Origin of the sequence: Bradyrhizobium sp. CB1717 (assembly GCF_029714325.1) — a bacterium.
GTDB lineage: Bacteria > Pseudomonadota > Alphaproteobacteria > Rhizobiales > Xanthobacteraceae > Bradyrhizobium.
Genome location: NZ_CP121666.1, coordinates 7,355,578 through 7,413,248, shown reverse-complemented (window position 1 = coordinate 7,413,248; position 57,671 = coordinate 7,355,578). Strand labels below are relative to the sequence as shown.

Genomic DNA, 57,671 nt, shown 5'->3' with positions numbered 1-57,671 from the left:
TGTCCTTTTCTGAAATCAAAAGTGGAGGCTGGGCTCAGTCGAGCACGACGACATGCTTGCCTGGCGTGGTCCTCGCTTCGAGATCGGCCTGTGCTTGGCGGACCTGTTCGAGGCCGTGATAGACTTTCGCGACGGCGACTTTCAGACGGCCTTCTGCGATTGCTTTCAGCTGCTTGTCGAAGACGGCGGGCGGTAGGTCGGTAGCCTGGCCGCCGTAGGCGGTGAGCCTCACCCCGAATGGGATGTAGCTGAGCGGATTGAAATGAGGGATTACCCACTTGTCCGAAAGTGCCCCCGTGAAGCAGACCGTGCCGTGAGTCCGCGTCGCCTGAAGTGTGTCTTGCAAGGTCAGTCCGCCGACTAATTCCAGAGCCGCATCGACTCCGTTCGGAAACAGCGCGCGCACACCCTGCACGATGTTTCCACCGTCGAGTATCGGGTAATCGGCTCCGAATTCACGCAGCACTTCTATGTGCTCGGGACGGCGAGTGGTGGAGACTACAATCACGCCCATCTCCTTTGCCATTGCCGCGGCTGATAGGCCCACAGTCGACGTGCCACCACGGATCAGCAGCGACTGTCCACGGCCCAAGTAGAGCCCCTTTGACAGAGAGCCATAGGCGGTCTGGAACATCTCTGGTAGTGCGCCGACGACCTTCCAAGGCAGGCCAGTCTCGAACGGAATGATTTGACCAAGCGGAACAATGGTATACTCAGCGTAGCCGCCATCGAACGAGCGCCCCATGCCGCCCATCATAGTGGCCACCTGCTGGCCGGGTTTTAGATGAGTGCCCGGCGCTTGGTCGACGAGGCCGACGCATTCGATACCGAGCACTCGCGGCATCGTGAAATCGGGGCCGGAGAGGCCCTTGCGGCTGGTAACCTCCGACTCGTTGACACCGAACGCCTTCACGCGGATGCGTACCCACCCCGGCTGAGGCTGTGGCAACGGCACGTCCTTCACGACGAGCGTATCCACGCCGCCAGGTTCTGAGAGCACGATCGCTCGCATAGTCCTCGTCATGGTTGACTCCAATGGTTACTCAGCCTTTCGCCTGGGGCATCGTCAGCCACTTTGCGAAAGGCGACATTCCTGCTCGAACTGGGATTTAAAGCACGCCGCCACGACGGGCGGTAGAGTTCGCGAGCGGCACCAATTGTGGGATGATATCTGGCCCGCGTAACAGCCCTGCGTCCTAAACGGCGTCCGGAAGGAACGACAGAACGCGACTAGCTAGCGAGCCTGTATCGCGATCAGGGCACTCGCAAGTAAAACGTGCAATTCCGTATCGCCGCTGTAGCGAGCTGAGCGCGGATATTTGATAGAACCGACTGTCGGTCGTCACGATAACACAGGGCTGCATTTCTGAAGCCTCTTTTCCGACGGATCCGACAGCAAGGCAAGATCGAGCGGAGTGAGGGTGCGCTGACGCGCTCAACCATTGGCACGATATCGCAATCCCGTACTCGAACTGGTTCTGACCAACGAATATTATCAAACCGAGGTAGTCAAGTAAACTAGCATTACAGTTGGTGCGCCGGGAGACCGGCAAGGAGTAGGTGGTGGAAGTCCACTGCGATGAAGGAGTAGCGATCCGCATCGGCCCCGAGCCGTGCGCAGGCGTCCGCGAGGATGTCGGCGAAGCGTCGGCAGGGGAACGCATAGGCCAGCCATTGAGCGTGTGCTGCAGCAGCATAGGAAAGGAGAGTTCGAGATGAACGCCTAGCATGTGCGTAAGCTGCGCGAAAAGATGGGGGTGGGCCCCCCGGGACTATGGCGGAATCTGGGTGATGACGGGTTGAGCGAGGCGGCGTATCGAGGCGGGTGATCAAGCCTGCCAGAACCTCTCAAGGAGAGCGATACGCCATGAACGAGACTATCAAGGTTTTCCAACTGCGCCAGCTCGGTCAGGTGGACGATCCCCTGACCGATATCTTGCGAGCCGGTGCACGCGATTTGCTCGCCAGGGCGATCGAGATCGAGGTCGTGGGCGGCGGCGATCAAGGTGAGAACGCGCTCTCATCCTGTTTGTCGCTCCATAAGGTCGAAGGCTTTCTGGCGAGCACGGCCGGTCTGACGTTGCCGGACGGGAGCGTGCGTGTGGTGCGGCATGGGCACGGTCCGGTGCGGAAGATTCAAACCGGAATTGGTTCTGTCGAGGTCGCCCGGCCGAAGATTCGGGACCGCGGCGCCACGCCGTCCGACCGGATCCGCTTCAGCTCGGCGATCCTGCCGTTGTGGGCGCGGCGGACGAAGAGCCTGGATGCGCTGTTGCCGGTGCTGTATCTGCGCGGCATCTCGACCGGCGACTTCCAGGACGCGCTGTCGGCGCTGCTTGGCAAGGAGGCACCGAACCTGTCACCATCGGTGATTTCGCGCCTGACAGCCGAATGGCAGGCTGAATACGAGCGCTGGCTGAGCCGCGATCTGTCGGCGCGGCGCTACGTCTACGTCTGGGCCGACGGCGTCTACCTGCAGGCCCGCATGGAGGATCACAGCGAGTGCATGCTGGTGCTGATCGGGGCCACGCCCGAAGGCAAGAAGGAGCTGATCGGCTTCCAGGTCGGCGTGCGCGAGAGCGCCCAGAGCTGGCGCGAACTGCTCATCGATCTCCGAAAGCGCGGCTTGCAGATCGCCCCGGAGATAGCCGTCGGCGACGGCGCGCTCGGCTTCCGGAAGGCGCTCGACGAAATCTTTCCTTCCACGCGGCACCAGCGCTGTTGGTGCCACAAGGTGAGTAACGTCATCGACAAGGTTGCCAAGTCCGTGCAGGTCGGCATGAAGAGAGATCTGCAGGAAATTTGCCTGGCGCCAAACCGGGCGGCCGCCGAAGCGGCGATCAACGTCTTCGCCGAGAAATATCGCGCCAAATACAGCCCCGCCGTTGATTGCCTGATCAAGGACCGCACGGCTCTGCTGGCGTTCTATGACTTCCCTGCCGAGCATTGGGTTCACCTGCGCACCCCGTCCGCATCGTAGGAAGGAATAGCTATCATGCGTCGGTGGGAGATAGCGAAGTGTCGTTTGCTCCAGCTGGCAATCGCCACTGCTGTTGGCTCCGTTGATGACGGCCAACGACGAGGCACTAATGGTCCCAGTGGTGCTGATGCCGGGGAGGATCAAGTTGCCCGGAAGCCATGCGGTGCTGAACGGATGAGGCCTGGACTGCGGCCATAGGCGAGGCCGAAGGGCGGCACCGCGCGTGCGCTATGCTACCATTTCCACGTATCGGGGCTCGTGGCGGTAACAAGCACCCCGATTCCGTAGCCGCTGATGGTGACAACGGCATAGGTGTCCCCGTCGTAACAGTTCAACTGGTACTCCCTGAATCGTTCTGACCAGCGCCAATAATCCCGGTTACCGCTGGACGGGAAAAACTGCTTTCGCGGCGAACCCCTGCCAGCCTCAAGCCCGTTGACGTCGAGCTTGATCTCGTTGCCGCCGCTCCTCCACAAAACGTGGCCCTTCAGCTTTTCATTGGTCAGATTTACCACGAAGAATTCGTGCCGTCCGCCGCCCTTCATTGCTCCCTTTTCGCCTTCTCTTTCCTTACTCATCACCGGCCCTCATGGCTCCCCTCCGCGCGAACGGCAGATTCGCCGGAGTCTGCTGACGTGATCCCGCCGTCTCAACTATCTGATCTGGCGGGCTGGCAGCCACATCCGGCCCGCAGTTCGCGGATACGGGTTACCGTAGAGGTGGGTCGGGCACCAGTTCCTGGCTTGCTCGCGGGTATAACCACGGGCCAACTGGTAGGGGATACAGCGCTCGACGGTACAGGCGGCGTCAACCCTGGACGGGGTGGCGTTGAGATCCTTCTGGGCGGCGTTGGCGGCGCCGCAGAGGAGACCGACGGAAGCCGCAACAGCGGCAGCGGGAAGAATTTCAAGGGATGCTCCAATGGGAAGGTGGTGGGCATGAGCTAAAAGGGAAGGCCCCCGGGGAGCGGAAGCTCCCGGTTTGAATCGGACAAGCGGGAACGACCGCCGTCCGATTGCCCTATGAACGCAGTGCGAAGCGCCTTCTGCCGCGCCAGCCTGTCGACGCAGGCCCTCATGTCGGAGCCCCGCGCACGCCGGGCGGACCCGGTCAGGGTGCCGAACGGTCCATGCTTGGCGTACGACTCCTTGCAGCAGGCCACGGGAAAGGTTGACGTGCGCACCGAGAGATCCTGTGCGGAAACCCCGGTGGCAAACATCGGCTCACGTGTCCCCGACCGCGGCCCCTCTTGAGGCCGTGGCATGCGCGTCCCGCTTTCGCGGGCGGCATCCGCTCGGGAATGATTACGTCGCCGAATGTTTAGCGGCAGACGATTGATTGCTGCTGAGATGGGCTAGGTTGCTCTTTTGAAGCTTTTGCTGGCCTAGAATGAATGGTGATAACACCGGGTGGCCGAAAATGATTTTATCGCGCTTCTGTGCAGCGCCCTTTAGCGTTGAAAGTGTAGCGTGAGTGACCGTTATTTTCAAGATCGTTTGTCAAACTTCAGCTCAGCACTGGGTGCTGGCTGGGGTCTCGCGCGGTGGACAACCGGCCCCTTCTTCTAGGGCCGGTTTGGCCAACGCGCAGCGCTTGGCGCGGAAAGAAGGATTTCTAAGGAAAGAAGGATAGGGGTCGAGGTGAAGTTTTCGCTCAATCACTTAGGTTGAAAACGGGTGATGTATGCGTCAGCGAACAGTGATGTATGTGTCAGCGGTGGGTGATCTATACGTCAGCGAGCGGTGATGTATGTGTCAGTGGTGGGTGGTCTATACGGCAGCGCCTTGATGCTCGTTGGGTGATGTATATGTCAGCGCACTGAATCGCTGACTAACAGCGGGCGCCAGGCTCGCAAAGACCGGTCGTCGGCCTTCCCAATCAGCTCGATACGATATTCGAGCAATTGACCGCCGCAGGCCTCGACCGCTTTCTTGAAGTTGCGGTTGAAATACTTTTGATCGGCGCGCGTCTGAAATCGCTGGGCCAGTTCGACTAACGAGACCGTAGACACTTTGCCATTGCTGTCCTTAGGCAACTTGAGCGAGAGGAGCCGATACAGTGCGCGATGCACCGGCTGGGCCAGGATCAAGTAATCGCGGCTGAACGTGCGAAGCATCGGCACCGCGCGCTCTACGATGCCCTGGTAAATCCAGTCCGGGATTTCAATGGCTAGGCGGCTAGCCTTGCCGTCCTCGGTTTGCGCCAACACATCGACGCGGCCCGTCAGATGAAACACGCCGCCGCGATATCGGGTCTTCTTGATGGAGTCGATGGTCACGGTCGTGCTCGCCAGTCGCCGCAAGCCATCCACCACGTCTGCGCTCGCATGGCCTCCCCACTTGGCCCGCTTGAACTTTACGACTTCGCTGATGCTGACCTCGAAGGTTCGAGGCGGCATGACCGGCGGTTTTACTTCATGCCCGGCTCTGCGGTCTGCCTCATAGCGTTCGACCGCGGCCTTGTACTGGTTGGCCATGTCGGCAAGCCAGCTCTGCATCATGAGCACCAGGTCGTAATCTTCCGAGGTCGGAAGCTACTCGCCTTCGGCCGCTTTGACGCGCAACGTCAGGCCTTGTGGAGACGTATAAACCAGCTCTCGGCGCTTTTCGTTGCGAGCATTGAGGGTGAAGGGCGTCATCTCCATGAGATGAACATCGTCCTTGAGGGCTACCTCCGACAGTTCCGGAATGAAAAAGTCGCGTTGAGCGTCGTCGGGCGCGACGGCGCGGAGGATTGTTTCAATCGGCGCGACGGCATCCACGGGCGCTGACTGTCCGTGCTCCAGCACCGACACTGTGACCGGCTTGCCGGTGACCTCAGAGGCTATCGACTTGAGGATGTCCTGGTAGTGTGCTGCGATGAACTGGGCTGTGAACTTTGTGCCGACCAGGACCAGTAGCCGGTCCGAGTTCAACTGGAACGTCGCGTTGCGGAACCATTCGGAGAAGGTCTGATCGCCAAGCTCCGCCTTGAGGCGTTTGGCAATCAATCGGCTTGGCTCGGTCATCTCCACGATCACACGATTAATCGTGTCCACGATTTCACGATTCGGCTGGAAACTCAGCTTCCAGCAAGCGAATGATTTCGTCGAGCATGACTGAAGGCACCCCAGTTTGACCCGCGCATGCAATTCGAGCGGCACGTCCAATGTGAAGCGTTTCCACTCGCGCTTGACCTTGGGCGGCGCTGTCGGCAGCGATTCGAGCGGCTTCAGATGCGGCTCGACGCCTTCGCTTACCCAGTTATCGGCCGACTTCGATTTCACCGGCATGTTGAAGCTAACAGTCTTGCTCATGCAGCCGCTTTCGCTTGGTTCATCGTGGTCAAGCTCCGAACGAGCCTGGCAATCTCCTTAGCGGCTTCGCTTGTGGGGTCTGCCTCTACGACGGACAGCCCTCGCGTCGCGCTTTCGGCATAAGCGACCCGTTGGCTTAGCGCCTGGTCGCAAACGGGAATGTCGAAGCTGGCTAAGGCTTTCACCACGTCCCGTCCGATTGCGGTGTTGGAAATCTTGCGGTTGATGACGAAGGCCACCTGCAAAGTCGGCTTGAACTGCCTGGCTTCGACGACAAGCTGTACCGTACCTGCGCGGGCCAAGGGTACCGACAGGCAGCTTGAGGGCAATAGAAAAACAAGAAGAGGAGGAAGTCGCGGGAGTGGGGTCGCATCGGGCGTGCGGGCACTGTTAGCATCCAGAATCACGAAACGCAAAAATGATCTGAGGCCGGAAAACTGGACCATTTTTGGCTAGAGTTGCGCTGCGTAAATCCCCTCGGCTGGGAGGAGCGGACAACGATGAAGGCCTCGAAGTTTTCGGACGCCCAGAAGGCGTTTATCCTGAAGCAGGGCAGCGAGGGGGGCGCGGTTGCGGAGATCTGCCGCAAGGCCGGGATCAGCCAGGCGACCTATTTCAACTGGAAGAGAAAGTACGACGGACTGCTGCCGACAGAGATGCGCCGGTTGAAGCAGCTCGAGGACGAGAACGCCAAGCTGAAGAAACTGGTGGCGGACTTGTCGCTCGACAAGGAGATGCTGCAGGACGTGATCCGCCGAAAACTGTGAAGCCTGGTCGGAAGCGCAAGCTCGTCGATGAGCTTTGCGGTGAGTGGCAGGTCTCGATCCGCAAGGCTTGTAAGGCCCTCGAGTTCGATCGATCGACCTATCACTACAAATCTCGTCGCTCCGGCCAGGCGGCCCTCGAAGCTCGGATCAAGGAGATCTGCCATGTTCGCGTCCGCTACGGCTATCGCCGTGTCCATGTGCTGTTGCGCCGCGAAGGATGGCGTCACGGCCAGAACAAGACCCGCCGCGTCTATCGCGAACTGGGCCTGCAATTGCGTAACAAATCGCCCAAGCGCCGGGTCAAGGCCAAGCTGCGCGATGACCGCCGGCCAGCGACGCGGGTCAACGAGATCTGGGCGATGGACTTTGTCCATGACCAGCTGGCAACCGGCGGCAAGCTCCGGGTGCTCACGATCATCGATATCTTCTCTCGCTTCTCGCCGGCGCTGGAACCGCGGCTCACTTTCCGCGGCACCGATGTCGTGGATGTTCTGGAAAGGCTTTGCAATGAAGTGGGAATCCCGGCGACGATCCGCGTCGACCAAGGCAGCGAGTTCGTGTCGCGTGACGTCGACCTCTGGGCCTACCAGCGCGGCGTCACGCTGGACTTCTCACGCCCGGGCAAACCGACCGACAATGCTTTTATCGAAGCGTTCAATGGCCGCTTCCGGGCCGAATGCCTCAATGCCCATTGGTTCCTGTCGCTTGCGGACGCCCGGGAAAAGGTGGAGACTTGGCGCAGATACTACAACGAAGAGCGGCCCCATGGAGCCATCGGCAATCGGCCGCCGATTTTGCTGCAAAATCACGCCGGCGCCACCAGCCCGCCAACGTGATTCAGAGCGCAAAACTCTAGTTCTGGCTGGTCCAAAGTTCGGTCTCGCTACAACAAACCCCGAGACTCTAACTGCCGCTGGATGAAAATTCAGTGGCAGGTCATAGGCATTCGAAGTCGTGAAATCCAATCCACACGGATGACGAAGAGGCCTTAGAATATCGGCCTCCTCTTGAACGCGCCGCAGAGAACCCAGGAGATCGGTCTGTCACTGCCGCGCCGACCGAGTTTGGGGGTGTGCTGTGCTCTGCAGCACATTGGAGCTCATCGAGCATCTCACGCAAAAAGTTGTTTTGAGTGGATCTCGAAACCATTCACCCCTCTGGGGCGATGAATTCAGAGTGGATCGCAGCTGCCGTGTTAACGGCTGCGTCGACAGGCAGGTTTCCAAATGCGGGCTGGCAAAGAAGATAGTTAGCACCGGCCTCTTCCAGATGATGAAGAACGGTCTGCCGCACAGAAGCTTGCGTTCCTACGACGCACAGTTCACTTTCGATTGCGGCCTCGAAAGTCGGAGGAAGATTGGCGGGCAGGGATAGCTCGTTCAACTCGTATAAGAACTTAAAGCTGGTGAGCCAGCGTTCGTAAGCTGGTGCGGCGAGCGAATAGGCCTCTGCTTCAGAACGACCAATCACGATCATGCGGAGCAAAGCAATAAACCGGTCCCTACCTTCAGCCAGGCGCTTGGTTTTCTCATGAGCGCGAAACACGTCGCTGACTTTGCGAACAACAGAAGACGGCCCCACGCACGCAAGGTTTGCGCCATTTGCTGCTGCCCAACTGGCGGACTCTAGCCGATTTGTAGCGACCCATGTCGGAGGGTGCGGACGCTGGTGGGGCGAAAGGGTCAGAGGAACACCGTCGAGGACAAAATGCTGCCCCCGGTAGTTTAGAACTCCGCCATTCATCGCATTAAGAAGGATTTGGGAAGCTTCTTCGTAACGACTGGGAGCCACATCCGCGTCCACCCCGAAATAAGTTAGTTCCATCGGGAGGGAGCCACGCCCAATACCCACTTCAAGTCTGCCATTACTCAAGTGATCCAACATGCAGATCTCCTCGAACGCACGCAGCGGGTGATAGAGGTTGAGCAGCATGACCAATTGGCCGACGCGAAGCCGCCGGGTGCGCTGTATCACGCTGGATAAAAACAGGTTGGGCGAGGGGCTTCGTCCATGGGGGGTACAGTGATGCTCCGCGAGATGATACGCATAGAATCCGAGGCGATCGTAGGTCTCGGCCAAGACCAGACGGTCTGCATATTGATCGGCAATACTGCGCCCATCTTCATCAAAATGATCGAAGATGCCGCAAGTCAGATTTGAACCAAGGATGTTAGTCACTAGACTATCTCCAGTGTGTGAGGTTGAGGACCGCTGGCTGTCGAAAGCTGAAGCGGCCGGGCGAATGCGTTGCTTTTGATGCAGGGCCGAGTTCATGCCGCCTGCGGCGATAGCTCTGCGGATCCAGAGCGTACGTCCGACAGCAGATCGAAGAGGCGGCCTGGCGAGGAGCCGGGCGGGCGCGCCAAACCTTCTTGCTCACGTGCCCGACGGTTGGATGAACATGACGGACTTAAGAGCTGTCTGCTCCCCGACGAATCTTGTCGACGGCCTCAAGAAATGGGTCCATCTGGTTCCTTGTACCGATGCTAACGCGAATACAATCTTCTAGACCGTCATCCGGAAAGAAGGCGACAAGGATCCCCTGACGCTCCAAAGCGCTCTGCCACCATTTGCCGTCCCGACCCGCAGGCACACGGGCGAGGAGAAAATTCGCGTGCGAGGGTATTACAGAGAACCCGAACTCGGAGAGCGCGCCCGAGACTCGCTGCCGTTCATGCTTGATGTGGTTGTGGTTCTCGTCATAAGCGCGACGATTGGAAAGGACGCTCATGCCAACGGCGTGCCCAATCACATTCATGTTGAACATATTCTGGATGTTACGAAGCCTCCCAATCAGCTCGGGATGTCCGAACGCGAAGCCAATGCGAATGCCCGCGGTTGCATAGCTCTTGGAGAACGTACGCAGAATCAGAAGATTTGAATATCGGTTCACCAGGTGCAGCCCGTTCTCAGGCGCGAAGTCGATATACGCCTCGTCCAGCACGACCAATCGGTCATACTTCGCTACGAGGCGCTCGATCTCAGCGACTGGCACGAAGGCGCCCGTCGGATTGTTCGGATTTGCCAACAGAATGAATTTGGCATGTCTTGCAGGTCCGAAGAGAAAGCTGTCGATCGGCAGGCTGTCAAGTTCGTTGCCGCGGACTTCAATAAACTGCGCCCCTTGTAACGAGGCTAGCTTACGGTTGAACGAGAACCCCGGCGACAACATTGCGATGCTGTCACCCGGAGCAAGAAAAGCTCTATAAATCAGGCTAAGAAGTTCAGATGATCCATTACCAGCCATGACGCGATCCGCGGACATGCCATAGGCGGCGGCCGCTGCTTCCCTCAAGGTGATATTGTCATGCTCTGGATACAGGTATTGCCGCTCTAGCGCTGCAATTGCACTTCGCATCACAATGCTTGGCAACGGAAATGGATTCTCATTTGCATTTAGCCTCATCAAACAAGCAGCCGGCGCTGGCCGGCCCGCCGGGAGAGCGTCCAATTCGCGAGCGATCGGAGTAAGCGATGACAGCAGGCTCGGTATTTTTGCGTCTGTCATGATTGTCTTTCGTTCTCCGGTGAAGAGTTTTGCGCGAGTGGCGCGCCAACGGCGCCGAAAGCTGGCGGGCTGGGATGTTCGAACTAAGCAGTCTTAGTGGGGTCGAGCGCATCGGGTCAGGCGCCAGCAAAGGTGAGCTGAAGTCACCCGTGCGGGTGGGCTATCTCGATGCTGTGAGCAGGACGAAACTCAACTGATCTGAACGACCAAGACGCGTTTGCTGTCCGTCGTCTTGAGCTCAGAAGCTATTATTTTCCGCATCACACAGCTCCGTTGCAAAAGGATCCAGAGATCCAGTTCTTCAACGAGCGACGTTCCAAGCTGGCGGACCCCTTTGATGGCGCTATCGATGTATGTTAGCCACGAACGAATGGGTCCGCAGGTCTTGTCGGGCGAAGTCTCTCGTTCAAAGACTGGGGCCGTATCGATCATCCTCGCGCTGTCCAGTACAATCCTCTATCCTTCGCTCAAGCAGTTTCCGACCAATCATCCTCGTGGTGCCGAATCTCATCCGTTCTCCCGGCACTCCGTCGAGAAGTGAGCCTCTGAACCCTAAGCCGCGGCCTAGCTGGAGTTGGTGTGGTGATGCACCACCGCCTCGTTGTCTTAGATCGTACAATTTGACGCCACGTACGATTCAAGCCCCTAGTGCGCCTTGCAGTCAATTTCCTGGACTCAACCGGATCGAAGGCGTTGGAGTGTATACTGGCGCGTGCGCGACGCCTGCTTCAGCAGAACCAGCACCAACTTGGACCGAAAGTCTACTTTGCACGGGCTGGAGGTGGGATCTGTTGAAAGAGCAGGACACACCGACCTTACGTAAGCGGCATGACGCCCCCACCTAGCCATCCTTCGGTTTGCGCGCAATACAGCCTGGCATGAGCGGTTCGCTGGAGGTGGAACGATGGCAAATGCCATGCTTGATGTCAGACAGGAAGGCGATTCTTATCGTCGCGTCGAGGTAATCACCGGGGAGCGCCGGCGGCGATGATGGACGGGCGAGGAGAAGGCCCGGATCGCGGCGGAGAGCTTTGAGGAAGGTGCGAACATCTCCGAGGTGGCGCGACGCAATGGCGTTTTCCGCGGGCTGCTCACGGTGTGGCGACGCCAGGTTGCGACGGTGGTAGCCGGCAAGGCGTCGAGCTTCGTGCCGATCCAAATTGGGGCCGAGAGCGACGGCGAGACGGCCGGCGAGGCCGAGCGCAGTTCGCCAGCACAGACGAGGCCTTTGGAGATCGCCGCGCCGCCGGCGAAGGCCTGCGGAGTGATCGAAATCGAACTGAGTGGGGCGCGCATCCGGGTTGAGCCGGGCGTGGAGCTGGCGACGCTTTTGACGGTGCTGTCGGCGCTTCGGGGCATCCGTTGATTGCGCTGCGGTCTGGCCTCAAGGTGGTGCTGGCGACACAGCCGGTCGATTTCCGCACGTCGGTGCACACGCTGTCGGCGCTGGTGAGCGAAGCGCTGCGTGCGAACCCGTATTGTGGCGACGTCTTCGTGTTCCGCAGCAAACGCATGGACAGAGTGAAGCTTTTAGCGTGGGACGGCAGCGGCATGGTGCTGGTGACGAAGTGGTTGCACCAGGGGCGTTTCACCTGGCCGCCGATCCGCGACGGTGTGGTGCATCTAAGTGCGACGCAGCTCGCGATGCTCTCGACGGACTCGAGTGGACGCGTGTCTCTCCCAAGCCTGCGAAGCAGCCGGCCGTTGTTGGCTGAGAGGTGAGGATTTCGCTGGAGCATGGAGTGGGCGCATGTATCGTTCGATCATGGCGATTCGCCCCGATGCTCTCCCGACCGATCCGGCGGCTCTGACCGAGATGGTGCTCGCGCTTGACGTCGAGAACGACGAGCGGCTTGCCACGCTCGTGGCCGAGCAACTCGCGCTTGAGCTTGACGACCTTGAGACCGGCGCCACCCCGCCTGCGGGAAGCCGTCTGACACGCAAGAAGGCGCGCCGCAACATCGGCGCGCTGCCCAAGCACCTGCTGTGCTGTGAGCAGGTGCTGGAGCCGGAGGCGACCGCCTGCCCGTGCTGCCAGGGCCAGCTCCACAAGATCGACGAGGACGTCAGCGAGGTGCTGGACGTGATCCCGGCGATCCTGCGCGTGTTGCGGACGATCCGTCCCAAATACGCCTGCCGCGGCTGCACCGATGGCGTGGTCCAGGTGAAGGCGTTGCCACGCCTGATCGAGAGCGGCATGGCCTCAACCGCGCTCGTGACTCACGTGGTGGTCTCCAAGTTCGCCTGGTATTTGCTGCTGTACCGGCAGGTGCAGATTCTGGCCGGCCAGGGCATCCATCTTAACCGATCGACGCTTGCCGGCTGGGCGAAGCGTTGCGGCCTGGTGGCTCAAGAGCCTCTATGAGCTCCAGCTGCGCACAATCCAGGCCTCGCCGCGCGTGTTCTGCGACGAGACTCCGATGCCGGTGCTCGATCCCGGACGACATCGCACTCGCATCTGCAGTTCTGGGCGCATGCCATGGATGACCGGCCATGGGGTGGCCCTTCGCCGCCGGCGGTCGCCTACGTGTTCGCCGACGGCCGCGGCACCGAGGAGATCGCCGGACAATTGACGGATTTTTCCGGCATTCTGCAGGTGGACGGTTATGCCGCCTACAAGGCGCTGGCCCGCGACCATGGCGGCGCGATCCAGCTCGCCTTTTGTCTCGCCCATGCCAGACACAAATTCGTCGAGGTGTTCAAAACGACGCAATCGCCGTTTGCGCGCGAGGTGATCGAACGCCTGCTGGCGGTCTATGCGATCGAAGCCGCGATCCGCGGCAACAGTGCGGAGCAGCGGCTGGCCACCCGCCGCACCAGGAGCGCAGCGTTGATGGTGGCGCTCAAGGCGCGACTGACCGAGATCGTGGGCCAGCCCTTCTCCCAGTCGAAGCTGGCAGAGGCGATCAACTATGCGCTCAATCACTGGGATGGCCTGACGCTGTTTCTCCGCGACGGCCGCGTCGAGGTCGATTCCAACACGGTCGAGCGTTCCATGCGCCCGATTGCCATGGGAAGACGCAACTCGTTGTTCAGCGGCAGCGAGGGCGGCGCCGAGAGCTGGGCGATCCTGGCGTCGCTCGGGAACACGGCAAAGCTCCATGAACTCGACCCGCAGGCCTACCTGGCCGACCGCATCTTGTCCGGGCAAACCAAGAGCCATCAGCTGCACGAGCTGCTCGCCTGGAACTGGAAGGCGGCGCGCCAGCGCACCGCACAGGCCGCGGCATGAGCCCGTGTCGTCATAAAGCAGCGTCGGCGATGGCGGTAGCCGCGATGCCATTAAGAAGCTCGAGCGATGGCTCCAGGCTCGCGTTGATCGGCATCCTGTCGCCACCAGCATTCCCACGCTCGATGGCTACGTCGCCGCGATCGTGACCGGACCGGTGTCGATGAGCCCGCTCGACTGGATCTGCCCGCTGCTCGCCATCGATGCCGATGCTTTCAACCACGTCGGCACCCCGGACTTCGCGGCGATTTCCGCCGTCGCGCTGCATCATAACGAGATCCGCCAGACCCTTTCGACCACGCCTCGCCAGTTCGCGCCGATGCACCGGCGCGAAGCCAACGGCGATATCGATGCGTCGCGATGCGGCTCAGGCTGTCGGCGTGGGCGCCGTTGCTGGACACCAGCAACGTCAATCACGGCCTGCTGCTGCCCGTCCTGCTGCACTGTCGCGACGATCAGGGCCGTCCGCTGCTCGGACCGCCGCGAAGCGGCCGCGAAACCGAGGACTTTCTCCGCAACGCCCACCTCGATATTCGAGCGGCCGTCGAGGCGCTGCGCCAATACTGGATGCCGATCCGCTACGCACGCGCCCGCGGATCACTGCGGATGTGGGAGCGCATACCGGTTACGACCTTACGTTTGGCGCCGAAGTTTAGGTCGGCAACACGCTGGTTCACGCCAAGACGGGCAATTCGTGGCCCATGTGAAGACGATGCTCTGCAACGGCTTAACGATCACACACTTGTAACCGTCATCCTCCAGATGGAGGTGGCAATTAAACAGCATCGAGCGCACGGGGCTCGACCGGCTGTCGCCGCGACTTCCCCGCATTACACGCTAAGGGCGTTCATCTCGGGACAGAAATGGCGGCTTACACCACCAAACCAAGCGCACTCCGCGGGGGGCCACTGTCGAGCCGGTCATCGCCAGATCAGATCGAGTGCGGCACGGGCAATTAACGATGGTATCGCGAAGGAGACGCCATCGACGCGGTGCTCGAGTGCTGGCTATCACTTCCGGGCCTCGCCGTGGGGGAAACTTGTGTTGCGCCCAAGTTTCTCTCCTGGCTCGGCTCGTCCGAGGTTCTTGATTCATACGGACGACTACCTGTTTTAGTCGACAACTCCGAACCGATTACTGCGATCTTGTGTGACACAAGAAGGCCCGAAGCAGATTGGAGGCGATGATGGCTTGAGTAGCCAAGTCGGGCTTGAAAGGTAGATACTACCGTTGGTGTCCAATCCCATACATTCAATCTGCCTAGATTTGACTGCTTGTGCGGGCATCGAGCTCCTTCAACTTGAAATGCTGGATTTTGCCCAACTCCGTCTTCGGCAACCCATCTGTAAAGATGATTTCGCGTGGCGCCTTAAAGCCTGCGAGCTGCGCCTTCACAAAGGCGATCAGCAGGTCCGCCTCAATCCGGGCCCCGGGCTGCTTGACTACATAGGCGACGGGCACTTCGTCCCAACGAGGGTCGGGCCGGCCGATAACGGCGCACTCCGCGACATCGGGGTGCCCCGTAAGCACCCGCTCTACCTCCGCCGGATAAATGTTTTCTCCGCCGGAAATGATCATATTCTTCTTGCGATCCAGTACCCAAAAATATCCATCCGCATCGTGGCGACCGACATCGCCAGTATAATACCAGCCGTTGCGCAAAACCTCGCGGGTTGCATGTTGGTTGTTCCAATATTCGCAGAAGAGATTGGGCCCGCGTACTGCAATCTCGCCTGCAGTGCCTGGCGGCAGCCTATCGCCGGCATCATTCATGATTGCCACTTCGCAGCACAGGCCCGGCAGTCCGGTCGAACCATCACGTGTGAGATCGCCGCCTCGCCGTGTATAGAGAGCAATTGGACTGGTTTCCGTCGAGCCATAAACCTGCAGCACCGTTACGCCGCGTTCGGCCAATTGTTTGATGACGTGCCTTGGCACCATGGTTGAGCCGGTGGAGATGGCCTTCAGTGAGGATACGTTGACCATCGGCCACCCGGGATGACCGGCCAGAGCTTGGATCGTCGCTGGCACCAATACAGTTAACGTGGGTTGATCGCGCTCAAACGCTGCAAGCGTTGCCTCTGGCGTAAACCGCCCGTGGAGCGTCACGGTTGCGCCGTAATGCAGCGCTGGCGTGGTCAGAATGTTGAGGCCGCCGACGTGAAACAAAGGCAACACGGACAGGATATGATCGCTGGGGTCGAGCCCATGCATGTGCCGACTCATGACGCCATTCCAAAGCAAGGCTTCCTGGCGCAGCACAGCGCCCTTGGGTCGTCCCGTAGTTCCCGACGTATAGACGATCAGGAGTGGGCAGGACAGATCGACATACGCGTTGCGGTCATCACCGCGCGCTTCCTCGAGCAGCTCACACCATTTGATTCCGCCGACTGGGTCAAAGTCGAATCCTATAATGGTTGCCGAGGGCAACTGCTCCGCTAGCGTCGGGAGGAGTCTCTCAAAGGCCGGTTCAAGCACAAGGACTTTGATACCAGCATCGGACAGGATGAAGAGCTGCTCGGCGATCGCAAGCCGCCAATTTAACGGTACGAGAATTGCGCCGAGCCGGGCGCAGGCATACAGCAGAACGAGATAGTCAGGCCGATTGAGGCTAAGGATCGCAATGCGGTCACCTCTCTCGACGCCGAGCCGGGCTTTCAAGGCTCGCGCGGCCTGTTCGATACGGCCGACGAGAGCGCCATAGGTCAACGTGGTCCCCTCAAAATGGATTGCGGCTTTGTCGGCCTCGAACGCCGCGTTGCGCTCAACCAGAGTGCTAAGATTTATCATCAGTCGCTCGCCGTTTTCGTCGTTGACATCGTCGTCGTTCCGACGTGCCCAAATGGAAAGTCAGATCGTGGTTCGTGGAGTTCGATTGCGTTGTCATCGGTTGATTGAGGAGCGGCTCCCAGGCGGTCGCGGGCCCGCTACGCCAAGCCATCCAAGATCCGATTTGGACCGCCACCAGACCAATCCCCTTGCTCCCCGATGACGGCCGGCGGCAGATACCTGCGGCAACCCGGGGGGTAACGTCTACTGAATAGGCCGCCTCGCTACGGGAGTGGGGCGTCCATAATCAGAAGTTTTTCTCGATGTGCACGCGAATTGCGTTTGCGTCGACATCGATCCAGTTTAGCTCGCGGGCCAATTCAACCATCTTTCGGTAAGCTGTTGCCCAGGAGTTATCGTCATGCGGGGTGCCTGGCAGAACGGGAATAAGATCAACAGGTACCAGTGCATTGTCCCTGTCCGCGATGACAATCCCTCTTAAAGCAGGCGATCCTACAGGCGCTTCAGCCTTGAATACGAGCTTAAGCTTACGGAAATCGAAGGGATCGTGCAGGTGTAGGCCACGTTTACGTGAGTATTCGATGATCATTGCGATACGTTTCGAAAGAGTTGGCCGGACCGTCAATGTAGGTCGAGGCGATTGCTGCCACGCGCATAGGCCGATGCCTTTCTTGCCGAACGGGAGCTAATCGAGTCGAAGCGGAGGATTCTGCGTGCATCAATGCGTTCCGGGCCTAACGGCAGGCCGGTGCGATAGCAGCGCAAGGGTTCCTGCCGTGACATCGGACTGTCGCATCAAGCTCTCGCCGACGAGGAAAGTTGAGACGCCCACCCGTGAGAGCCGCTGCAGATCGGAATTCGCAAAGATGCCGCTTTCGCAGACGGTTAAACGGTCTCGTGGAACCAGCGGCGCCAGCGCTTCTGTGATCGCTAGGGTTGTCACAAAGGTACGCAGGTTACGGTTGTTAATGCCAATCATGGGCGAATGAAGCCTTAGCGCGCGCTCGAGCTCCTCCCGATCATGGATCTCGATTAGGACGTCCATACCATATGAATGTGCGGCGGCTTCGATATCGCGGGCAGCGCCGTCGTCGAGAGCCGCCATGATGATCAGGATGCAATCAGATCCATAGGCGCGCGCTTCGATTACCTGATAGGTATCGAAGATGAAGTCCTTTCGCAGTATCGGCAGACTTGTTGCAGCTCGCGCCGCCATCATAAAATCGAGATGTCCCTGAAAGGACTTCCCATCCGTCAGGACCGAGAGGCAGGCTGCTCCGCCGGCTTCATAGGCTTTCGCCAGCAAGGACGGATCGAAGTCGGCGCGAATGAGCCCTCTAGAGGGGGATGCCCTCTTTATCTCGGCAATTAGTGCGTACTCGCGCGCAACATGCTTGTTGCGGATCGCGCTGACAAATCCACGTGGCGCCGGAGCACGCCGTGCGAGCGCCTCGACCTCTGATAGCGGAACTGCTCCCTTGGCGTAGATGATCTCCTCGCGCTTATAGGCCTCGATCCTGCTCAGAAAGTCCGACATTGGCTATCCCGTCGTCAAGCGTTTGACACTTCGATCAGACGCTTCAGTCGGGCCGCTGCGGCGCCCGTATCGAGTGATTGCTCTCCAAGGGCGACGCCCTCCTTTAGGGTCTTGACGTGGCCGGCGACCACCAGCCCTGCTGCGGCGTTGAAAATCGCGATGTCCCGATACGGGCCTCGTATGCCTTCCAGCACGCGTTGTAGCGCCACTGCGCCAGCGTCGGCATCGCCGCCCTTTAGACTTTCTCCGCCACAACGAGTGAGGCCTGCTTCCTCCGGCGTCACCTCGAATGTGCGGATACTGCCCTCGCTAAGTGCGGCGACTAGAGTAGGACCGGTAAGTGTGAGCTCGTCGAGCCCATCCAAACCATGCACGACCCAGGCCGACTCAGCGCCAAGAGTCTTCAGCACTTCCGCGAAAGGCTGCACCCACCGTCGCGAAAAAACCCCCACAAGCTGCCGCGTGATCCCTGCCGGATTGGCTAGCGGGCCCAGCATATTGAAGATGGTACGAGTCGCAAGCTCGGTCCGTGTCGAGCGGACGTGCTTCATCACGGGATGATGGATGGGCGAATACATAAATCCAATTCCAGCTTCGCGCACACAGCGGCCAACGCGATCAGGATCCAGATCAAGCCTCACGCCGAGCGAGGCGAGGACGTCGGCGGAGCCTGAGCGCGATGAGGCCGCTCCGTTGCAATGTTTTGCAACTGGAACGCCAGCGCCTGCGACAATGAAAGCGGCACATGTGGACACGTTCACGGTGCCAGAACCATCCCCTCCGGTGCCGACAATGTCGATTGCCTCGGCGGGCGCGCTCACCCGGAGCATCTTGCTGCGCATGGCCGAAACCGCTCCCGTGATCTCTTCGACGGTTTCGCCCCGCACCCGCAGCGCCATCAGGAGCCCGCCAAGCTGTGAAGGCGTGGCCTCGCCAGACATGATTATTTGGAATGCTGATGCTGCTTCTTCGTGGGTCAATCCGGCGCCGGTGGCGACTTTCCCAATGCTAGACTTGAGGGAGTCCATGGTGAGTGCGAGCCCAATCTTGGTTGCTGCTGGTCGCGGAAGTAGCTGGGTGATCTGGTAGTCGGGTGGACGAAGCGTGTCGTCGGCCCTTCATCTCGCGACAAAAAGTCGAACCTCCCTCAGGAACTCACGACAAATACATCTATTCGCCGTGTTCCAGGCCATCGCAGCCGCAGGGAAAGACGGTGCCTTCGGCTGCGGCCGTTTCGTTCTTGCGCGGCGTACCGTCTGCCCGTGGCCCATGACAGTGTCCTGCCGCTCGCGTCATAAGTTAGAAGTCGATGCACACGGGGCCTTCCTCTATGCTGCTCTTTATAGGCCCAATCGCGCTAGTACCGTCGGGGCCAAATAGATCGAGGTTGGCGCCACGATCAGCGTACAGGCTACAACCTGACGCAACGTGCGTTTCAAGCCCTGCGACGGCGTTCTAGCGGCTTATTCTGGCGGACGGTCGTCCACGCTCGCAAAGCGACAATCATCTGCCGACGCCAACCATGGACATGTAGAAGGATCACGCGAATTGGCAGTCAAATTCGACGTAGTAGGCATTGGCGTCGCGTTTGAGGTGACGCGAATAAGCTGTATCGGGCCGCGGAAATTCCACCGTCGCACTCACTTATCACTAGAGCGCAGTGCAGCTCTCCTAATGACGATCCAGGTCTGAAGGCAAGAGCAATCAGCGCTACGGCTGCAGGCCAACGTCAATCGGGGCAGCAAGCTCCCTGACGGGCGGGAGGGAACTTAACTCCGCCAAAGACGTGTCCATATCGTCTCAGTGCGAGCGATTGTCAGGCCAGCTTTCTCGAGAGCATCCAAGATGTTCTCCGCAGCCACCCGCGGACTGCCCTGATGTTCTTTGTTGAGGTCATCCGATAACGCGCCGGCGATGAGCGCAACCGCTTTGTTGCGCCGCGGGCAGTCGTAATCGGCATACTCGCCGCAAGCACTACACGCCCTCACCGGTCGGCCAGTCCAGGGATCGTGCAAGGCGCTCTGGTACCATTTATTCGAGTGACATTTTGGGCACAGCATAGACGCAGATTCCTTGACTATTGAGCTTCGCGCGATGTCATAGTCGGCTGCACGACTTCTTTGGGCTCTACGTCGGCATCAGGGTCGGGCACAAGCCAGCCTGCACGCGCCAGAGACGAGCAACATGATCGAGGCGTACGCCGTAGAAACCCGACATATGGGAGGAACCGTTTCAAACTGGGCCGCGCGAAGCCGACTCAAGTCGAGGTTTGTGGCTGATTAAGCCTGGGGAGTGTTCGCTCTGCCGTCGAGCCGGGCGCAACGCCATACCTAATCCCTTAAAGTGCGCCCAGACCCAAGTCTTGCGGATTATACGCCGACGGTGTGTGTGGAGCTCTCCGTCGCAGGGCCTCCTTCGTGAGTGGGAGCGAGCACGGCGCTTTGGCCGCGCGTCTGGGAATGCGAATGGCACGCCGGCTCTGGTGTAGCGGAGGAACATCGTGTCTTGCCTTCATCTGATCTCGATCTCCGGTGCCGCCACTACATTCTGAAGACGCCGTAATGGGGCGCCGCGATGGGCGCATTGAGCGAGGCGCTAAGAACGATAGCAAGGGCGGTCCTGGTGTCCACCGGATCAAGAATTCCGTCGTCCCATATTTCGGATGTCGCATAGTAGGCGTTCGACCGCTCCCGATACTCTTCCACAATGGGCTGACGAATGGCCGTCAGCTCCTCTTCCGAAAGTCGCCTACCCCGGCACGCCAATTGCTTTGCCTTGACATGTGTGAGCACGCCCACCGCTTGTTCGGCGCCCATTGCTGAGATCTGAGAGTTCGGCCAGGAAAACAAAAAGCGTGGGTCAAATGCCCGTCCTGCCATAGCGTAGGTGCCGGCTCCATGGGAGCTGCTGCAAATGAGCGTGAATTTGGGCACAGACGCTCCAGCCACCGCCATGATCAACTTAGCGCCATCCTTGGTTATGCCTCGCCTTTCGTAGTCTCGGCCAACCATGAAACCGGTGGTATTCTGCAGGAAGAGAAGGGGTGTTCGGTTCTTGTCGCACAACTGAATGAAATGAGCACCTTTCAGTGCGCTTTCGCTTAGGAGCACACCATTGTTCGCCAGGACACCGATTTGATAGCCGTGGAGCTGTCCAAAGCCGCACACCAGAGTCTCGCCGTAGCAAGGCTGATATTCGTGGAAGCGACTGCCATCGACCAGACGGGCAATGACCTCTCGCATCTCGAGCTGCGCGCGTGGATCCCTTGGAAGGATACCATACAGTTCTGACACGTCGTAGGCCGGCGGCTCCGGGGCGGCCCGGTTGATCAGGGTCTTCGCGGGCTGATGGAAGCGAGCGATGAGGTCACGAGCGATCGCAATCGCATGTGCCTCGGACCTGGCGAGATAGTCGCACGTCCCCGATACGCTGGTGTGCACGCGGCCGCCACCAAGCTCTTCGGCAGTAACTACCGCGCCGGTGGCAGCCTTGACAACCGGGGGGCCGCCGAGAAAAATCGCTCCCGTGCCCTCGACGATAATGTTGTAGTCACTGAGTGCCGGAACGTAGGCGCCCCCCGCGGTGCAATGACCCATTGCGATAGCGACCTGCGGCACTCCCATCTTCGAGAGTATGGACTGGTTCCGAAAGATTCGTCCAGCATGGTATTTATCCGCAAAAAACTCGGCTTGCATCGGTAGGAAACCGCCAGCGCAATCACACAAATGAATCACAGGCAGGTGATTCTCGATCGCTATGTCCAAAGCTCGCACGATCTTCTTGACCGAATGCGGATACCAGGCCCCCCCTTTCACGCTGGGATCATCCGCGTGAACGATAACCTCGCGACCAGCAACGATTCCTAGGCCAACGACTTGGGCCGCACTCGGCACCTCACCGTCGTACGCCCTGTTGCCAGCCAGCGTCGAGAGCTCCAGGAACGGCGTATCAGGATCGAGTAATGCCTCGATCCGATCACGAACGAACATCTTGTTCTGTTGCTGCAGCCGCTCGATTTCTCGCGCTGGCCGGTCGAAGCGGATGGCATGCTGGAGCGCCTTCAACTCGGTGGCAAGCCGCTTATTGTGAAGTTCGTTGGCGCGAAACCCTTCCGATCTCGGGTCTACCAGAGAGGCGATCCGCTGCATTCTAAATTCCTTCCTCTACAAGGCTAACAAGTACAGCGTCACGCTCGAAGCTTTCGCCTTCTTTGAAATGAATGCGGCTGACGACGCCATGCTTTGGAGCGCGTATGATGGTTTCCAACTTCATGCTCTCGATAGTCATCAAGGCTGCGCCGCCGGCCACGGACTGTCCCGGCACAATGTTGATGGTTAACACCATCCCAGGAATTGGCGCACGGGCCATCAGCTGATTTGTTTCCTGGCTAGCCGAAGCAGGGGCCCGCATGGGATCGCGATAACGCAAACTGCGCGCCAGGCCCCGCATATGCAAATGGACAGTCTCACCATCAACAACGAATCTAACTGGCTCGGACTCACCTGCTATAGTGAGGGTACCGCGACGCTCAGTTTGGCGGGAGAACCTCAGTGAGGCAATCACCTCATTCTCCAAGCGAAGGCGATATCCGTCTTCGTGGCGTACAAGCCATACCGGATATTCTACGCCATTGACTTCAAAGCAGTGTTTCACCTCAATTTCTCCAGCTTCCTAGCGCCGCGTGAAGCTTGGGTACAGCATCCGCGGAGTCTCGGACCTGTCTTGTCAGCAGAGCGGCTGCTGCCAAGAAGGGCGGCAGTGCGCCCCCCGAGCCACTCTCTGCAAGCAACGGATTCGCGTCGAGATATCCCGTATGAACTTGGCCGCGTAGAAATCCCTCATCCGCGAGGATGCGCGCCAGGGAGCTCGCGTTTGTTTCACAGCCGAGAAGTACCAATTCCCGGATAGCGCGACCTGCCTTCTGCACAGCTTCCAAGCGTGTGGGCGAATGCACGATAATCTTCGCGAGCAAGGGATCGAATGCGGTCGTAATTCTCTGACCTTCCGAGATGCCACTGTCGATCCGTATGTCGTCGCCCTCCGGATACTCGAGCATAAGTATCTTGCCGGTTGTGGGTGCGTACCCTCGTTCCGGCGCTTCTGCACACAACCGGACTTCGACCGCATGACCACTTTGCAAGATGTCGGATTGCGAAAATCCGAGTTTACAGCCGGCGGCGGCATAGATTTGTTCGGCAACAAGATCGATGCCGGTGATCATCTCGGTCACTGGATGCTCGACCTGTAAGCGCGTGTTCATCTCAAGAAAATAGAACTCTGTTCCGTCAAAAATGAACTCAACAGTTCCGGCATTATGATAGTTGGCTGCACGCGTGATTCCGACGGCGGCGTCGCATAATCGTTGACGCATATCGGAGGTTAACGCTGGCGAGGGCGTTTCCTCGATGATCTTTTGGAATCGTCGTTGGACCGAGCACTCCCGCTCGAAAAGATGCAAAACGTGTCCGAACGTGTCGCCGAGCACCTGAACTTCGAGATGCCGCGGATGTTCGATGTATCGTTCGACATAAAGCCGACTGCATCCGAAGTATCGCTGAGCCTCACTGCGAGCTTGCGCAATCGCGTCCTCCAGCGATCCGAGATCGCGCACAATCCGCATTCCCTTACCACCGCCGCCCGCCGAAGGTTTGACGAGCAAAGGGGCCCCGACTGCTCGCGCGCGAGATAAGAATGTCCCTGGATCGTCTTCTTCAACTGCGCAAGGTGCGACCGGAAATCCGTTCCGCTGGACGAAGTCGCGAGCGCGAATTTTATCGCCCATGAGTTCTATGCTTTCGGGAGCCGGACCGATGAAGGTGATGCCAGCCTTTATAACCGCGCGGGCGCACTCGACATTCTCTGATAGAAAGCCATAGCCAGGGTGAAGGGCGCCGGCCCGCGCTTTGTGAGTAGCAGCGATGATCTGGGCGATATCGAGATATGCCGCAATGGGTGTACGCCCGCTGATTGGTATAGCGGCGTCGGCCATCGAGACCGCGGGAGTGTCCGCATCGATCTCGTGGTACACGATTGCAGAGCGAAGCCCGAGCTTGCGTAGGGTCTTGATGATACGTACAGCAATCTCACCTCTATTAGCGATCAAAACTGTATCAAAGGGCAATTGCTTCATTTTCCACATCTTCGTCAAAAGCCAAGCCGACTTAGCCCTCGTTTAACGGCGCTGTCGTCAGGTGCGACGGCGGCCTGCCCATGGGGTGCCGGCTTGGAAGAGTTGAATTGCTTCGGAGCCTGCGGGCCGAGGGACTCGGGGAGTTCCGATGGTCGAATTCGAGCTGCAAAAGGTCGTAACGCGCAGCTCTCTCAAGCCGCAGGTCGCCATTGATGCTTGATTACAGACGGCCCGGCCTGCTTACTTATGGAACTGTTGATCAACTGCGCGCGCTCCTGTTCGTTGGCATGGTCATCGGCCTCCTTGGCGATCAGCACGATGATCGCGGAAGGATGGTCTCCTCTCGCTTCTTCGCTGAAACCGAGCGCCACATGCGCAAGCTCCTTCTCGTTGGAGCCAAAGATCCGACAAGCGCGGCGTGAAATCTCACCGGTAGGCGCTGCAGGCGAAGAGCCGCGTCCGTCCGCTGGCTGATGTATTTGACGAAAGTCTCTAATCCCCAGCGCATCAAGCCAGGAAACCGGTGGGCATTGAAGGTGCGACGGACCTTTCGTGGAAGTTCTCCGGGACAGGCTGGGGCGGAAAGTGCGCAAAAGATAGTGAGACATTCGCGATTCTCATTAGCCGAAAGCCGTTGGGTGGCCAGACACGGTCGCGCCTGCGTTAAGATCCTACAATCTGACGCCACGTGCGGTTCAAGCGTTATGTCGAGATCGGTACATTCCACCAACGACAGGGTGGATAGAACGACAGAAAGCGTCATCGGTGGCCGCTGAGTGGCCCAAGTCGAGCGGTGCGGAGATCTGAAGAAGCGTGTTCGCTGCGCTTGAATGCTTTGCGCGGCTCACCGAATACCAAGCTATCATCGAAAGTGATCGACAGACGGCGACAAATGGGCAATGTGGAGCGCGGCCTACGGGCTCTTACACAGGACACGTGTCGCATTGTCTTCTTCCATTAGATGCTGTTCGTCTGCATGAACGTGAAGGCAATGTTCTGCGACGGCCAACACTGGCGGCGTCGTGCTGAAGCGGTCCTGCGGTCACGAGGTTTCGGGGCTCTGCAGGTGTGCGGTCGACAATCAAGCTCCTTGGTGCCAGTGTGTCATCCACGTCTCCTCTTTGGAAGGCAAGACACGGGACTTTGCAACACTGTTAGCCAGCCGTGACGAAATCAAGCCAAGCTGTCGTCGAGCAATGCTCCGCGGTTTACACGACAGACCGATCGCTCACGTGTAAGAGCTTGTTGTGCTGGCCGCGGCGATCTTCCGAAAAGGATGATGCCGCCCGTCATGAATTCTTGAACAGCCGATTGATCCACCTTTCGTCTTCCTGCCTATGGCACGGGTGCCGCAAGCCGATCTTGACTGTACGACCGATGGACTCGTTACATCCATTGCCGGTTGTCAACGCCGGCGACGTGCATCGGATACGATGCGTACAAATGGGCGAGAAGGGTCGTTGTGATCCCTTGATTCCGATCCTGTTGCGATTTCCGTTGCGGTGGAGCGAATGCAGCTATACCCAGTGCGCGAGCGTTTTTTATCAAGGAGCGATACAAAATTGGCGATGGGGACTGTGAAGTGGTTCAATGCAATCAAAGGCTATGGATTCATCAAGCCAGATGAAGGCGGTTCTAACGTGTTCGTGCACATATCTGCGGTCAAGAAAGCGGGGCTGAGCGAACTGCCAGAGGGAGGCAAGATCAGCTACGAACTAGGGACCGGGCGCCCTGGCAAAACATCGGCAGAAAACCTGCGCATTGGTTAAGCTCTGCTGTCGTGAGCCTCGATGCCCCGAACGTTGCGCCTGCACTACCATGGCAAGTCGTCGCGAAGGTATGAAAAGCTAAAGCCAGCCTGCAGGGCCGCGTGCTTAGCGCCTGACACCTTGCGCGGGACGAGGCATAAACAAGCCAGGCGCATGAGACATCCGCTCATTTGGTTCATCCGGACGGCTGGCCAGGATCTTGAAGACCCCTACCTGGAACTTCACGCCGCGCTGAGGAGCAATCAGCGTCAGATGTGGCCGCAGGGGACAGCGACATCGTGCCAGACCTGCCTGATCGCTCAAGTGTCGCGCGCAGCCTGTGCTGCCCCGCTGAAACATCTTTCATTCAAGCGCACCGATAAGAAGACGGTAGCGATGGAAAAGCGCGATTAGGAGGCGTGCAGCCAAGGCCGAAGTCGCTCATCTAAAAGCCTAGAAGGAACGAGAGCGAGGGTCGCTCGCGCGAATGCCGAACCAGACTCCAAGAGGGCCCCTCGGAGCGGGATCGGCCAGTTTTCCCCACCAGCGGCGTTGCGCCGACCAGGGACGACGACAGCGTTCGTGTTAACGAAGCAGTCGCAATGAGGTTGGCATGCAGGATGGCCTTCAAAGTCGTCGTGCCGACGGCTGTTCGTCCGCACACTCCCGCCACACGTCGGGTTTGCTTCCGGATGCGCGATCACCATGATCGCCAAGGCCGCTCTCGATCGCGTTGGAATCGAAGGTTGCGCCCACCGCGGCGCCCATATCTTCCGCCAGCCTCGCTACAGAGCTTCTCCGATCTGGGGCGACCTTGTCGGAAATCGGACAGTTGCTGCGGCACGAGAACCACGACACCACCCGGATTTACGCGAGGTCGACATCGATGCGCTGAGAACATTGAGCCTGCCCGGGCCGGGAGGCGTGCAATGACCGATCTGCGCTCCGCACTCTATAAGTACCTGAGCATGCGCAAGGGGTTGGGATACAAGTACGAGCACCAGACCCGTCGGCTCGCCGACTTCGTCGCCTTCATAGAGAAGCGCAAAGCCAGCATCATCACGACGAAGCTGGCAATGGAATGGGCAACGCTGCCGCCCGATCGTCATGCATCCTGGTCGTTGCGATTGAGCGACGTGCGCGGGTTCGCGCGCCATGTCGCCAACTTCGATCCGAGAACGGAGGTGCCGCCCGTCGGCATGCTGCCTGGATGGAAGCACGCCAAGCCCTATGTCTACAGCGACGCGGAGATCGATGCGTTGCTGATGGCGGCGCTGGCTCTGCCGCCAGCGGACGGGCTGCGCCGATGGACCTACCATACCCTGTTCGGACTGATCGCGGTGACAGCATGCGCATATGAGCGTGATGACGTCGACCTCGACGCCGGCGTGCTGACGGTCCGGCTGACCAAGTTCGGCAAGTCGCGGCTCGTGCCATTGCATCCGACGACGAGAACCGCGCTGCGCGACTACGCCGATCGGCGCGATGCGCTGCTCGGATCACGCTGCGGCTCGACCTTCTTCGTTGCCGAACAGGGAGGCCGCTTGCTGCACCAGTACGTTCATCGCGTCTTCTGGCGATTGTCTAGGGAGATCGGGCTGCGGCACCCAGGTGATCGTAGCGGGCCACGCGTGCACGACTTCCGTCATAGTTCCGGCACCCCGATTATTCCGGCAACTGGCGGCGAGCTGCTGCAGCTTCCGGGGGATTACGCGAGCGTGGGCGCATCGTTGGCGGAATAATCAGAGTGCTTGCAGGAATGCCAGGACGCGATCGCTCGGTCGATAGCGGGATGCGGGAACTCGTGTTGCTGTAGTCATTGCCAATGCCTGTTCCTTCAGCTGCATGTCGGCGTGCAGGTAAATGGATGTCGTCTCGACATTCTCATGCCCCAGCCAGAGCGCGATCACGGAGCGATCGACGCCGTGGTGAAGAAGGTTCATCGCAAGCGAATGCCTCAAGGAATGGAACGTTACGCGTTTTTTGGTTAACGTCGGGCACTGACGACGCGCAACGGCGAGATGTTTGTTGAGCAAGTACTCCAGGCCGTCGGAGCCTAACGCTCGTCCTCGCGTAGTGGGAAAGACCGGATCAGACGGCCGCCCCTGGCGTTCTCGCAACCACGCGCGCAAAACCGTAACGGTCTCTCTGCGAAGCGGAGTACATCTTGTCTTCCGTCCTTTACCCAAGCACTGCACGTGCGCGCCCGTACCCAGCACGATGTTCTCGCAGCGCAAGCCGATCACTTCCGATGCGCGTAAGCCGGTCTGCACAGCGAGCAGCAACAGGGCTCGATCGCGTCGTCCGCTCCAAGTGTTGAGGTTCGGCGCGGCGAGCAGAACGTCAATTTCGACCGCGGTGAGAAAGCATATAGGTCGTCGCGCGTAGCGTTTGCTGGGTATGGCAAGCACACGCTGCGCCAAGGCGCTGTACTCGGGCGCATGCAATGCGACGTAGCGAAAGAACGAATGAATTGCGGCCAAACGTACATTGCGACTACGGGCGCTGTTGTCGCGTTTTCTCTCAAGATGATCGAGGAACGTGCCGAGGAATGCCGTGTCCAGGTCCGGCAAAACCAACTGCGAAGGGGTTTTGCGGAGCCGTGGCTGTGCATACTGCATCAGCAAGCGAAAGGTGTCGCGGTAGCTTGCGATCGTATGGGGACTTGCCTGCCGCTGTCGCATCAGGCGGTCCATGAAGAATGACTCCAACAGAGCGGGGAACTGGCTGGCACCCTTCATGGACGGGCCCTCCGCTCGGATCGCTCCACTCGTCTTAGCGCGTGGCGCAACAACTGCGGGGTTGCCGTCAAGTACCACTGGGTGTCCGTGATATGTGCGTGCCCCAAGTAGGTGGCGAGCGTGGGCAGACGGCGCTCGACATCGATCCCGCCGCGATACCATTTGAGAAGCGTATTGATGGCCAGCCGGTGACGGAATCCATGCAGACGAGGTCCGTGCGAGTCGCCGGGAGCGCGCAGGCCGATCTCATGGGAGACTTTAACGAACGTCCATCGCAGCATGTCATACGTCACGCGGGTTCCGCGGTCGGAGAGGAAGAAGTGGGGACTGGCGGGCGTGCGGCACAAATGATCCCGAAGCTTCGCGTAGCGCTCCAACGCCCGCCGCGTGGACAAATGCACCGGCACGATTCTCGTCTTGCCAAACTTACTATCCCGGATCGTCAGCACGCCGTTAGCGAGGTCCACGTCCTCACGACGAAGACACAATGCCTCGTTGGCTCGCAGACCGGTGGCAACATACAGCCCGAATAGCGTGGCATAGGTGTGCGGTCGCAGGCCGATCGTGGACGGCAACCGCCGAGCCGCCTTCAATAGACGGATGATCTGCTCGTCGCTATAGATATAGGGCGCGACCCGACGGTACCGATGGGGAAGCAAGTCGGGAGGCGGCACCATGGTGCGCGGATCGTTGGCGTAGCAGTACCGGGCGAAACGGCGCACCATCCCCAAACGGTTGGCCCACTGAGAAGGCTGTGCATGGGCCGGCTGGGTTGCCCACTTCAAAGCCAGTTCAGTCGTGATGTAATCGGCGTGCACGTGTTCGGAAAAGTCGACAAATCGCCGCAACAGACGTCCTGTCAGAATGAGCTTGTGTCCCAAGGCGCGACGGGCGCCGAGATAATCATCGAGCGCGGTTCGCAACGAGCTCATGACGCACCTCCCATCCAGGGAAGGGCAATGCCGCGCAGCGCCTTGACATCGACCTTGGCGTAGATTTGCGTGGTCGTCGGCTGCTTGTGACGGAGGAGTTGACCGATCTCGCCCAAGGATGCGCCTCTGCCCAACATCGTGGTCGCCAGGGAATGCCTCAACAAGTGCGCCCCTTTGAAATCCGAGTCTAATCCCGCGCGCTCGAGGGCGCGGCGAACCACGCAGCAAATAGCGGTGAGGCGAAGGCCGCGCAGCGGAGCTTTCAATCGGATAAAGACATTACGCGACGAACACGCGGGACGGACGTGACGCAGATAGTGAACCAGGGCCGTCCCGACATCTCTGGGCAATGGCAATCGTTCCAACCGCTGACCCTTGCCGCGCACAATCATCTCGCCGTTCTCCCAGTCCAGGTCGTCCAAGGTCATCGCCAGGACTTCTCCGCCGCGCAAGCCCAGTCGAGCCAACAGCAGCAAGATGGCGTAGTCACGTTGGCCGGACGGCGTGTTGCGATCACAGCTGCGGAGCAGTCGCTCGACCTGTTCCGGCGGTAGCGACTTGGGGATGTGAGACAATCGCCAGTGAGCGACCCCGGGCAGCGCGGCGGCCAAGTCAATCTTTATAGCCCCACGCTGGAGCAGGAAACGCAGAAACGAGCGCAGCGCCGTGACTGTTGTCCGGGCATGAACGCGACTGACGCGCCGTCCTTGACGAAGAATGAAGCGAGTCAGGTCCCCTGAGCGCAGGTCCTCAAGGCGCAGCGCCTGGGTCCCGAAGCGCTCGGTCAGAAGTTTCCTCACGATCGGCAGATAGCAAACCACCGTCGCGCGTGCTAGGCCGCGCTCCGAACTCAGGAATCTGTCGTAGTCTCGAATAATCCGATCGAGAGCGGTTCGGTCCATCTTTTGTGATAACGAAGAGATGACTCCGAGGCGGCGTAAAAACTCCAGCAACTGATGGCCGGTAAACACATCGCCGCGCCGCAGCGAGTGGCGATGGTAGGCGTGAAACTGCTTGAGCCTCTCCTCATCAAATCTTGCCAGCGGCAGTCCACGTCGTGCGAGCCAGCGGCTGAGATCCGCCACCAGAGTCCGCTTCACCTTTACTGTCCGCGAGGTGTAACCCTCGCAAACCAGGAACTCCGCGAATCTGTCGATGTAACAAGCTAGCGGCCCGCCGCAGACACGTTGATCTGATGTGTTTGCAGCACCGTTGTGAGTAATCGTCATCGTCCGTCTCCTCAAAACTGGGGGAACGATCCCCAAATGGGAGACTGCTCTGATTATTCCGCCAACGATGCGCCCACGCTCGCGTGATCCCCCGGAAAATGCAGCAGCTCGCCGCCAGTTGCCGGAATAATCGGGGTGCCGGAACTATGACGGTAATTCCGCCAGCGGAATTACCGTCATCGCTTCGCCATCCGGACGCTGCTCGACTGGTATCGCGAAGGCAAGGACGTCGAGCAGCAACTCCCAGCTCTCTCCACTTACCTCGGCCACGCCTGCGTCCGCGATACCTACTGGTATCTCTCGGCCTGTCCCGAGTTGATGGAAGAAGCGGCGCGGCGTCTCGATCGGCGATGGGAGGTGACGCCATGAAGCCCGCCCGCAACGTCGCCACGTTGATCGAGCGCTTCTTCACCGATCACCTCATGCGCCAGCGCAATGTTAGCGCCCACACGATCGGCTCCTACAGGGACACGTTCCGGCTGCTGTTCATGTTCGCACAGGAGCGGCTGCGGAAGTCCCCATCGGCCCTGACGCTCGCCGATCTGGATGCAACGTTCATCGGCGCGTTCCTCACCGATCTCGAGGTAAGCGCGGCGCCAGCGCGAAGACGCCTAACCTGCGTCTGACGGCCATCAGATCCTTCTTCAGGTTCGTGTCCTTCGAGGAACCGGCACACAGTGCGCTGATCCAGCACGTGCTTGCCATACCGAGCAAACGCCACAACAAGCGACAGGTGCACTTCCTGAGGCGCCCCGAGATCGAGGCGGTTCTCGCCGTGCCCGATCGAACGACGTGGCTTGGTCGCCGCGATCACACCTTGCTGCGGTCGCGGCTCAGACGGGCTTGCGCCTCTCGGAGCTGGCCTTGACCGGGATGCCGTCCACCTCGGGTCTGGTGCACACGTACGATGCGTCGGTAAAGGGCGGAAGGAGCGAACCACTCCGCTGACCACACTGGCTCGGTGTGCGCTCCAGGCATGGCTCAAGGAACCGTTGCGGAAAGGGAGCAACGGCGTTGTTCCCCAACGTGCACGGGGGCCGGCTCAGTGCCGACAGCGTCCAGTCCCTGCTGGGAAAGCATGTTCGTGTCGCTCGCAAGAGTTGCCCGTCTTTGAAGGCCAAGAGCGTGTCACCGCACGTGCTGAGGCACAGCGCTGCGAACAGGCCGGCGTCGACTGTCCGTGATCGCGCTGTGGCTCGGTCATGAATCGGTCGAGACGACGCAGACGTACCTGCACGCCCACCTCGCCCTGAAGGAAGCTGCCCTGGCGAAGCTCAAGCCGTACGAGCGCGGCAAGCCAGCCCGCTTCCAGCCGAACGACCGCCTGCTCGCCTTCCTCGAGGCGTTCTGAACGACCAGACTATGCCGAATGGAATGGGGCTGCCCAGCACGCGATCGAGGGTGCCAGCGTGACAACGGCGTGCCACACCAAATCCGTTCGGCATAGTTCGGCGGGCGGCATAAACCGCCAAGCTCAACGACATCGATCCACAGGCTTGGCTCGCCGACGTGCTGGCCCGCCTGCCGGATCATCCTGCCAAGCGCATTCACGAAGTCATGCCCTGGAATTGGCGACCTCAGAACGTCGCTCACGCCGCATAAGCGCGGTCAGCCACCCGCTCAAGACGACCTGACCAGGGGCCGTCACCGGACGCGTACCGCTGATCTCAAGTTCGGCCGAGTTTATGAAGGCGCACCGGAGAGCGCGGCGCCGAACTGCGCGCTCTCGCCGGCTCGCCCTATCGTTTCAGCGAATTTAGTTTTCCGTTTGATTTGCCGTCAGCTTACGGACAGCCAAGCTGCTTATCTGCGGAGTCAGGTCTAATGACCTGAACACAATGCAACAGCCATAGGAGTGTGGTCGTCATGGACGGTCGAATTAACAATTGGTCGGATGTTCCATCCGATGATGAGTATCGTTACGCAAGCTCCTCGGAGCACAGGAATGCCGACGATTTCGCGGACGCGCTCGGTAGAATGGGATTGCAGGATTCGGGTGCCAGCTCATCCTCGCAGCCGAGTTATTACCTCACTTCAAGACCTCCCGTTATTGAGATCAACCAAGCCCAATTCCGGGAACGGGTGAGGAGCTTTCATGGTGACGAAATCAATCATATCGCCAACAATCCGCAGGAATACTCAGAATTTGTGTCCGAAAGAGCTAGGCGCACCGCGGATGTCGCTACAAATTTCGGGATCCGAAGGGATTCTGATGCCGCCCGATATTACAGCTACCAACTAGGGAATAGGAGCGTCGGCCTCCAAAGAACGGAAGCCGGATTTCCTATGGCGACTGAGTTCACCAGCCAAGGGTGGCGAGAGCAGTTCCCCGGACGAACTCACGTCACATCAATCGTGGATTTTCAAGTTGCTCATCCGCTCGTCGGCAACGCCGGCGATATTCTGCTCGAGCACCAACTACGGCGAGACGGCGAACGGCCGCTGGTGAACTGGCGTCCTGCTAATGACGAAGCGAGAGCCCGTGCAGAACAAATGGGCTTCGTTGATGTAGATGGCAATGATATGGTACTTGATCCCACCCAGTCCAGACAGTGGAGATATAGGGATGGTGAATGGCAGCGCGCAACCAATTCTCCGGCGTATCTCTCCAAAGTCAAAACGCGGAGCGATGATGAACCTTCATCAGACTCCGACTCGGATGGAGACTTTATGTGACCTGAGATCTCCACCAATCCATTGAGGTGGAGCAGGAGCGCAGACCAACCGACACCTGCGGCTTACGATCGAGCCCTGGACGGAATGAAGCCGAAGCTAACTCGGCTCAATCCGTGAGGTGCACTGTACTGATCGCACCGCGGCGGTTTACGAGAGTTGGTGCCTATAATAGTACAAAAGAAAACCCCAGGTTCCAGCCGGGGTTTTCGACTGCCGCCCGGGCGGGAGGAGCGGATTGCCTATGGCAGGCGCGAGCGTCATTGTGTCCTCGCCATCAAAATGGCTCGGGATCTTTCCGGGTTCACTGGGTGAGGAGGGCTTCGTTGGCCGTTTTCTTCGTAGGCGGTAATCTCGAGGAGTGTCGGGCCAACTCATCGAGCAACGAGACCATCCAGCCGGGCTCGCCGGCAGCGGACGCATGGCAAAGATCAAAAAAGGAGCAGATGCCAGCACGCCCACCTCATTCTGCTTTAGTGTCCTGAACCAGAAATTCGCGACATTGCGATGCCTAGGCTTGAGTATTGTATCGGCAGAAGCGTTCGACTGAAGCGAGGATGTCGTCGGGGGACTTGGTCCATTTGAGCGGGCTTGGCCGCTTAAACCCTACGTACCGGTTGGCATCCGACAAAAGGAGGCCGCTCTGCCGGCTTGCGCCGGTCAGATCGCTTTGGCGGGTGCTAGAACGTGGTCGTTGTTCGAACGCCACAAAGGAGGGACCGTTCCGTGTTGAACACGGGCGAGCCTTCCGCATCCGCGCCGTGAACCTGGAAAACGTGCTTGGCCAAATCTAACCCGATGGTGCTAACCTTCTTCGAGAAACTGCCACTATGCCTGGTGGGGATGGAAGCCTGCGGTAGCGCCCACTATTGGGCGCGCGAGATCGCAGCTCTCGGTCATGAGGTGCGGCTCATTCCGCCGGCTTATGTCAAACCCTTCGTAAAGCGAGGCAAAACGGATGCGGCGGACGCAGAGGCCATCAGCGAGGCGGTGACCCGCAAGACCATGCGCTTCGTCCCGATCAAGACGGCCGAGCAACAGGCTGCCGCGATGGTGCTGAAGACCCGCGCCCCTTCTAGTGCGGCAGCGAACGCAGGCGGTCAACGCGTTGCGCGCGCATCTGGCCGAATTGGGCATTATCGCCACCGCTGGCCTGGCAAAGGTTGAGGCGCTGGTCGCAATCGTGCGGGATGGAGACAGATGCCTGCCTGCCCGTAGCAGCGCGCTTCGCGCTGAGGGCTATTGCCGACGAGATTGAAGCTTCAGCCGACCAAATCGAGAGACTCGAGCGCGCGATTGTTGGGGAGACCAAGCACGACGAGGGACATGCGTCCGTTGACCACGATACCTGGCGTCGGCGCCATCACGGCGGCGACCATCGGCCTCATTCAAGCGGAGGCAAAGAGCGACTGGGAGGAATATCGAAGATGGGAAATCCGGAACTCCGCTCTCTGCTCGTTGTCGGGGCGACGGCCGTCTTGCGGGTTGTCCGAAACGACGCTCGGGCGCGGCCTTGGCTGAAGGCACTTCTCGCCAGACGGGTTCAAGGTTGCCGCGGTCGCGCAGGCCAACAAGACGGCGCGGATCATCTGGGCGCTTATGAACAAGGGCGGGACGTACCGACGTCCCGACCCGCCGACTCCCGCGGCCGCCGTCTCACGGACGCAGTGAAACCCTTGAGGGAAGCGTGCAAGATCGCGTTTCCACTTGGTGGAATGACTGTCAGCGGCCTGCGGCGGGAGGCTAGTTGCGGACACCTTGCGATCATCAGAATAGCCAACAAGGATTTCAGTCCCCTCCGCAGTATCCAAGATATGGGGAATTCATGCCGCGTCGTGGCCGGGGATCTTACCTTTACTGGCGAAGCGAGCGCCGCAAGGGCGCAAAAGTCATTGCCCGAGCAACCTGGATCATCATTGATGGCAGCAAGCACATTGCCACGGGATGCTTTGCTGGTCAAAGGCACAAGAATGCATCACGCAAAAATATAAGCCGGTTCGCCGCCAGCGGCTGATCGAGCATATCGATGTCGCTGACGTGCTGACCGTCTAACACGACGATACCCGAGAGCGTCAATCCAACAAGTCGAAATTGGGCGAGCGGATACAGCGCCTTGCAAGCTGGTGGGGTGGGAAGGTGCTTGCCGATGTGAAGGCGAAGCTTGTCGATCTTACGCAGCCTGGCGCGGCAGCGACGGAGGCGCACGCCGCGACCTTGAAGACTTACGAGCCGCGGTCAATCACCATGAGAAGGAGGGTTATCATCGCGGCCGGGTCCGAGTCGTTCTACCCGAAAAGGGTCTTCCCCGCGAACGATGGCTTACCCGCGCCGAAGCGGCAAAGCTTCTGTGGTCGTGTTGCGTTATCGAGAAACACAGACGGTCCACATCGGCAAGTCTAAGGGCGCGAAGGTCGAAACCGACAAACGGCCACTGCGCCACGTTGCAAGGTTATTCTGATCGGCCTTTATACCGGCACTCGCGCAGGGGCGATCGCTAGTGCTTCACCATACCGCGAGCCGGAAAAATCTTTCGTCGATCTAGATTCGGGAATCTTCTTCCGGCTGGCGATTAGAAAGCGCGCGACAACGAAACGGCAGACGCCTGTTCCAATTCCAAAGTGCCTACTGACGCACTTGCGGCGGTGGTCGCGCCTTTGGGATCGCGAAGAGCCATTTCGTGGAATGGAACGGAAAGCCCGTGGCGTCGGTCAAGACCGGTTTCGCGTCAGCGGTGCGCCATGCCAAGCTGGACCTGACGATTGGCAACGTTACTCCGCACACGCTGCGGACATCGCAGCGGCTCGGCTGATGCAATCTGGCGCCCCACTTTGGGAGGCGGCTGCTTTCTTGGGCATGAGCGAGAAGACGCTTCGCGAAGTCTATGGCCATCATCATCCCGACCATTTGTAGGGCGCGGCAAACGCTATCGGGACGCGTGTGAGACCAAAGAAGAACGTTGCTTTGGTTATTCCTTTGGCTGAGGAAAGAGCGAGGCGGGATATAGCCTCTCAACCTCTTGATCTCGCTGGTGGAGCTTAACGGCGGCGGCAGTATCATTCATGGCGCCACCGATCTCATCTACATCAATCAGGAGAACAGCAACACCGTCGTGCTTGGCGATAACAGCGGCGTTTCCATAAGTCACAGCAGCGGCAACAGCGCCATCCTCGGCCAGAGCGCCCTGATCGGGGTTACCGATGGCAACAACGAGACGTTTAACCTCGGCAACAACGCTACGGCGTGGCTCACGCATACGACTGGATCGACGCTCAACATGTCGTGGGGCTATGTGTATGCCTATGACGGCGTGAACGTTACCATCAACGGCAGCGGCAACACGGTCGGAGCGCTCGACGGTGACACGGTGAACGTGGCTGGCAACGGCCAGCGGGGTTCGGCGAACCTTGTTTACCTCTCGAATGGCGCCCTTAACCTCGCGCATGATGCGGATGCCGCGATTACGGGTAACAACAACATCGTCCATGCGGACCAAACGGACCTGGTCACGGTCAATGGCAACCACAACACCCTGCAATTCGGAAGCAATGGGCTTACCTGGGTTCAGACCGGCTATGGCAACGTGATCGATGCCTCCGGCGCCGGAATTTTGATCGGCGATAACGTCATCAACACGAGCATCGTCGGTGACGGGAATGCGATCTACACCGGGACAGGCGACAATCTCAATGTCAGTGGTTCGGGCGATACGATCTATGGCTCAGGCAGCACAATCTACCTCAATGCCGATGCCCTCAACACGCAGATTCAAGGCGACAACGACATCATTCACGTGCGCGCCGGCAGCGTCTATCAGGTTACGTGGTTTGATGATGTCAACGAGTCTGTAACGAAGGAGGAGATTGTTGATGGCTTCCTTGGAGCCGGCGAGTTCTCGCTGTTCGTAGCTAAGCCGGGTACGGCAAAGAGCGTTCTACTTTGTAGACATCGGCTGTCATATCGCCGCGGGCCGGGATTGGCACGGTCGAAAAGTGAAGCAGGGTCTAGTCGTGTTCTTCGCCGCCGAGCGTAAGAGTCTGACTGAGCGGCGTATTGCCGCTTGGCGCAAGAAGCACGGCGTCGCCGGTATCCCGTTTGTTGTTGTCGGGGGAAAGCTAGACCTTACCAGTGGCCTAGTTGATGCCAAGGCGCTCGCTGGGTCTATCAAGGCATTGGAAGCCAAATGCGGTCATCAGTGCAATCTAATTGTCGTCGATACGGTCACACTTACCTTCGGTGGCGGTGATCAGAACGCGTCGAAAGATATGTAGAGGTACATTGCATCGGTAGATGAGCTGAACCGGGCGACCGGCGCGCATGTGGCTGCTATCCATCACTCTGGCTGGGAAGGGGACCGCGGTAAGGGCGCAATCGATCCGGACGGCGCCATTGACGTGTCGTTTGGGGTGAGTGTCACCGGGAAGGGCGAGGGCAAATCTTTCACGTTGGAGTGCACGGAGCGAACGACGGTGAGGAAGGTGTGGTCGCTGGCTTCAGGCTTGAGTCTGTGCCGGTTGGCGTAGATAAAGACGGAAGGGAGACATCAGCTCCGGTTGTCATGCCGTTCAAAGTGACTCCAGCCAGTCTGGCTGATGGGACGTTAAAGGGCGAGAGCGCAAAGGCGTTCGAGTCATTGCGGGCCGTCTTGGACGAGGGTGGAGAAGCGGGGCCGGTCGATGCTGGCTTTTCTGACGGCGTCCTAACCGTCAGCCGCGACGCATGGCGCAACAGGTTCTACGCCGATCTTATGGCCAAGGAGCCGAGCCTTGATGCTGAGGCGCGCAAGAAACGCTTTCAGCGGACGTCCGGCAAACTGATCGAAGCCGGCCACGTTGGGGCACTTGGCGACCGGGTCTGGCTGTCCTGATACCGGGACATCGGGACATGTCCCGGGACACCCAGGACATGTCCCGGCCCATCGCAGCGGGACGGGACGGGACAGGTATCTATTACCTGTCCCGATGTCCCGCTCTGGGGAGATTGAGAGAATAAAAGAATACCGCAGGGCGGTGGTCATGCCGCTAGGAGGCGCTGGCGAGGCCGTGGAGCGGTCTTGAGGTTTGGCCCGACACTGCCGATACGTGCTCCAACCTTCCCGCCTATTGCCTGTATCTGTGCTGCTGGAGTCTTTCTTCTACTGCGTGCGGTTGCCAGAGGCAGCAGCAGCGCCCTTCAACCAAAGCAGGCTCTCGCGCGCGGCCAAGTGACGCACATTTCCGCGGCCGACCTTGGCGTTCATTCGATGCAGCTTTAGAGTGAACAACTAAAAATTGTCAGATAATGACAGAACACCTTACATATCCGCTAGCCGGTATCTTCAAAATTTTTAAGGAGGTTGAGGAATGAGCAACGCGACATGCATTCTGATGCTCTCCGGAGGTGTTGATTCAACTGTGCTTGCTCTGGAGTCGAAGAAGACTGGGGTGGGCGTCGCCTCCGCGGTATTTCTAGACTATGGGCAAGAATCTGCTGCCCGTGAACTGCACTGCGCACGAAGGACAACGTTGGCAACCGGTTTTGCATTCGAGCCCGTCAACATCAGCGGATTAAAGTATCTCTTCTACGGCGTTATACCCAGCGACTATCACCCCATGATGGCCGAATGCAAGTGCCCGGACCAAGCTATCTCTCACGCCCTAGTCATTACGTATTCGATCTTGAGAGGGATCGACACTCTGCTGCTTGGAACGATCAAAGACGATCTGACATACCATCCCGGGATCAAAGACTACCTGCCCAAGATGGCAGATGCGATGTCGACGCTGCATCGAACAAAATTCAACATCGTTACGCCCTTTATCGATATGACTAAATCCGACGTCATAGCGCGCGGGCAAAAGTTGGGAGCAAATTTTGCGGAGACTTGGGCGTGCTACTCGGGAGGCGTAGCACACTGTGGGGAGTGCAATGGTTGCATAAACCGCCAAAAGGCGTTCGTAGCGGCCGGGGTCGCAGATACGGCGCCGATCTTAAAGGGTAACGGCGTCGTTGGGCCTTGGAGCGGATAGTGAGGGCCGAGGATAGTAACTGGTAGAGTTACTTGAACCGAAGCGCTGAAACTGCGGGGTCTGCAGACAACAGACCCCGGCAGGTAGGGGGGCTTCGTTCTTTACGAAATGAAGAGCTCTAGCCGGCCAATGGGAAAATTTGCACGCGGGGGTCCCGCGTTGAATTAAGATTTTTTTGAACGAAAGGAATTGAGTGACGAAATCGACACCGAAACACCTCCGGAAAGACTCCACGGAGTTCTTCAAGCATGTGATGCAGGAATACAGCCTGGACGAACACCACGTCATCTTGCTCACGAAGGCATGTGAAGCTCTCGACCGTGTTGAAGAGGCCCGTGCGGCTATTAAGACCCACGGCCTGACCTATACCGATCGCTTCGGCACGCCCCGGGCAAGGCCGGAAGTGGCCATTGAGCGAGCTAACCGCCTCGCCGTGGCCCGCCTCTTTCGTGAACTGGGACTGGACCTTGCCGGCGACGGCAAGACCGCGCCCCCAGCACTGCCGGGTAATCGCTGATGCCGGTCCGCAAGCGCAACCTATCCCGCCGCGCTGCCCTCAATAGCGCCGCGCAAGCGTGGCTCCGCGGCGACCCGTCTTGCGGCTTCTTCAAGTTCAAGCCGCAGGATAGTGGCTCGTCACAGTGGTTTTGACGGTTTGATACCGAGCCAGTCTAGGATCGGCAAGTTTTCCGGTGGCACGAGGATTTCGATGCTTCTGGGGGCACCGGCTTGACGGCGAATAAGGCCGTTACGCTCGAGCGTGACGATCATCTGATGGACTGAGGGCGGGCTGACGCCGAAGTGGCGCTGCATATCGGTTTCGGCAGGCGGCCGTCCGAACATGTACGAGTAGGTATAGATGAAGGCCAAGTAGTGGCCCTGTTTTTCAGTAAAGTGCGCGGCGCCTGATTTTTGACTCATCGATCGATTCGTCCCGGGCCTCCGACAGGGAGGCGACGATGAATGTACGTTATCGGGTCGAGTTGAGCCAAGCCGAGCGCGACGAACTGATTGCGATGCTGAGCGGCGGCAAACATGCCGCCCGCAAACTCAAACGGGCGCAGATTTTGCTGGCGGCCGACGCCGGCGGCGACGACGAGGAGATTGCCCGCACCGTCCGCGTGAGCGGTTCTACCGTCTATCGGACCAAGGGCCGCTTCGTGGAAGGCAATCTGGAGCGGGCCTTGAGCGAGGAGCCACGTCCCGGCGCGCAGCGCAAACTCAACGGCAAGGAAGAGGCCCTGCTGGTGGCGACTGCATGCGCCAAACCGCCTGCCGGTCGGAGGCGCTGGACGCTGGCGCTGCTGGCCGACGCGATGGTCAAGCTCACCGATCACGATAGCCTATCGGGCGAGACCGTGCGTCGCTGGCTGGCCGAGAATGACCTCAAGCCGTGGCGCAGGGACATGTGGTGCATTCCCCATGTCGATGGCGAATACGTCGCCCGCATGGAAGATGTGCTCGATCTCTACGCTGAAGCGCCTGATCCCGAGCGACCGCTGGTCTGCTTCGATGAGACCCCCGTCCAACTCATCGGCGAGGTGCGCCAGCCGATCCCACCCGCGCCGGGTCAGCGCGAACGCTACGATTACGAGTACCGTCGCAATGGCACTGTCAATCTCTTCGTCACCTTCGACCCGCATCGGGCCTGGCGCAAGGTCAAGGTCACTGAACGGCGCACAGCCGTGGACTATGCTCACTGCATGCGCGAACTCGTCGACGTCCATTACCCAAAGGCCGCCTGCATCCGTGTCGTGCAAGAGAACCTGTCGATCCATGCCCCCGGCGCCCTCTACCAGGCCTTTGCGCCCGCTGAGGCCCGCCGTATCTTGCGTCGCCTCGAGTTCCACTACACCCCGGAACATGCCAGTTGGCTTAACATGGTTGAGATCGAGATCGGCGTCCTCCAAGGGCAGTGTCTCAGCCGCCGAATCGACGATCCAAAACGTCTCAGAAATGAGATCGCAGCATGGGAGCGGCAGCGAAACAAAGCGCGCGCTCGCATCAACTGGATGTTCACGACAGACAAAGCTCGCGACAAATTGGGGCGCGCTTATCCAGATGCGCCCAAAGAGTCGAAATCACAGTGACGAGCCACTAGCCGCTCTTTGGGCGGAGCACGGCGACCACGAAAACATGTTTTGGGAAACCAGATACAGCCTACCGGTCGCGCGTACCGATCGGGTTTAACGTCGAAAACCAACCATTCCTGTGGGGAACGTGACTCAACCCTCTGTGAACAGCGGGTACTGGTAGCTAGACCCTCTTGGAATCACACGCAAAAAGTAAGCTTGCGAAATACGTAAGCCTTGATTCGCGCCGAATCTCGTCATACCAATCGGTCAACGAAAAACAAGCCGGTCCGTAGATCGCGACAGCCGGGAGTGAAGCGCCGTGTGGCAGCGGTTAACTCGACGTTTACTAAGGTCGACCACCTTAGTTTGAGACGTCACTTAGCATTTCCGAACACCGAAATTCGCGAGTGAACCGTTTGGTGCTTGCGTTGTTGATCCTGCTCCTAAGGCAGGAAAAAAGAGGGGACCCGAAGGTCCCCCAAGTTGCTCATGTTTGAGGAAGCGTCCGCCTAACGGCGGCGCTTTCCTCGGCAGTGTTCACACACAGATTCCCATTTCCCGAACCTGAATCTCAGGTACTGGATAACGTGAACCGGTGCATGGAGTGGGCATACAAGGCGCGCTTTGTCGCTCATGGATGTTTTCTCCTTGCGAATGGCGGATTAGGCCGCCGCCCCTTGGGCGCCGCGGACGCCCAAACCCTCTCTTTGAAGGGGCAGGCCATTGCGCCGATTCGCAAGAATCACCACACTCAGAGCCAAAAAATATAAGCGCATCGCCTTTGCACCTAGCATTAGCGGGCGAAATTTTTCTGTTATCCGAAGAAGGTTTTCGCTTGCATCAGCGGGGACTCGCACGCCGCGGTTCGCTTTGATTCTCCGCTCGGCGACGTCGATACGTACATCAAGCTTAGCTCGAAGACGGCGCTATCTCGACCCGAAAGCAGCGCACGTTGTTTTCTTCGGGCGGCACTAACTAGGAAACATATGACAGACTCTACGAAAGACGCGGCCCTGCTGGCCGTGGCTGATAGCAATACGCATGGCTGAAGGTGACTTGGTACGGCGCATTACCAGCACTACCGGAGACGGAATCGACAGTACGACCAACTCGGTAAACGAGCTTGGAAACGCCGTAGACGAAACTGCCAGGAAAGCAAGCGAGGCCGACTCGCTATTCAACTCCTATACAATGACAATCGGCGGCGTAAGTCTCGCCACAGTGGCAGCCGTTACCAGCATGCGAGCTTTCGTTGATTTTGCTGGTGGGCAATCTCAGGCGCTTGTCGACATTGCGGAGCATGCCGAGCTTGCGAGTATGTCGACGAAGGAAGCGCGCCTGTCAATGTGACTATTGACGCTCGCGGCGCCGACGAAGCCGGGCTTGCAAGGGTTCAGGCTCAGATTGCGGAGTTGGAGCAGACGTTGCCGACAAGAGTGGTCAAAATCGTTCGCAACGCGCAGCAGACGAGGCACTTGTAACAGGTCGCGGGCGGCCCATAGGCCGCCCTTCATCGGCCCAAAAATGCCTTGACCTAAGGATGAAGTGTTCCTATTTTGTTCCTGTGGTCAACGCCACAACCATAACTGGCAGTCGCTCAGCAACCGCGCTATTGCTTTCAGCAAAACGGCGTTGGGGGAGTGATGTTTTTCGAAAATTTAACAGTCGACAGGCTTATTATTCACGAGGTTCATCGGCGACTAGACGACCGGCAGATTGTTCCGCCCACATACGGCAATCAAATCCTTTCCTTGAGCGCGGAAGCTATGGACTTCTTCCGCGAGCGCGTGGTGGCCGCCTTGGGAAGCAACTCTCAAAGCATGCAGATGGCAATATCGCCTCTTGTCGCGGGATGCGCTCTCGAAATTGCCGCGGACTTGCTTGTCGCCGATGATGCGAATTTCATTGCGCTGTCGTGCCGATACGCGGACAAGCTGACCTCTGCGCAGTCAGCACGCAATATTCCCGGTGGAGTCGTTGTTGTCTTCACCGGGTCCGCAGGGAATCCCGCTAGACGCGTGGTCGGCGTTATCAAAGCAGAGACGCACAGCGGCTTTCGACACACGCAGACCCTGCAAGTTCAATATTTGAAAGACTTGTTCCTTGGACCGCAAACCAAGCTGTTTAAGATAGGTGCTTTCTTGTACGACGGGAGCGCGCCACGCTCGACTATGCCAGCCGGATGGCAAGCTGTCATCTACGACAAGCAAATGTCTCCGAAGAACAGAGAGGGCGCGGCCAATTATTTCTACGAGTCGTTTCTTGGCTGTGCAATTCCGGTCAACAGCGCACAGTTGACACGTAGGTTCTTTGAGGGGACGCGCGAGTTTATCAACGCGACAGACGTTTCGGACGAGCGCAAGGCGGACTTACTGACCGGACTGTATACTTACTTGAAAGTCGACCAATCGCCGACCTTAGAGCTTGCAACGTTCTCGTCGCATTATTTGGATGCTGATATGAAGGATGATTATGAAACCTTCATGCTTGCGAAATCGTTCCCTAGCAACGCGGTTGCTAAGGATACATCGGACATACAGGGATATCTCAAGAAGCGTCGTCTCAAGTTTTCGCGAGACATTCAGCTTTCAGCTCCGCCAGACGCATTTGCTGAACTGATTGAGGTCCGATCGATAAACGTGGATGCTTCGGGGGTGGGGCAGACGTGGACTCAGATCACCATACGTGACCGCGTACGTGATCAAGAATGACGGAAGACGAGCTAATAGAGAAGTGGTCTGCCGAACGTCCGATGTATGAGGCATGGGGCGATTACGTTGTTGCGCGTGTGATTGATCAGGTCCGCTCCCAAATCGCTCCGCTGGCGGTTGATTTGTTTCTCAGGCTTCCGCCAAAGCCGCGCGTCAAGGCTGATGCATCTTTTCTCGAAAAGGCGTTTTACCGAAACAAATCCTATTCCGATCCTTACGGCGACATCACCGACAAGGTGGGGGTACGGTTTGTTGTCCTGCTGACTGACCATATTCGTGTTGTAAGTGATGCCATCACGAAATGTCCCGACTGGGATGCATCTAAAGATAGAGACTTTGAGTATGAGCAGCAGCAGAACCCGATTCAATTTGACTATGCAGCAGTGCACTACGTTGTTCGGTGCCACTCCGAATTGAGTGTGAGCGGGCATGTCGTGCCTGCTGGGACTCCATGCGAGGTTCAGATAAAAACGATTCTTCAACATGCGTACAGTGAACTGACTCACGACACGATCTATAAGCCGACTGTGGAAGCGACCGCTAGGATGAAGCGGGCAGCGGCCAAGAGCATGGCTTTGATCGAAGCGACCAACGATTACTTTCAGCAGGTCGTCGATCAGGTTAGCGAGTCCATAGCGCCAAGCAGGAGCCTAAGCGAAAACACCTCGCGACTTTATCGGAAGCATATCCAGTTGGAGCCGCAGCCGACGAGAGCAGAGGGGCTGATAGTTGACACGTTTGAACAAGTGGCCGGGGAGGATGTTGCGGAGAGGATCGACCGTTTCCTGACGAGCAAGCCTCAGATTGTTGCGCAGCTGAGAGAGAGAGCGAGCCGCAAGCTGCTCTTCAGGCAACCTTCGATACTGTTGGTCTATCTGCTTGCGAATGAAAAGCCCACGGCCACCAAATCGAATTGGCCGCTTACCCCTGAAGAACTGAGGCCAATATACGTGGACCTCGGAAAGGCATTCGACAACTACTAATCCGGCGCGGAAACAGAGGCGTTGGTACAGCGTGATTCAATTCTCCCGCGGCAGCTCCGCTATTGCCTTGCGCAAATTGATTTCTATGCACCTAGCGCAAATCCACTCACCTTTGCCGGCTGGCGGATCAAGAATGACTAACTCATTCGGCGGGTACTCTTCTTCGCAATGATCGCAGCCGATGCTTTCGCTCATGGGTGAAGACTAGCAAAGAGCGACGGCAAGGCAACTCAGTGTAGCCAATTTCGGTACAATCGACCGGTGTCTAGTGGCCCAAACGTCGAAAGCTCCGCGCTTGGCGGACAAAAGCGCTGATCTGTAGCCAAAATCGCGACGCGAATCCTGTAGGTTGTATCGATTTCAGATACAACTTTAACGCTTTGTAGGAGACAAATGCCCCTTCATGATTTCTGCGTGTCGATTCCGACATTCAATTATGGAGCGATGGGGCAATGCGCCAAATGGTTATCAAGGAGCGGTTAGAGGCAAACGAGCGACTTTTGTCTGACTTGTTCGGGTCGGCCGAATGGATCAAAAGACCGCAGATGAACACATTAGGATAGGCGAGCGATTGGCTGCCGCCGATGTTGTGTATGAGCTGCGAGCCGACATGCGACGCGAGCAACCCAAGAAGAAGCGACTTCGGATCGAACTCAGCGGGTTCTTGATCGGTGGTTGAACGATCGCTACCCCATTGGCCCCGTGGCCTGTCGAAGCTGCGGGCCGCTGCTTACATCGGCGCGACACCGAAGGTCTTTGCCGACATGGTGAAGGCCGGCACATGCCGAAGCCGAAGCCGATCGGCGGGGCCGACCGCTGGGATACACGCCTCGTTCCGTTTCACTGTTAGGCGGTAGAGCCACGGTCCTCTCCCACTCGCTTGACCCAACTAATTTGATTTGATCACGAGACATGTAGAAGTTTCTGTCGTTCACGCAGAGCGGCGCGCGAGCCGACGAAGCTAACTCACTCCAATATCGCTCTCGACTTGCTTTACGATTTTGCTCGGAGTCGTATTGAGGGCTTGCGCTAACCGAAAGAGCATCACGAGGGTTGGGGACTTTAGTCCGCGCTCGATCTGGCTCACGTATGTCCGGTGAATTTTTGCCCGCTCAGCCAGCTCCTCCTGAGAGAGCCCGGCAGCGTTTCTTAAGTTTGCAATGATTTTTCCGAAGGGCGCGTTCAGCTTTTTCACGCCCCATAGTCTTGCCTCGAAGACTAAAGAGCTACAGACTATAGTATTCAGGTCTTCCGCGGGTGAGAGCTGCAATGGATGAGAAGACGGCAAAGATCTCTCGCGACACCCCTTTAAGATTGGACGTCGCTCTGAAGTTGGCCTTTCCCGCCGGGGGATTGACGGTCAAGGGACTCCGAAAGGAAATCGAGAAGGGGCGCTTGGAGGTCGAACTGATTGCCAACAAGCACTTCACGACCCTTGCTGCGATCGAGCGGATGCGCGAGCTGTGCAAGGTCGCACCGAAGAACTTTCGGACCGATGAGGTTCGCTCTCAGCGTGATGTCTTGCCGGACCGCGAAGATCACGAGGGGGAGTCCGACTTGGAACGACTGATAAGGAGAAGACGAGAAAAGAGCGACGCAATACGACGAGAGAAAAGGGAGCAAAAGAGAAAAAATACTACCTGAGCGAGCTGCACAATTCATGAACAAAAGCTGTGCCCCAAACTGTGCCCCAAATTTTTAAGGAAATAAACCTGTTGTAAGTCATTGATCTCATTGGTGGGCCCGGCAGGACTCGAACCTGCAACCAGACCGTTATGAGCGGGAAGGGGAAGCCGGACGACACTGAAAATTCAGCGGAATCGGACTATGACTAGATGCGTTTGTTCTCGTTTGGTTGTGCCGTAGTATTGGCTATTGATTGGTTGGGCTTAGCCAAATAGGCGCCTGCTGAGGTTGATGATAAAGCCGGCCGGTACGCCGATGATGGCGCCGACTAGGGCATAACCAAAAGCACCCCAAGGCCCGACCATCACCGATCCGTAGAAGAATCCGATGCCACAGCACAACACTGTCATTGCCAACAGTGTCTGGTCGTTTCTCTCTTCAATGCGGTGGCGGCGCCGCTCAGCCCGGCTTTGAACGTACGGTCCAGTCGGCTCGCGCGAGCCGCAAGACGGGCAGGCCACGGCCGAAAAGGACACGGGAGTTCCGCAGTCGTAGCAGTCTACAAGCTCTCGTCGTGCGAGACGATTCATGGATCGCGGCCGTTTTTCTAGAAACAGTGGAATTCTACTCAGAATTTTGCTACCCCTGCAACGCAATTCGCCCCCGTCGCCAATTCGGCCGCGGGGGCGACTGCGTTTTGAAGGCAAAGATAGGGCATGAAACCCTATCGAAATCAACGACCGACCCTGAAGAGGCCGGCGCAACATTGCTCGAAAGAATTGGATGACAAGAACGATTACCGACGACGTCGGCGCATCAGCGCCGATCATTGCTACAGAAGACGGGCAGCGAGAGGCTGCCAGCGTAGACCGTGAAGCGCACACCATCAGTTTGAACGGCTCCCGCGTTTGGCGGGACTACGCGCTGCGGCCTGACGATGCTGCGAAAGCCGGAGCGATTGTTACGACGTTGGATAATGGTCCGCAGAAGCCAGCTAACGATAACCTCGCGAAGCCTCAACGCTACCACTTGAAGGAAATCTACGAGCGCGGCGAACTTGGAATCAACGAGATTGAAAACAGACGGCATTGGTTCGATGCTGAAAGGTTGAAGGAGCTTCTAGCTACCGCAGCTTGTGACCCTATAGAGTCCAACGAGTGGCGCGAACTAATGCTGCCCTATTTTGACGATGGCATGTCTTCGTTGGATAGCGATAACGGCTTGCAGCTCAATGATGACCTTGAATTCGAAGACACAAGCGTTCCCGCGGACTGCACGGTTGTCGACAACGAAGACCACACGCCTACAGCAATACGCATTTTGCACGCGCGGCAGGTAGTCGACCTAGCCGCAGACGTGCTTGGCCGCGACTTCCAATTGCTTCGGACAATGATCGCAGACAATTGGACGGCAAGGATGATTGGCGAGACGGAAGGATTCACGGACAGGACGACTGCCAGCGCTTGCGGGAAGGGAATGCTGCGAGCCGCCCTACGAAACTTGTCCCGTTTCCTTGCGGGCCTAGACCGACTGGAGGAGCGAGGGGAGCGACCGCACGACCGCTGGCGTTTGGTGGGAACTCTGAACTGGCCAATCGCGAAGTATCCAGAAGCGCCCCGCTGGACGAGTTATCTCAATCAAGCTCGCGGGCCGGTTATCAAGAAAGCGGCCTGAAATTGCTGCTGTTTCTGCGGTGTCGACACCACGCAATAGGCGCAGGGTATCATAAGAATAGAGGTTGAGTTTCAGCCTCCGTTCTTTCGAGACTTAGCCGGCCGTTCATACCTCGCGGCCGGCCTTTTTCGAAACACCTTCGCGCGGGTTTGTAGCCTCGTGCGCTGTAATCGCCATTTGCTTCCACTTCTGGCGATTGCGGTGGGTTGAGCCAGTGCGCGGCATCGCGGCGCGCATTGTGCTCCCTGCCTGCCGACTTAGTGATTGCGGCGAACGCAAGCCGCTCATTTCAAATAGAAAGGACTTCCGCCGTGAAAGCGAAAGCGACGGCAAAAGAAATCTATGAAGGCGTCGCGCGCGCCACTAACACTCCGCTCGCGACCGTACAGCAACTCAAGAGACGCTTGGTTGAAACACGCGCTTGGCCGTCCAGCCGTGGTGCGCATGTTCCGAAGCTAGACGTCGACGACCTGGTGTTGATCCTGCTCGCGCTATTGTCGGGTGCAGAGTTTCGCGACTGCGTCGCGGCGGCGCGGCGATACTGGGGACTCAGAGACGCGCACGGGCAGAAGCTTGGTGACGTGCTCGTGAGGGCAGTCAATTCCTTCCATCCCAATCTCCAAGACTTGCCGTTTGCGGTGCTTGCGTACAAGGCCGTCGTCACGATCGATACGAATGTACAGCGTGCAACGATCACATATCAGTCGAATGGCGGCTCTTTCGATGCCGTTTTCGGTGGGCCAAGTCCTGCATGGCAAGACGTTCGCGTTCGCCGTTCGCAATCGATTAGCGGCAAGAGGTTGTTCGACCTCGCTGCGATCATATTCAAGGACCGCTGGGACGCTCACGCGTTGCAAGCGGCCTCCCAGCAAGATTCTACAAAGGAGCAATTTTCATGAACATCACTATGCCGCCCGAGTCTGCGGACTACATCGCTGCGAGTCGTAGCCTTCAAGAGGCCAATAGGCTTGTTTCAGAGGCCGCGGCGAAGCTGCAGCGCGTTTCCTCGCCGGGTTACGTCGATGCGGACGACCTGAAGCGGGCCGCTGCAATTGAGCGCGGCGAGATGCCAAGCGAACCGCGTAAGGCGGGCGAAACGCGGATTGCGGAAGCTGCAGCGGAATTGGCTGATGCCTACGAAGTGCGTGATATCCGCAAAGGAATTCTGGGTGTTCTGAAAGCGAAAGAAGAGCAGCGCGTACGTGAAGCGTTGCGGCCTGCCGTCGAAGCGGAAGAGCGCAAAATTGCTGCCAGCCTGCTGCAGATTTATGAACCCTTCCGCGTAATCGAGCAAGTGAAGGGAAGACTGGTTTCCCGGGACTTTGGATTTTGGGGAATGCCCTGCAAGCTCGAAACTGATCGGGTGTTTAAGGATGAGTCGACGCATCGAGCCAGTGAACTTGCGCAAGTGGTGAGACAAGCATCGGCGTTGAACTACATAAAGTTGCCCAAGGAGCTGGCGTGATGGCTATGGAGTATTCCTCGGACGGCGCGACGAAGGTTGAACTCAAAAGCGACCTTGCGCCCGGCCTGTACGAGACGCGCGACGGCAAGCTGTATTTGGTTGAGAATGACACCAAGTCAGCATTCGATGCCGCGGCGGATCGGTTTGAGCGCGCGCTGAGGCAGTTGATGCATGGCTAATTTCGGCGTCGACTCTGACGGGAGCATCGAAGGTTACGGTGCATACTTTGGGAACGTCGATAGTCATTCAGACTCAATCGATAGAGGGGCCTTTGCCGATACGATCGCCAAAGCAAAGCGAACCGGCCGGATGCCGGCGCTTCTTCTTCAGCACGCAATGGGCAGTCAGATCGAAGATAGCCTGCCGCTGGGCACGTGGGCCGACATGACGGAAGACGGCAGCGGCCTGTACGTTAAGGGTCGACTGGCGTTGGGCAATCGCCGTGCCGACGACGTGCACGCCCTAATCAGAGCCGGCGCCTTAAACGGTCTTTCAATCGGGTTCGTTGCCAAGCGCTTCACGATGTTACCCAAGGGCGGGGACGTGCGGCGCAGGCTGCACGCGATCGACCTTCGTGAAATCAGCGTGGTTCACTACCCCAGCAACGATCTAGCGCGCATCCATAGTGTTAAGGCGGAAGGCGATTTGCGCGCTCTGTCCAACCTCGCAGCGTCGCTGCGCTCATAACTTTACAAGGAATTTCAATGGCCTTCTCAGGCACTCATATTTCATGCGGCTACTCCGGCCCGGTTCACGACAAGAACCACAACGTTGCTCTTCTCGCTGAATGCAAGTGGTCTCAGACCATGTCGGCAGGCGGCACTACGACCAACGCGAGTCCGATTGAGTCGACGGTGGCGGGCGCCCCGATCTTCTCCATTATCTCCACGGTCGATATCTATTTCGCGATCGGCACTGCGCCGGACGCAACCAACGGCCCGCGGCGTTTCCTGCAGGCCAACACGCCTATTGACGTCTTCGGTCTTCGCTCTGGCGGCGAATACGTCGCTTGGATTGCTGCGTGACGTGAATTGCGCGTCCTGATTGTTGGGCGCCGCAAGCACTCTGCGGAGGAGAGAGAATGAAGAGATGGAAGACGATACCTTACCGTTACCTGCCGACGTTGAGCGGGAGTTTCTAGAACGGGCCGGAGATGGCCTGACCGCTGCCGCGTGGCTACAGGAGCACGGAGTAAATCCGGAGCAGTGCGGCAAGGCGGTTCTGATTGACTATGTTTACATCTGGAATGGCGGCCGGTACGACTTCAGGATCTATCCGCCCGATCATGTGGGACCGAAACGAACCGCGCTGGCCGTACCTGTTGTCGAGAACGGCCGGTTCGTCGACTTGTTGGTAATCGGTGATGATCTGTCCTACGAAACGGTGTGTTGCAAGGCGCCGTGGCTTGGGCGTGATAATCTTAAGCGTTCGATGGTGCGCTTGTACTGGCACCCCATTGATTGGATAGAGGCGGGTTGTGAAGGTTGCTGCCATATCGCGCTGAAGGACCGCCATTCGCTGAAGGAACTGCGCGCAATAGACGTTATCGAGTGTAACGATATTGCTACTGCGTTCGAGGCGTGGGAGTGGGGCTTCGGCTGCGATGAAACAGAATTGTCGCGATTTGTGATTGATGACACTGAGGCAGCAGTAGTTCGCTTCTTTGAAGACGAAGCGCGATGGCTGGCCCGAAATATTGCAGTGGAATTGGAGGGTCGTTGACGCGAAGCTTAGAACAGGTTCACGAACTGCGGCAGGCGTTCATTGCCGACATCGCGCCCGAAGTACTAGCCGAATCTGAACGTCTCAAACGGTCACGCTTGGCCGGTGAAGAGCGCGCTGCGGAGAAGATCACTCTAGCCGACCTGACGAATCCGGGCGGGTTAATTAGTGAGTTGGTTGACTGGATTGTGTCGTCGTCCAGCCGGCCGTCACGTGAGCTGGCTCTGGCAGCCACGCTACCTTTCGTTGGCGCGCTGTTGGGACGTCGCTTTGCTAGCCCGTCCGATCTGCGAACAAACTTCTACTCAATTGGTCTTGCCGGTTCGGGTTTCGGCAAGGATCATGCCCGCTCGCAACTGAAGAGACTGGCCACAGAAGCGGGTCTGGAGCGTTTCATGGGGCCAAATCGCTTCATGTCGGCTTCGGCCTTGCGGGGTGTCGTCATGGCCAAGCCGTCGTGTCTTTGCATGGTCGATGAGTTCGGCGGAATGATGCGACAGATCAACGACAGGAAGGCCGGAATTCATAACCAGCTGATCCCAGCGACCTGCTTGAGATGTTCACCAGTGCCAGTACCGCTTTTGAGGGAGCTGCATATGCCGGCAGTCCAATGCCGGAGCGAATACATAATCCAAACTTTTGCCTCTACGGAACGTCAACGCCAGAAGACTTCTGGGCGTCGGTGAGCGCGCTGAATACCAGTGACGGCCTGTTGCCACGCTTCCTGTTGTTCAACGTTGCGGGCCCAAAGCCACCGAGAGTTATCGCGGAGCGCAGCGTCACCGACGTTCCACGGTCTCTTATCGACGCCTGTCAGGCTTTAGTCTTGGCGGGGCGAGGTGCGGGCAACCTTTCAGGTGTCGAGACAGGGGCGCAGCGCTGCAAGCCAGTGGCCGTAGCGTACTCGCCGGAGGCCAAGACCGAACTACAACGCTTCGAGGCGTTCGTAGACGAGCGGGAGGGCGTCGTGCCGCACCAAAGCCTGCCGATCCTAAACCGAGCCGTGGAGCACGCCATAAAGCTGGCGCTGACTGTCTCCGTGGGGGCGAACTGGACGGAGCCGGTCATTGCGGGGGAGGCTATGGTCTGGGCTACCAAGCTGGCGTGGCATTCGACGTCAGTCATGATGGAAGAGACGCGTGACAAGATCGCAGACAACCAACGAGAAGCCGACCGAAACCGCATTCTGGAGCACATCAAGAAGGCGGGGCCGGAGGGCATCACCGAAGGAAAGCTGGCCGATCGCTGCGGCGGCATCGAACGTAATCGACGGACGGACATCCTGAAGGATTTGCTGGAGGCGGAGCGCATCGCGCGGCGGGAAACTAAGACCGGGGCCAGGTCTCGTATCCGGCTCCATTTCGTCGGTTAAATCGTCGGCAAATCGTCGGTATCGTCGGTAGGGAATTGGGTGTTGGGACCCCAATTCGTCGGTTTCGTCGGTAAATCGTCGGTAGGCTCTACCGACGATTTGGAAGTCAGAAAACCCCTATAAAAATAGGTATTATCTATCAAACTATTGAATTCATCCAATTTGTCGGTAGCCATCGCTCTTACCCCGTTTTTGGGGGTGTTTTCGGGAGTCTCTTAGAAATTCTACCGACGAATTGGATGATTTGGTTTGTGACCCAATAGGAAGGCCACTGAGCGGCCTGTATTTAGACCCGTGCGGCTTCGCCGGGCGCCTCGAAATAACGCATGGGCGGGCGCGGCTGCGGGCCGTGGTTGCCATAACGGAGAGAACCATACCAATACGACCAAAACAATTCAGGCCAGCCCAGTGGCGGCCGTATAGGCGACCGACCTTCAGCGGCGATGCCTTTTACAAGTCCAGCGGCTGGCGTGCTCTACGTGCTGCGTGCCTAGAGCGTGACGGCAATCGGTGCACTGAGCAGTTCTGCACCACGCCAACTGACAGGCTGACAGCACACCACGTCATAGAGCGTGGCACGCCCGGTTCAACGGATACGCTGGCCAACCTGCGCACGCTCTGCATGCGATGCCACAACAGGCAACATGGCCAGCGTGGCCGGCGCGTGTGAAGGATCGCGCGATCACTGATCTTGTCGACCGGGTAGGGGGGCATGAATCCTTGGGGTTGATGGACCTTAGACCGATGGGGCCCAAAAGTTACGTATCCACAAAATGGGGATTCCCGCTCCGCTCGCCCAATTGAACCGATTTCCCAGTCAGATTAACCTGTAACTGGGGAATGCAACTGCGCATCGGGAATCCATGGACAGAGTTTATCAGGTTTTCGTAAGCTCCACCTTTGTCGATTTAGAAGACGAGAGACGGCAAGTAAGCAATGCCCTTGCCAAGGCTGGTTATCTTGTGGCTGGGATGGAATTGTTCCCCGCAACAGATCAACAGCAACTTGATTTTATCAAACGCGTCATCGATCGAACCGACTATTACGTCGTGATTGTTGGTGGTCGTTACGGGTCGCTAGCTGAGGACAACCTGAGCTTTACGGAACACGAATTCGAATACGCGAAGCTGAAGGGCATCCCGGTATTGGCCTTTTTGCATAAGCATCCGGACCGGATCGAAGCTCGTTACACAGATCGCGACCCCGACCAAGTGGCGCGCCTTGAAGCATTCCGTGCAAAACTGCGGGACAAGCGATTGGTCGAGATGTGGACTGATGCCAATGACCTCTGTAGAAGCGTGCTTATTGCGGTTTCTCAAGCCACCAACCTGACTCCCAGAAAGGGGTGGATTCGGGGTGACCAAGCGATTGACCCGCGGGTGCTTCAAGAAGCAGAGCGTCTTCGGATCGAAAATTCCGATTTAAGGCAGAAGCTGGAGGATCTACAGGGAAGCGACGTGACATTCGATCCGAGCCTAATCGGGCCAAACGACGCCTTAGATTTTGATATCGAGGTTTATATTGAAAACGGCGCGGGGGGAGCCGACCGCGCTGGCACGCGAGTAGCCTCCGCAAGTCTCGGAGAGGTGTTCGTCAGTCTCTACGATCTTCTTCTTACGGAGCCCGAAGAATATTTAATTCGTCAGAGCATCGGCGCCTTTCTTGGGGCAAGAACGGCGATCGAAGAGGAATCGGCCAGATACGCAATATCAGACCAAGAACTGATAAAGCTCCGCTATCAGTTTGAAGCTTTGGGCCTCATTCAGACAACCGGTGGCACAACAATGTCTGGACTGTTGCGCTCCGAACGGCGCTTTGTGGCGTGGCGTCCGACCGAGAAAGGGCGTCGATACGTGATCCAAAGCCGCTCCGTCTTGAGGCGCATCGACTCGTAGCTTCTACCTATTCAGCTCGGCCTACCGCCTGTGCCCCAGCGGTATCCCTAGCGCCATCGCCTTTTGGCGCAGAGATGCTTCAGTTCGCTTCATTTGTTTCGCGATCTTCGTAACCGGCGTTTTTGATTTCGAATGCGCGCGCAACTCTTTGACGTCCGCTGCCGTGTATTCCCGACGGACAAGCTTCTTCGATTTCTTAGCCATTTGCACCTCTGATATTGCGCCGCGCTTTTAACACGGCAGGCGCGATTGGCAATCGTCATAAACGAACCCGACTCGTGCACGGGGCATTGCTGCGCGAACCATCCATTTTTGAAAACGGAATCTATTCATTGACAGCATTCAATACCTATTCGACGGGCACCGTATCCATCGGCGCCGGAGCAACTTCTATTGTCGGCAGCGGCACGAATTGGACGGGCGTTAACGCGAAGCCGGGTGACGATATCGTAGTAGCTGGGCACACGGTCATTGTTCTGGACGTGGTCGACGCCACGACTATCACAATCGATGCTTGGCCATACACTGCGGTATCAGCGGGAACGGCTTACAAAATCGTTTGGCGCTCTCCGCTTCGTTACGTTGGCGGTTCGGCCATGGCGTCTGTGAACGCCATGATTGCCGCGCTCGATACAACTGGATTCTTTTTCTTCGTTGGCTCCTCCGCTAGCGCGCCTGACCCATCGTACGGCTCAGACGGTCAGTATGCGCTTCAGCCAAACACCGGCAAGCTTTGGGTAAAGTCATCCGGCGTTTGGACCTATCTTGGCATCTACAAGGGGTTCAACTTCACCGGGGCTTATAACGGCGCTACGACGTATTCGGTTGGCGACGTTATGACGGACTCCGGTTCGTCTTACGTATGGATCAACCCGACTCCGGGGTCTGGTCATACTGCGCCTAACACGACGTATTGGCAGTTGATCGCCAGCATTGGAGCAACCGGCGCAACCGGAGCGACGGGCGCCGGATATGGCGGCACGTCGACCACGTCCATTACGATCGGTACTGGCGCAAAGGCATTCACTACGCAAGCCGGCCTTGCCTACACGAACGGGGCTCGCGTGCGAGCTACCGCGACTGCAGGCGCAACAGGATGGGTTGAGGGTGTCGTTACCTACAGCGGTACGACTCTCACGATTACCAGCGACAAGACCAGCGGTAGCGGCACGGGAACGGCTTGGAACCTTAATGTTGCGGGCGAGCCCGGAGCTGGCGACCTTTCGAGCGCAAACAACTTGTCTGACTTGGCGAACAAGTCGACCGCTCGCGCCAACCTTGGCGTTCCTCAGGTCTACGGGCAATGCAGGCTGATTAAGTCCGGATCGAACATTGTTCTGATGCCGTACAATGGCAATCTTCTGACGGTCAACGGCATTCCGTGCACGGTGCCAGATGCCGGCGTATCACTCGCAGCAACCGGCCTGACCGCTGGAACTGTTTACATGATCTACGCGACGGCATCTGCAGGCGTAATCAACGCGCTGGAAGCGTCGACAACTGCGCATGGAACGTCGACAACTGCCGGCAACAAGGGCAACGAGGTTAAGAGCGGTGACGACACGCGAACGTTGGTCGGCATTGCATCGCCAAATACCGGCCCGGTTTGGGCGGATAACCTCGTTCTGTCGTGGTTCAACCGCACGAAGAAGAGCTTCAGCAGTCACAATACGGCAACTCGCAGCACCACCAGCACGACGTTCGTTGAGCTTCACAGCGAAATGCGTGTGGAGTTTCTGACTTGGTCAGATGAGATTGTCGACGCAGTCCTTGCCGGCTCCGGCTACCCCGGAGCGCCTAGCCACGCCGTATTTGCGGCCATTGGGTTCGATGGAAATACGCCAGAAGACGGCATGGCTGCAATCTCTGACGGAACCTCAGGCGCCTTGCGCCCGGTAGCGGCGGCGGCTTCGCGCACCCTCACTGAGGGGCGCCATTACGCAACCGTTCTAGGTGCAAGCGATAGCTCGTCCGCGTCCTTCAACCTGTTCTTTTTCTCGGCTGCGAACGGCTTCCGGTCTGCGCTCATCACGTCTGTGAAGGGGTAAAATGGCTGACGGTGACTTGGTACGGCGCATTACCATTAGCGCCACCGGAGACGGAATCGATTCGACGACAGACTCCGTATCGAACCTGGGCAACGCGGTAGACGAAACGTCGCGCAAGGCTACTGAGGCCGACTCTCTATTCAATTCATATACGATGACGATCGGCGGCGTTAGTCTCGCTACGGTTGCCGCTGTCACCAGTATGAGGGCGTTTGTGGACTTTGCTGGTGGCCAGTCTCAGGCGCTCGTCGACATCGCGGAGCACGCTCAGCTTGCGACTATGTCGACTAAGGAATTCCAAGAATCTCTTTACGCCGCGATGGCGAGTGGGGTTAAGGAGGCGGATTTCTCGGCCGGCTTAGAGCCTGACTCAAAATTGCATTGCTGTTTTTATCGCTGCGATGCGCCTTGTCATGAGTTGGACAGAGGCGAGGAAGAGCCAGGCAGTTGCGCTTTCGATGGTTCGCTCGAAGTCCTTGGCCAATCTGCGGTTGCGGCCGAGCCAGGCGAAGGTTCGTTCGACCGCCCAGCGGCGC

At 58.3% G+C, this 57,671-nt stretch carries 51 protein-coding genes and 8 pseudogenes (1 of these 59 running past the window's edge); 37 read left to right on the top strand and 22 right to left on the bottom strand.

Annotated elements, in window-relative coordinates; all coding sequences use genetic code 11:
• Positions 1-34: 34 nt before the first annotated feature.
• Entirely contained in the window at positions 35-1,024 is a 990-nt protein-coding gene (locus tag QA649_RS34740) for a zinc-binding dehydrogenase (RefSeq protein WP_283021173.1), read from the bottom strand.
• A gap of 843 nt (positions 1,025-1,867) precedes the next feature.
• Here QA649_RS34740 and QA649_RS34735 point away from each other — a divergent pair.
• A pseudogene (locus QA649_RS34735) lies at positions 1,868-2,971 on the top strand (IS256 family transposase); the annotation flags it as partial.
• Between the two features lie 242 nt (positions 2,972-3,213).
• Here the strand turns inward: QA649_RS34735 and QA649_RS34730 are convergent.
• The 4 genes and pseudogenes from QA649_RS34730 to QA649_RS34715 all read right to left on the bottom strand — a co-directional run bounded on the left by QA649_RS34730 (position 3,214) and on the right by QA649_RS34715 (position 6,721).
• Positions 3,214-3,558, bottom strand: coding sequence for a hypothetical protein (locus QA649_RS34730; RefSeq protein WP_283021172.1), 345 nt, complete (start codon positions 3,556-3,558; stop codon positions 3,214-3,216).
• Between the two features lie 1,232 nt (positions 3,559-4,790).
• Positions 4,791-5,498, bottom strand: a pseudogene (locus QA649_RS34725) (replication initiator protein A); the annotation flags it as partial.
• A gap of 15 nt (positions 5,499-5,513) precedes the next feature.
• The gene (locus tag QA649_RS34720) at positions 5,514-6,275 is read right to left on the bottom strand and encodes a DnaA N-terminal domain-containing protein (protein WP_283021171.1); all 762 of its coding nucleotides are present in this window, start codon (positions 6,273-6,275) and stop codon (positions 5,514-5,516) included.
• Complete coding sequence (locus tag QA649_RS34715; RefSeq protein WP_283021170.1) at positions 6,272-6,721, bottom strand: hypothetical protein; 450 nt, start codon at positions 6,719-6,721, stop codon at positions 6,272-6,274. The genes QA649_RS34720 and QA649_RS34715 overlap by 4 nt, the downstream gene beginning before the upstream one ends.
• Before the next feature lie 54 nt (positions 6,722-6,775).
• Here QA649_RS34715 and QA649_RS34710 point away from each other — a divergent pair.
• Positions 6,776-7,878, top strand: a protein-coding gene (locus QA649_RS34710; protein WP_283021169.1) for an IS3 family transposase whose coding sequence is annotated in 2 segments (ribosomal slippage) — positions 6,776-7,037 and positions 7,037-7,878 — 1,104 coding nt in all. Because the reading frame shifts where the segments join, the coding sequence is not laid out codon by codon here.
• Positions 7,879-8,191: 313 nt separating this feature from the next.
• On the opposite strand, the gene QA649_RS34705 is transcribed toward QA649_RS34710, so the two are convergent.
• Together QA649_RS34705 and hisC are read right to left on the bottom strand one after the other, a co-directional pair.
• The gene (locus QA649_RS34705; RefSeq protein WP_283021168.1) at positions 8,192-9,220 is read right to left on the bottom strand and encodes an LLM class flavin-dependent oxidoreductase; all 1,029 of its coding nucleotides are present in this window, start codon (positions 9,218-9,220) and stop codon (positions 8,192-8,194) included.
• 232 nt (positions 9,221-9,452) lie between these two features.
• Entirely contained in the window at positions 9,453-10,550 is a 1,098-nt protein-coding gene (gene hisC / locus QA649_RS34700; protein ID WP_283021167.1) for a histidinol-phosphate transaminase, read from the bottom strand.
• A gap of 1,057 nt (positions 10,551-11,607) precedes the next feature.
• Between hisC and QA649_RS34695 the strand changes: the two genes are divergently transcribed.
• From QA649_RS34695 to QA649_RS34680, 4 genes and pseudogenes are all read left to right on the top strand, one after another.
• Complete coding sequence (locus tag QA649_RS34695; protein WP_349254043.1) at positions 11,608-11,916, top strand: hypothetical protein; 309 nt, start codon at positions 11,608-11,610, stop codon at positions 11,914-11,916.
• Positions 11,913-12,265, top strand: a pseudogene (gene tnpB / locus QA649_RS34690) (IS66 family insertion sequence element accessory protein TnpB). The gene QA649_RS34695 and the pseudogene tnpB overlap by 4 nt, the downstream one beginning before the upstream one ends.
• A 50-nt stretch (positions 12,266-12,315) precedes the next feature.
• Positions 12,316-13,782: pseudogene (locus QA649_RS34685) on the top strand (IS66 family transposase).
• 49 nt (positions 13,783-13,831) lie between these two features.
• Positions 13,832-14,527: a UPF0149 family protein gene (locus tag QA649_RS34680; RefSeq protein ID WP_349254085.1), complete on the top strand. Its 696-nt coding sequence runs from the start codon at positions 13,832-13,834 to the stop codon at positions 14,525-14,527.
• A 512-nt stretch (positions 14,528-15,039) separates the two neighbouring features.
• Here the strand turns inward: QA649_RS34680 and QA649_RS34675 are convergent.
• The 8 genes from QA649_RS34675 to QA649_RS34640 form a co-directional block, all read right to left on the bottom strand.
• Positions 15,040-16,566 (bottom strand): AMP-binding protein, encoded by a 1,527-nt coding sequence (locus tag QA649_RS34675; protein ID WP_283026164.1) that lies wholly within the window; start codon positions 16,564-16,566, stop codon positions 15,040-15,042.
• A 289-nt stretch (positions 16,567-16,855) separates the two neighbouring features.
• Positions 16,856-17,158, bottom strand: a complete 303-nt coding sequence (locus tag QA649_RS34670; protein WP_283021166.1) for a hypothetical protein — start codon at positions 17,156-17,158, stop codon at positions 16,856-16,858.
• Between the two features lie 129 nt (positions 17,159-17,287).
• A complete protein-coding gene (gene trpC, locus QA649_RS34665) occupies positions 17,288-18,106 on the bottom strand; it encodes an indole-3-glycerol phosphate synthase TrpC (RefSeq protein WP_283021165.1) in 819 nt (272 codons plus the stop codon).
• 14 nt (positions 18,107-18,120) lie between these two features.
• A complete protein-coding gene (gene trpD, locus QA649_RS34660) occupies positions 18,121-19,134 on the bottom strand; it encodes an anthranilate phosphoribosyltransferase (RefSeq protein WP_283021164.1) in 1,014 nt (337 codons plus the stop codon).
• Positions 19,135-20,646: 1,512 nt separating this feature from the next.
• Entirely contained in the window at positions 20,647-22,254 is a 1,608-nt protein-coding gene (locus QA649_RS34655; RefSeq protein ID WP_283021163.1) for a carboxyl transferase domain-containing protein, read from the bottom strand.
• Position 22,255: 1 nt separating this feature from the next.
• Entirely contained in the window at positions 22,256-22,759 is a 504-nt protein-coding gene (locus tag QA649_RS34650; RefSeq protein WP_283021162.1) for a biotin/lipoyl-containing protein, read from the bottom strand.
• 1 nt (position 22,760) lies between these two features.
• Positions 22,761-24,236 (bottom strand): biotin carboxylase N-terminal domain-containing protein, encoded by a 1,476-nt coding sequence (locus QA649_RS34645; protein WP_283021161.1) that lies wholly within the window; start codon positions 24,234-24,236, stop codon positions 22,761-22,763.
• 191 nt (positions 24,237-24,427) lie between these two features.
• Complete coding sequence (locus QA649_RS34640; RefSeq protein WP_146006643.1) at positions 24,428-24,607, bottom strand: hypothetical protein; 180 nt, start codon at positions 24,605-24,607, stop codon at positions 24,428-24,430.
• A 1,140-nt stretch (positions 24,608-25,747) separates the two neighbouring features.
• Between QA649_RS34640 and QA649_RS34635 the strand changes: the two genes are divergently transcribed.
• The 3 genes from QA649_RS34635 to QA649_RS34625 all read left to right on the top strand — a co-directional run bounded on the left by QA649_RS34635 (position 25,748) and on the right by QA649_RS34625 (position 27,726).
• Positions 25,748-26,005 carry a cold-shock protein gene (locus tag QA649_RS34635; RefSeq protein WP_283021160.1) on the top strand — a complete coding sequence of 86 codons (258 nt, stop codon included), beginning with the start codon at positions 25,748-25,750 and terminating at the stop codon, positions 26,003-26,005.
• Positions 26,006-26,158: 153 nt separating this feature from the next.
• The gene (locus QA649_RS34630; RefSeq protein WP_283021159.1) at positions 26,159-26,398 is read left to right on the top strand and encodes a hypothetical protein; all 240 of its coding nucleotides are present in this window, start codon (positions 26,159-26,161) and stop codon (positions 26,396-26,398) included.
• Positions 26,399-26,913: 515 nt separating this feature from the next.
• The gene (locus tag QA649_RS34625; RefSeq protein WP_283021158.1) at positions 26,914-27,726 is read left to right on the top strand and encodes a tyrosine-type recombinase/integrase; all 813 of its coding nucleotides are present in this window, start codon (positions 26,914-26,916) and stop codon (positions 27,724-27,726) included.
• Here the strand turns inward: QA649_RS34625 and QA649_RS34620 are convergent, their stop codons facing one another.
• The 3 genes from QA649_RS34620 to QA649_RS34610 are packed head-to-tail and all read right to left on the bottom strand — an operon-like array spanning position 27,727 to position 30,886.
• Positions 27,727-28,725 carry a tyrosine-type recombinase/integrase gene (locus tag QA649_RS34620; RefSeq protein WP_283021157.1) on the bottom strand — a complete coding sequence of 333 codons (999 nt, stop codon included), beginning with the start codon at positions 28,723-28,725 and terminating at the stop codon, positions 27,727-27,729.
• Entirely contained in the window at positions 28,722-29,657 is a 936-nt protein-coding gene (locus QA649_RS34615) for a tyrosine-type recombinase/integrase (RefSeq protein WP_283021156.1), read from the bottom strand. The genes QA649_RS34620 and QA649_RS34615 overlap by 4 nt, the downstream gene beginning before the upstream one ends.
• Complete coding sequence (locus QA649_RS34610; RefSeq protein ID WP_283021155.1) at positions 29,654-30,886, bottom strand: site-specific integrase; 1,233 nt, start codon at positions 30,884-30,886, stop codon at positions 29,654-29,656. The genes QA649_RS34615 and QA649_RS34610 overlap by 4 nt, the downstream gene beginning before the upstream one ends.
• A gap of 168 nt (positions 30,887-31,054) precedes the next feature.
• Between QA649_RS34610 and QA649_RS34605 the strand changes: the two are divergent.
• The 12 genes and pseudogenes from QA649_RS34605 to QA649_RS34550 all read left to right on the top strand — a co-directional run.
• Positions 31,055-31,255 (top strand): annotated as a pseudogene (locus QA649_RS34605) (integrase); the annotation flags it as partial.
• On the top strand, positions 31,252-31,512 hold the full coding sequence (locus tag QA649_RS34600) for a site-specific integrase (RefSeq protein WP_283021154.1): 261 nt from the start codon (positions 31,252-31,254) through the stop codon (positions 31,510-31,512). The pseudogene QA649_RS34605 and the gene QA649_RS34600, both read left to right, overlap by 4 nt.
• Before the next feature lie 554 nt (positions 31,513-32,066).
• Positions 32,067-32,237, top strand: a complete 171-nt coding sequence (locus tag QA649_RS34595; RefSeq protein ID WP_283021153.1) for a hypothetical protein — start codon at positions 32,067-32,069, stop codon at positions 32,235-32,237.
• Between the two features lie 113 nt (positions 32,238-32,350).
• A pseudogene (locus tag QA649_RS34590) lies at positions 32,351-32,488 on the top strand (transposase domain-containing protein); the annotation flags it as partial.
• A 264-nt stretch (positions 32,489-32,752) separates the two neighbouring features.
• The gene (locus QA649_RS34585) at positions 32,753-33,562 is read left to right on the top strand and encodes an effector protein NopP (RefSeq protein ID WP_283021152.1); all 810 of its coding nucleotides are present in this window, start codon (positions 32,753-32,755) and stop codon (positions 33,560-33,562) included.
• 798 nt (positions 33,563-34,360) lie between these two features.
• Positions 34,361-34,706, top strand: a pseudogene (locus QA649_RS34580) (transposase); the annotation flags it as partial.
• Positions 34,707-34,938: 232 nt separating this feature from the next.
• Positions 34,939-35,230, top strand: a pseudogene (locus tag QA649_RS34575) (transposase); the annotation flags it as partial.
• Positions 35,231-36,587: 1,357 nt separating this feature from the next.
• Positions 36,588-37,589: a hypothetical protein gene (locus QA649_RS34570; RefSeq protein WP_283021151.1), complete on the top strand. Its 1,002-nt coding sequence runs from the start codon at positions 36,588-36,590 to the stop codon at positions 37,587-37,589.
• Entirely contained in the window at positions 37,549-37,827 is a 279-nt protein-coding gene (locus QA649_RS34565) for an AAA family ATPase (protein ID WP_283021150.1), read from the top strand. The genes QA649_RS34570 and QA649_RS34565 overlap by 41 nt, the downstream gene beginning before the upstream one ends.
• A 287-nt stretch (positions 37,828-38,114) precedes the next feature.
• Positions 38,115-38,423 carry a hypothetical protein gene (locus QA649_RS34560; protein WP_283021149.1) on the top strand — a complete coding sequence of 103 codons (309 nt, stop codon included), beginning with the start codon at positions 38,115-38,117 and terminating at the stop codon, positions 38,421-38,423.
• A gap of 475 nt (positions 38,424-38,898) precedes the next feature.
• Entirely contained in the window at positions 38,899-39,564 is a 666-nt protein-coding gene (locus QA649_RS34555; protein ID WP_283021148.1) for a 7-cyano-7-deazaguanine synthase, read from the top strand.
• A 193-nt stretch (positions 39,565-39,757) separates the two neighbouring features.
• Positions 39,758-40,081 (top strand): P27 family phage terminase small subunit, encoded by a 324-nt coding sequence (locus QA649_RS34550; RefSeq protein WP_283021147.1) that lies wholly within the window; start codon positions 39,758-39,760, stop codon positions 40,079-40,081.
• Positions 40,082-40,200: 119 nt separating this feature from the next.
• On the opposite strand, the gene QA649_RS34545 is transcribed toward QA649_RS34550, so the two are convergent.
• The gene (locus tag QA649_RS34545) at positions 40,201-40,485 is read right to left on the bottom strand and encodes a helix-turn-helix domain-containing protein (protein WP_027555782.1); all 285 of its coding nucleotides are present in this window, start codon (positions 40,483-40,485) and stop codon (positions 40,201-40,203) included.
• A gap of 38 nt (positions 40,486-40,523) precedes the next feature.
• Here QA649_RS34545 and QA649_RS34540 point away from each other — a divergent pair, with 38 nt between their 5' ends.
• The 4 genes from QA649_RS34540 to QA649_RS34525 all read left to right on the top strand — a co-directional run bounded on the left by QA649_RS34540 (position 40,524) and on the right by QA649_RS34525 (position 45,333).
• Positions 40,524-41,654, top strand: a complete 1,131-nt coding sequence (locus QA649_RS34540) for an IS630 family transposase (RefSeq protein WP_283021146.1) — start codon at positions 40,524-40,526, stop codon at positions 41,652-41,654.
• A gap of 1,026 nt (positions 41,655-42,680) precedes the next feature.
• A complete protein-coding gene (locus tag QA649_RS34535) occupies positions 42,681-42,989 on the top strand; it encodes a hypothetical protein (protein ID WP_283021145.1) in 309 nt (102 codons plus the stop codon).
• Positions 42,990-43,282: 293 nt separating this feature from the next.
• Entirely contained in the window at positions 43,283-44,350 is a 1,068-nt protein-coding gene (locus tag QA649_RS34530) for a nucleoid-associated protein (protein ID WP_283021144.1), read from the top strand.
• Positions 44,347-45,333 (top strand): RelA/SpoT family protein, encoded by a 987-nt coding sequence (locus QA649_RS34525; protein ID WP_283021143.1) that lies wholly within the window; start codon positions 44,347-44,349, stop codon positions 45,331-45,333. The genes QA649_RS34530 and QA649_RS34525 overlap by 4 nt, the downstream gene beginning before the upstream one ends.
• 961 nt (positions 45,334-46,294) lie before the next feature.
• Here the strand turns inward: QA649_RS34525 and QA649_RS34520 are convergent.
• Positions 46,295-46,528: a helix-turn-helix transcriptional regulator gene (locus tag QA649_RS34520; protein ID WP_283021142.1), complete on the bottom strand. Its 234-nt coding sequence runs from the start codon at positions 46,526-46,528 to the stop codon at positions 46,295-46,297.
• Positions 46,529-46,602: 74 nt separating this feature from the next.
• Between QA649_RS34520 and QA649_RS34515 the strand changes: the two genes are divergently transcribed.
• The 11 genes from QA649_RS34515 to QA649_RS34465 all read left to right on the top strand — a co-directional run bounded on the left by QA649_RS34515 (position 46,603) and on the right by QA649_RS34465 (position 55,087).
• Entirely contained in the window at positions 46,603-46,977 is a 375-nt protein-coding gene (locus QA649_RS34515; protein ID WP_283021141.1) for a hypothetical protein, read from the top strand.
• 765 nt (positions 46,978-47,742) lie between these two features.
• Positions 47,743-48,633, top strand: coding sequence for a hypothetical protein (locus tag QA649_RS34510; protein ID WP_283021140.1), 891 nt, complete (start codon positions 47,743-47,745; stop codon positions 48,631-48,633).
• 311 nt (positions 48,634-48,944) lie between these two features.
• Positions 48,945-49,532 (top strand): hypothetical protein, encoded by a 588-nt coding sequence (locus QA649_RS34505; protein ID WP_283021139.1) that lies wholly within the window; start codon positions 48,945-48,947, stop codon positions 49,530-49,532.
• Positions 49,529-50,098, top strand: a complete 570-nt coding sequence (locus tag QA649_RS34500; RefSeq protein WP_283021138.1) for a hypothetical protein — start codon at positions 49,529-49,531, stop codon at positions 50,096-50,098. Before QA649_RS34505 ends, QA649_RS34500 begins: the two co-directional genes overlap by 4 nt.
• Positions 50,098-50,277, top strand: coding sequence for a hypothetical protein (locus tag QA649_RS34495; RefSeq protein WP_283021137.1), 180 nt, complete (start codon positions 50,098-50,100; stop codon positions 50,275-50,277). The genes QA649_RS34500 and QA649_RS34495 overlap by 1 nt, the downstream gene beginning before the upstream one ends.
• A complete protein-coding gene (locus QA649_RS34490; RefSeq protein ID WP_283021136.1) occupies positions 50,270-50,785 on the top strand; it encodes an HK97 family phage prohead protease in 516 nt (171 codons plus the stop codon). Before QA649_RS34495 ends, QA649_RS34490 begins: the two co-directional genes overlap by 8 nt.
• Before the next feature lie 17 nt (positions 50,786-50,802).
• Positions 50,803-51,123, top strand: a complete 321-nt coding sequence (locus QA649_RS34485; RefSeq protein WP_283021135.1) for a hypothetical protein — start codon at positions 50,803-50,805, stop codon at positions 51,121-51,123.
• 64 nt (positions 51,124-51,187) lie between these two features.
• A complete protein-coding gene (locus QA649_RS34480; RefSeq protein ID WP_283021134.1) occupies positions 51,188-51,820 on the top strand; it encodes a hypothetical protein in 633 nt (210 codons plus the stop codon).
• The gene (locus tag QA649_RS34475) at positions 51,817-52,506 is read left to right on the top strand and encodes a hypothetical protein (protein ID WP_283021133.1); all 690 of its coding nucleotides are present in this window, start codon (positions 51,817-51,819) and stop codon (positions 52,504-52,506) included. The genes QA649_RS34480 and QA649_RS34475 overlap by 4 nt, the downstream gene beginning before the upstream one ends.
• A complete protein-coding gene (locus QA649_RS34470; protein WP_283021132.1) occupies positions 52,503-53,192 on the top strand; it encodes a hypothetical protein in 690 nt (229 codons plus the stop codon). The genes QA649_RS34475 and QA649_RS34470 overlap by 4 nt, the downstream gene beginning before the upstream one ends.
• 863 nt (positions 53,193-54,055) lie before the next feature.
• A complete protein-coding gene (locus QA649_RS34465; RefSeq protein WP_283021131.1) occupies positions 54,056-55,087 on the top strand; it encodes a DUF4062 domain-containing protein in 1,032 nt (343 codons plus the stop codon).
• A 21-nt stretch (positions 55,088-55,108) separates the two neighbouring features.
• On the opposite strand, the gene QA649_RS34460 is transcribed toward QA649_RS34465, so the two are convergent.
• Positions 55,109-55,291 carry a hypothetical protein gene (locus QA649_RS34460; protein ID WP_283021130.1) on the bottom strand — a complete coding sequence of 61 codons (183 nt, stop codon included), beginning with the start codon at positions 55,289-55,291 and terminating at the stop codon, positions 55,109-55,111.
• 74 nt (positions 55,292-55,365) lie between these two features.
• Between QA649_RS34460 and QA649_RS34455 the strand changes: the two genes are divergently transcribed.
• Complete coding sequence (locus QA649_RS34455) at positions 55,366-57,135, top strand: hypothetical protein (protein ID WP_283021129.1); 1,770 nt, start codon at positions 55,366-55,368, stop codon at positions 57,133-57,135.
• 370 nt (positions 57,136-57,505) lie between these two features.
• On the opposite strand, the gene QA649_RS34450 is transcribed toward QA649_RS34455, so the two are convergent.
• Positions 57,506-57,671, bottom strand: partial view of an IS5 family transposase gene (locus tag QA649_RS34450; RefSeq protein WP_283021128.1) — the final stretch only. 677 nt of this gene lie beyond the right edge of the window; only the last 166 of its 843 coding nucleotides appear in the window; the start codon falls outside the window, past its right edge; its stop codon occupies positions 57,506-57,508.

What these genes read in the sequence shown, in the direction of transcription:
- QA649_RS34500 (WP_283021138.1), top strand. Translation starts at nt 49,529, where the DNA reads ATGAACATCACTATGCCGCCCGAGTCTGCGGACTACATCGCTGCGAGT.
- QA649_RS34645 (WP_283021161.1), bottom strand. Translation starts at nt 24,236, where the DNA reads ATGAAGCAATTGCCCTTTGATACAGTTTTGATCGCTAATAGAGGTGAG.
- QA649_RS34655 (WP_283021163.1), bottom strand. Translation starts at nt 22,254, where the DNA reads ATGCAGCGGATCGCCTCTCTGGTAGACCCGAGATCGGAAGGGTTTCGC.
- QA649_RS34510 (WP_283021140.1), top strand. Translation starts at nt 47,743, where the DNA reads ATGACAAGAACGATTACCGACGACGTCGGCGCATCAGCGCCGATCATT.
- QA649_RS34525 (WP_283021143.1), top strand. Translation starts at nt 44,347, where the DNA reads ATGACGGAAGACGAGCTAATAGAGAAGTGGTCTGCCGAACGTCCGATG.
- QA649_RS34670 (WP_283021166.1), bottom strand. Translation starts at nt 17,158, where the DNA reads ATGATCATCGAATACTCACGTAAACGTGGCCTACACCTGCACGATCCC.
- QA649_RS34635 (WP_283021160.1), top strand. Translation starts at nt 25,748, where the DNA reads ATGCAGCTATACCCAGTGCGCGAGCGTTTTTTATCAAGGAGCGATACA.
- QA649_RS34495 (WP_283021137.1), top strand. Translation starts at nt 50,098, where the DNA reads ATGGCTATGGAGTATTCCTCGGACGGCGCGACGAAGGTTGAACTCAAA.
- QA649_RS34460 (WP_283021130.1), bottom strand. Translation starts at nt 55,291, where the DNA reads ATGGCTAAGAAATCGAAGAAGCTTGTCCGTCGGGAATACACGGCAGCG.
- QA649_RS34530 (WP_283021144.1), top strand. Translation starts at nt 43,283, where the DNA reads ATGTTTTTCGAAAATTTAACAGTCGACAGGCTTATTATTCACGAGGTT.
- QA649_RS34560 (WP_283021149.1), top strand. Translation starts at nt 38,115, where the DNA reads ATGCCGTTCAAAGTGACTCCAGCCAGTCTGGCTGATGGGACGTTAAAG.
- QA649_RS34585 (WP_283021152.1), top strand. Translation starts at nt 32,753, where the DNA reads ATGGACGGTCGAATTAACAATTGGTCGGATGTTCCATCCGATGATGAG.
- QA649_RS34465 (WP_283021131.1), top strand. Translation starts at nt 54,056, where the DNA reads ATGGACAGAGTTTATCAGGTTTTCGTAAGCTCCACCTTTGTCGATTTA.
- QA649_RS34490 (WP_283021136.1), top strand. Translation starts at nt 50,270, where the DNA reads ATGGCTAATTTCGGCGTCGACTCTGACGGGAGCATCGAAGGTTACGGT.
- QA649_RS34545 (WP_027555782.1), bottom strand. Translation starts at nt 40,485, where the DNA reads ATGAGTCAAAAATCAGGCGCCGCGCACTTTACTGAAAAACAGGGCCAC.
- QA649_RS34625 (WP_283021158.1), top strand. Translation starts at nt 26,914, where the DNA reads ATGACCGATCTGCGCTCCGCACTCTATAAGTACCTGAGCATGCGCAAG.
- QA649_RS34600 (WP_283021154.1), top strand. Translation starts at nt 31,252, where the DNA reads ATGAAGCCCGCCCGCAACGTCGCCACGTTGATCGAGCGCTTCTTCACC.
- QA649_RS34535 (WP_283021145.1), top strand. Translation starts at nt 42,681, where the DNA reads ATGGCTGAAGGTGACTTGGTACGGCGCATTACCAGCACTACCGGAGAC.
- QA649_RS34740 (WP_283021173.1), bottom strand. Translation starts at nt 1,024, where the DNA reads ATGACGAGGACTATGCGAGCGATCGTGCTCTCAGAACCTGGCGGCGTG.
- QA649_RS34515 (WP_283021141.1), top strand. Translation starts at nt 46,603, where the DNA reads ATGGATGAGAAGACGGCAAAGATCTCTCGCGACACCCCTTTAAGATTG.
- QA649_RS34540 (WP_283021146.1), top strand. Translation starts at nt 40,524, where the DNA reads ATGAATGTACGTTATCGGGTCGAGTTGAGCCAAGCCGAGCGCGACGAA.
- QA649_RS34730 (WP_283021172.1), bottom strand. Translation starts at nt 3,558, where the DNA reads ATGAGTAAGGAAAGAGAAGGCGAAAAGGGAGCAATGAAGGGCGGCGGA.
- QA649_RS34555 (WP_283021148.1), top strand. Translation starts at nt 38,899, where the DNA reads ATGAGCAACGCGACATGCATTCTGATGCTCTCCGGAGGTGTTGATTCA.
- QA649_RS34715 (WP_283021170.1), bottom strand. Translation starts at nt 6,721, where the DNA reads ATGGTCCAGTTTTCCGGCCTCAGATCATTTTTGCGTTTCGTGATTCTG.
- QA649_RS34615 (WP_283021156.1), bottom strand. Translation starts at nt 29,657, where the DNA reads ATGAGCTCGTTGCGAACCGCGCTCGATGATTATCTCGGCGCCCGTCGC.
- QA649_RS34720 (WP_283021171.1), bottom strand. Translation starts at nt 6,275, where the DNA reads ATGAGCAAGACTGTTAGCTTCAACATGCCGGTGAAATCGAAGTCGGCC.
- hisC (WP_283021167.1), bottom strand. Translation starts at nt 10,550, where the DNA reads ATGACAGACGCAAAAATACCGAGCCTGCTGTCATCGCTTACTCCGATC.
- trpC (WP_283021165.1), bottom strand. Translation starts at nt 18,106, where the DNA reads ATGTCGGACTTTCTGAGCAGGATCGAGGCCTATAAGCGCGAGGAGATC.
- QA649_RS34620 (WP_283021157.1), bottom strand. Translation starts at nt 28,725, where the DNA reads ATGAAGGGTGCCAGCCAGTTCCCCGCTCTGTTGGAGTCATTCTTCATG.
- QA649_RS34630 (WP_283021159.1), top strand. Translation starts at nt 26,159, where the DNA reads ATGAGACATCCGCTCATTTGGTTCATCCGGACGGCTGGCCAGGATCTT.
- trpD (WP_283021164.1), bottom strand. Translation starts at nt 19,134, where the DNA reads ATGGACTCCCTCAAGTCTAGCATTGGGAAAGTCGCCACCGGCGCCGGA.
- QA649_RS34485 (WP_283021135.1), top strand. Translation starts at nt 50,803, where the DNA reads ATGGCCTTCTCAGGCACTCATATTTCATGCGGCTACTCCGGCCCGGTT.
- QA649_RS34480 (WP_283021134.1), top strand. Translation starts at nt 51,188, where the DNA reads ATGGAAGACGATACCTTACCGTTACCTGCCGACGTTGAGCGGGAGTTT.
- QA649_RS34610 (WP_283021155.1), bottom strand. Translation starts at nt 30,886, where the DNA reads ATGACGATTACTCACAACGGTGCTGCAAACACATCAGATCAACGTGTC.